This is a genomic window from Burkholderia latens, assembly GCF_902499045.1.
Classification (GTDB): domain Bacteria; phylum Pseudomonadota; class Gammaproteobacteria; order Burkholderiales; family Burkholderiaceae; genus Burkholderia; species Burkholderia latens.
In genome coordinates this window covers 56,212-113,349 of record NZ_CABVPL010000015.1, presented here as the reverse complement: position 1 = coordinate 113,349, position 57,138 = coordinate 56,212, and the positions used below count along the sequence as shown (strand labels likewise).

General features: G+C 67.4%; 49 protein-coding genes, 2 tRNA genes and 1 pseudogene (2 of these 52 cut by a window edge). 19 read left to right on the top strand and 33 right to left on the bottom strand.

The window, feature by feature from the left end:
- Nucleotides 1–274 carry the 3' portion of a hypothetical protein gene (locus BSE24067_RS13510; protein WP_151068050.1) on the top strand. The gene continues 185 nt to the left of window position 1, outside the view, so only the last 274 of its 459 coding nucleotides appear in the window; its start codon lies beyond the left edge, outside the window; the stop codon is at nt 272–274.
- A 225-nt stretch (nt 275–499) separates the two neighbouring features.
- A complete protein-coding gene (locus tag BSE24067_RS13505; RefSeq protein WP_151068049.1) occupies nt 500–1,087 on the top strand; it encodes a BPSL1445 family SYLF domain-containing lipoprotein in 588 nt (195 codons plus the stop codon).
- Nucleotides 1,088–1,210: 123 nt separating this feature from the next.
- Here BSE24067_RS13505 and BSE24067_RS13500 read toward each other — a convergent pair whose 3' ends face one another.
- From BSE24067_RS13500 to mltG, 9 genes are all read right to left on the bottom strand, one after another.
- Complete coding sequence (locus BSE24067_RS13500) at nt 1,211–2,275, bottom strand: glycosyltransferase family 4 protein (RefSeq protein WP_151068047.1); 1,065 nt, start codon at nt 2,273–2,275, stop codon at nt 1,211–1,213.
- Between the two features lie 226 nt (nt 2,276–2,501).
- Complete coding sequence (locus tag BSE24067_RS13495; RefSeq protein WP_151068045.1) at nt 2,502–3,680, bottom strand: AAA family ATPase; 1,179 nt, start codon at nt 3,678–3,680, stop codon at nt 2,502–2,504.
- A gap of 33 nt (nt 3,681–3,713) precedes the next feature.
- A complete protein-coding gene (locus BSE24067_RS13490) occupies nt 3,714–4,886 on the bottom strand; it encodes a mechanosensitive ion channel family protein (RefSeq protein WP_151068043.1) in 1,173 nt (390 codons plus the stop codon).
- A gap of 96 nt (nt 4,887–4,982) precedes the next feature.
- Nucleotides 4,983–5,339: a Rap1a/Tai family immunity protein gene (locus BSE24067_RS13485; protein WP_006755340.1), complete on the bottom strand. Its 357-nt coding sequence runs from the start codon at nt 5,337–5,339 to the stop codon at nt 4,983–4,985.
- A gap of 120 nt (nt 5,340–5,459) precedes the next feature.
- Nucleotides 5,460–6,170: an ankyrin repeat domain-containing protein gene (locus BSE24067_RS13480; RefSeq protein WP_151068039.1), complete on the bottom strand. Its 711-nt coding sequence runs from the start codon at nt 6,168–6,170 to the stop codon at nt 5,460–5,462.
- A gap of 43 nt (nt 6,171–6,213) precedes the next feature.
- Nucleotides 6,214–6,993 carry a TatD family hydrolase gene (locus BSE24067_RS13475; RefSeq protein ID WP_151068037.1) on the bottom strand — a complete coding sequence of 260 codons (780 nt, stop codon included), beginning with the start codon at nt 6,991–6,993 and terminating at the stop codon, nt 6,214–6,216.
- 79 nt (nt 6,994–7,072) lie between these two features.
- On the bottom strand, nt 7,073–8,101 hold the full coding sequence (locus BSE24067_RS13470; protein WP_174904779.1) for a DNA polymerase III subunit delta': 1,029 nt from the start codon (nt 8,099–8,101) through the stop codon (nt 7,073–7,075).
- Nucleotides 8,102–8,119: 18 nt separating this feature from the next.
- Nucleotides 8,120–8,740 carry a dTMP kinase gene (tmk, locus tag BSE24067_RS13465; RefSeq protein ID WP_151066636.1) on the bottom strand — a complete coding sequence of 207 codons (621 nt, stop codon included), beginning with the start codon at nt 8,738–8,740 and terminating at the stop codon, nt 8,120–8,122.
- Nucleotides 8,740–9,759 carry an endolytic transglycosylase MltG gene (gene mltG / locus BSE24067_RS13460; protein WP_151066638.1) on the bottom strand — a complete coding sequence of 340 codons (1,020 nt, stop codon included), beginning with the start codon at nt 9,757–9,759 and terminating at the stop codon, nt 8,740–8,742. Before mltG ends, tmk begins: the two co-directional genes overlap by 1 nt.
- Nucleotides 9,760–9,836: 77 nt before the next feature.
- On the opposite strand from mltG, the gene ygfZ reads away from it, so the two are divergent.
- Both ygfZ and BSE24067_RS13450 read left to right on the top strand, forming a co-directional pair.
- Entirely contained in the window at nt 9,837–10,871 is a 1,035-nt protein-coding gene (gene ygfZ / locus BSE24067_RS13455; RefSeq protein ID WP_151066639.1) for a CAF17-like 4Fe-4S cluster assembly/insertion protein YgfZ, read from the top strand.
- Nucleotides 10,872–10,951: 80 nt separating this feature from the next.
- Nucleotides 10,952–11,797 carry an NRDE family protein gene (locus tag BSE24067_RS13450; RefSeq protein WP_151066641.1) on the top strand — a complete coding sequence of 282 codons (846 nt, stop codon included), beginning with the start codon at nt 10,952–10,954 and terminating at the stop codon, nt 11,795–11,797.
- Between the two features lie 27 nt (nt 11,798–11,824).
- Here the strand turns inward: BSE24067_RS13450 and BSE24067_RS13445 are convergent, their stop codons facing one another.
- The 5 genes from BSE24067_RS13445 to BSE24067_RS13425 all read right to left on the bottom strand — a co-directional run bounded on the left by BSE24067_RS13445 (nt 11,825) and on the right by BSE24067_RS13425 (nt 15,227).
- Nucleotides 11,825–12,265, bottom strand: coding sequence for a GNAT family N-acetyltransferase (locus tag BSE24067_RS13445; protein ID WP_151066643.1), 441 nt, complete (start codon nt 12,263–12,265; stop codon nt 11,825–11,827).
- A 44-nt stretch (nt 12,266–12,309) separates the two neighbouring features.
- A complete protein-coding gene (locus BSE24067_RS13440; RefSeq protein WP_151066645.1) occupies nt 12,310–13,269 on the bottom strand; it encodes an alpha/beta hydrolase in 960 nt (319 codons plus the stop codon).
- A 61-nt stretch (nt 13,270–13,330) separates the two neighbouring features.
- Nucleotides 13,331–14,329 (bottom strand): NADP-dependent oxidoreductase, encoded by a 999-nt coding sequence (locus BSE24067_RS13435; RefSeq protein WP_151066646.1) that lies wholly within the window; start codon nt 14,327–14,329, stop codon nt 13,331–13,333.
- A 107-nt stretch (nt 14,330–14,436) separates the two neighbouring features.
- On the bottom strand, nt 14,437–14,916 hold the full coding sequence (locus tag BSE24067_RS13430) for a PaaI family thioesterase (RefSeq protein ID WP_151066648.1): 480 nt from the start codon (nt 14,914–14,916) through the stop codon (nt 14,437–14,439).
- A complete protein-coding gene (locus BSE24067_RS13425; protein WP_151066650.1) occupies nt 14,913–15,227 on the bottom strand; it encodes a Dabb family protein in 315 nt (104 codons plus the stop codon). Before BSE24067_RS13425 ends, BSE24067_RS13430 begins: the two co-directional genes overlap by 4 nt.
- Before the next feature lie 516 nt (nt 15,228–15,743).
- Between BSE24067_RS13425 and BSE24067_RS13420 the strand changes: the two genes are divergently transcribed.
- Nucleotides 15,744–15,914, top strand: a complete 171-nt coding sequence (locus BSE24067_RS13420; protein ID WP_170297529.1) for a hypothetical protein — start codon at nt 15,744–15,746, stop codon at nt 15,912–15,914.
- 66 nt (nt 15,915–15,980) lie between these two features.
- Here BSE24067_RS13420 and BSE24067_RS13415 read toward each other — a convergent pair whose 3' ends face one another.
- Nucleotides 15,981–16,268 carry a hypothetical protein gene (locus BSE24067_RS13415; protein WP_174904778.1) on the bottom strand — a complete coding sequence of 96 codons (288 nt, stop codon included), beginning with the start codon at nt 16,266–16,268 and terminating at the stop codon, nt 15,981–15,983.
- 840 nt (nt 16,269–17,108) lie between these two features.
- Here BSE24067_RS13415 and BSE24067_RS13410 point away from each other — a divergent pair.
- Nucleotides 17,109–17,525 (top strand): annotated as a pseudogene (locus tag BSE24067_RS13410) (ParB/Srx family N-terminal domain-containing protein); the annotation flags it as partial.
- Nucleotides 17,526–17,699: 174 nt separating this feature from the next.
- Here BSE24067_RS13410 and BSE24067_RS13405 read toward each other — a convergent pair.
- The gene (locus BSE24067_RS13405) at nt 17,700–17,948 is read right to left on the bottom strand and encodes a hypothetical protein (protein ID WP_420883501.1); all 249 of its coding nucleotides are present in this window, start codon (nt 17,946–17,948) and stop codon (nt 17,700–17,702) included.
- The gene (locus tag BSE24067_RS13400) at nt 17,930–18,850 is read right to left on the bottom strand and encodes an alpha/beta fold hydrolase (RefSeq protein ID WP_151066654.1); all 921 of its coding nucleotides are present in this window, start codon (nt 18,848–18,850) and stop codon (nt 17,930–17,932) included. The genes BSE24067_RS13405 and BSE24067_RS13400 overlap by 19 nt, the downstream gene beginning before the upstream one ends.
- Before the next feature lie 85 nt (nt 18,851–18,935).
- Here BSE24067_RS13400 and BSE24067_RS13395 point away from each other — a divergent pair, with 85 nt between their 5' ends.
- A complete protein-coding gene (locus tag BSE24067_RS13395; protein WP_151066655.1) occupies nt 18,936–19,322 on the top strand; it encodes a MerR family transcriptional regulator in 387 nt (128 codons plus the stop codon).
- A gap of 961 nt (nt 19,323–20,283) precedes the next feature.
- A complete protein-coding gene (locus tag BSE24067_RS13390) occupies nt 20,284–22,425 on the top strand; it encodes a hypothetical protein (protein ID WP_151066677.1) in 2,142 nt (713 codons plus the stop codon).
- A 135-nt stretch (nt 22,426–22,560) separates the two neighbouring features.
- Here the strand turns inward: BSE24067_RS13390 and BSE24067_RS13385 are convergent, their stop codons facing one another.
- The 5 genes from BSE24067_RS13385 to BSE24067_RS13365 all read right to left on the bottom strand — a co-directional run bounded on the left by BSE24067_RS13385 (nt 22,561) and on the right by BSE24067_RS13365 (nt 30,076).
- Complete coding sequence (locus BSE24067_RS13385) at nt 22,561–23,961, bottom strand: GGDEF domain-containing protein (RefSeq protein WP_151066657.1); 1,401 nt, start codon at nt 23,959–23,961, stop codon at nt 22,561–22,563.
- A 314-nt stretch (nt 23,962–24,275) separates the two neighbouring features.
- The gene (locus BSE24067_RS13380) at nt 24,276–25,454 is read right to left on the bottom strand and encodes an acetyl-CoA C-acyltransferase (protein WP_151066659.1); all 1,179 of its coding nucleotides are present in this window, start codon (nt 25,452–25,454) and stop codon (nt 24,276–24,278) included.
- Between the two features lie 42 nt (nt 25,455–25,496).
- The gene (gene pncA / locus BSE24067_RS13375; protein ID WP_151066661.1) at nt 25,497–26,129 is read right to left on the bottom strand and encodes a bifunctional nicotinamidase/pyrazinamidase; all 633 of its coding nucleotides are present in this window, start codon (nt 26,127–26,129) and stop codon (nt 25,497–25,499) included.
- Between the two features lie 35 nt (nt 26,130–26,164).
- Nucleotides 26,165–28,249: a 3-hydroxyacyl-CoA dehydrogenase NAD-binding domain-containing protein gene (locus BSE24067_RS13370; protein ID WP_151066663.1), complete on the bottom strand. Its 2,085-nt coding sequence runs from the start codon at nt 28,247–28,249 to the stop codon at nt 26,165–26,167.
- A 183-nt stretch (nt 28,250–28,432) separates the two neighbouring features.
- Nucleotides 28,433–30,076: a 3-(methylthio)propionyl-CoA ligase gene (locus BSE24067_RS13365; RefSeq protein ID WP_151066665.1), complete on the bottom strand. Its 1,644-nt coding sequence runs from the start codon at nt 30,074–30,076 to the stop codon at nt 28,433–28,435.
- 164 nt (nt 30,077–30,240) lie between these two features.
- On the opposite strand from BSE24067_RS13365, the gene BSE24067_RS13360 reads away from it, so the two are divergent.
- From BSE24067_RS13360 to BSE24067_RS13340, 5 genes are all read left to right on the top strand, one after another.
- Nucleotides 30,241–31,809: a protein adenylyltransferase SelO gene (locus BSE24067_RS13360; protein ID WP_151066667.1), complete on the top strand. Its 1,569-nt coding sequence runs from the start codon at nt 30,241–30,243 to the stop codon at nt 31,807–31,809.
- Nucleotides 31,810–31,853: 44 nt separating this feature from the next.
- Nucleotides 31,854–32,285, top strand: a complete 432-nt coding sequence (gene msrB / locus BSE24067_RS13355; RefSeq protein WP_151066668.1) for a peptide-methionine (R)-S-oxide reductase MsrB — start codon at nt 31,854–31,856, stop codon at nt 32,283–32,285.
- A 124-nt stretch (nt 32,286–32,409) separates the two neighbouring features.
- Entirely contained in the window at nt 32,410–32,940 is a 531-nt protein-coding gene (locus tag BSE24067_RS13350; protein WP_011352350.1) for a septation protein A, read from the top strand.
- Between the two features lies 1 nt (nt 32,941).
- Nucleotides 32,942–33,250: a BolA family protein gene (locus BSE24067_RS13345; protein ID WP_151066670.1), complete on the top strand. Its 309-nt coding sequence runs from the start codon at nt 32,942–32,944 to the stop codon at nt 33,248–33,250.
- A gap of 18 nt (nt 33,251–33,268) precedes the next feature.
- On the top strand, nt 33,269–34,051 hold the full coding sequence (locus tag BSE24067_RS13340; protein WP_151066672.1) for a peptidylprolyl isomerase: 783 nt from the start codon (nt 33,269–33,271) through the stop codon (nt 34,049–34,051).
- 217 nt (nt 34,052–34,268) lie between these two features.
- Here the strand turns inward: BSE24067_RS13340 and BSE24067_RS13335 are convergent, their stop codons facing one another.
- Nucleotides 34,269–34,811, bottom strand: a complete 543-nt coding sequence (locus BSE24067_RS13335; RefSeq protein WP_151066674.1) for a GNAT family N-acetyltransferase — start codon at nt 34,809–34,811, stop codon at nt 34,269–34,271.
- Entirely contained in the window at nt 34,811–38,875 is a 4,065-nt protein-coding gene (purL, locus tag BSE24067_RS13330) for a phosphoribosylformylglycinamidine synthase (protein WP_151066676.1), read from the bottom strand. Before purL ends, BSE24067_RS13335 begins: the two co-directional genes overlap by 1 nt.
- Before the next feature lie 380 nt (nt 38,876–39,255).
- Between purL and BSE24067_RS13325 the strand changes: the two genes are divergently transcribed.
- The 3 genes from BSE24067_RS13325 (at nt 39,256) to pgi (ending at nt 43,893) form a co-directional block, all read left to right on the top strand.
- Complete coding sequence (locus tag BSE24067_RS13325; protein ID WP_151068777.1) at nt 39,256–40,563, top strand: FAD-dependent oxidoreductase; 1,308 nt, start codon at nt 39,256–39,258, stop codon at nt 40,561–40,563.
- 51 nt (nt 40,564–40,614) lie between these two features.
- Nucleotides 40,615–42,159: an NAD(P)H-hydrate dehydratase gene (locus BSE24067_RS13320; protein WP_174904777.1), complete on the top strand. Its 1,545-nt coding sequence runs from the start codon at nt 40,615–40,617 to the stop codon at nt 42,157–42,159.
- Nucleotides 42,160–42,270: 111 nt separating this feature from the next.
- Nucleotides 42,271–43,893: a glucose-6-phosphate isomerase gene (gene pgi / locus BSE24067_RS13315; RefSeq protein WP_151064393.1), complete on the top strand. Its 1,623-nt coding sequence runs from the start codon at nt 42,271–42,273 to the stop codon at nt 43,891–43,893.
- 75 nt (nt 43,894–43,968) lie between these two features.
- Here the strand turns inward: pgi and BSE24067_RS13310 are convergent, their stop codons facing one another.
- Nucleotides 43,969–44,670 carry an ABC transporter ATP-binding protein gene (locus tag BSE24067_RS13310; protein WP_151064392.1) on the bottom strand — a complete coding sequence of 234 codons (702 nt, stop codon included), beginning with the start codon at nt 44,668–44,670 and terminating at the stop codon, nt 43,969–43,971.
- On the opposite strand from BSE24067_RS13310, the gene BSE24067_RS13305 reads away from it, so the two are divergent.
- Nucleotides 44,669–45,343, top strand: a complete 675-nt coding sequence (locus BSE24067_RS13305; protein ID WP_151064391.1) for an arylesterase — start codon at nt 44,669–44,671, stop codon at nt 45,341–45,343. The two genes, BSE24067_RS13310 and BSE24067_RS13305, sit on opposite strands and share 2 nt — an antisense overlap.
- A 90-nt stretch (nt 45,344–45,433) precedes the next feature.
- On the opposite strand, the gene BSE24067_RS13300 is transcribed toward BSE24067_RS13305, so the two are convergent.
- The 7 genes from BSE24067_RS13300 to tig form a co-directional block, all read right to left on the bottom strand.
- The gene (locus tag BSE24067_RS13300) at nt 45,434–47,368 is read right to left on the bottom strand and encodes a SurA N-terminal domain-containing protein (protein ID WP_151064390.1); all 1,935 of its coding nucleotides are present in this window, start codon (nt 47,366–47,368) and stop codon (nt 45,434–45,436) included.
- 308 nt (nt 47,369–47,676) lie between these two features.
- Nucleotides 47,677–47,753 (bottom strand) — tRNA-Asp (locus BSE24067_RS13295).
- Between the two features lie 23 nt (nt 47,754–47,776).
- Nucleotides 47,777–47,852 (bottom strand) — tRNA-Val (locus tag BSE24067_RS13290).
- A 217-nt stretch (nt 47,853–48,069) separates the two neighbouring features.
- Complete coding sequence (gene lon, locus BSE24067_RS13285; protein ID WP_011549610.1) at nt 48,070–50,493, bottom strand: endopeptidase La; 2,424 nt, start codon at nt 50,491–50,493, stop codon at nt 48,070–48,072.
- Between the two features lie 197 nt (nt 50,494–50,690).
- On the bottom strand, nt 50,691–51,962 hold the full coding sequence (gene clpX, locus BSE24067_RS13280; RefSeq protein ID WP_006489345.1) for an ATP-dependent Clp protease ATP-binding subunit ClpX: 1,272 nt from the start codon (nt 51,960–51,962) through the stop codon (nt 50,691–50,693).
- A gap of 164 nt (nt 51,963–52,126) precedes the next feature.
- Nucleotides 52,127–52,780: an ATP-dependent Clp endopeptidase proteolytic subunit ClpP gene (gene clpP, locus BSE24067_RS13275; protein WP_006496351.1), complete on the bottom strand. Its 654-nt coding sequence runs from the start codon at nt 52,778–52,780 to the stop codon at nt 52,127–52,129.
- A 140-nt stretch (nt 52,781–52,920) separates the two neighbouring features.
- Complete coding sequence (tig, locus tag BSE24067_RS13270; RefSeq protein ID WP_151064389.1) at nt 52,921–54,267, bottom strand: trigger factor; 1,347 nt, start codon at nt 54,265–54,267, stop codon at nt 52,921–52,923.
- A 388-nt stretch (nt 54,268–54,655) separates the two neighbouring features.
- On the opposite strand from tig, the gene BSE24067_RS13265 reads away from it, so the two are divergent.
- Nucleotides 54,656–55,801 carry a glycerate kinase gene (locus BSE24067_RS13265; RefSeq protein WP_151064388.1) on the top strand — a complete coding sequence of 382 codons (1,146 nt, stop codon included), beginning with the start codon at nt 54,656–54,658 and terminating at the stop codon, nt 55,799–55,801.
- Nucleotides 55,802–55,863: 62 nt separating this feature from the next.
- On the top strand, nt 55,864–56,313 hold the full coding sequence (locus tag BSE24067_RS13260; protein ID WP_151064387.1) for a MarR family winged helix-turn-helix transcriptional regulator: 450 nt from the start codon (nt 55,864–55,866) through the stop codon (nt 56,311–56,313).
- Between the two features lie 247 nt (nt 56,314–56,560).
- Here BSE24067_RS13260 and BSE24067_RS13255 read toward each other — a convergent pair whose 3' ends face one another.
- A protein-coding gene (locus tag BSE24067_RS13255) for a 2-dehydropantoate 2-reductase (protein WP_151064386.1) crosses the window boundary here: on the bottom strand, nt 56,561–57,138 show its 3' portion. 421 nt of this gene lie beyond the right edge of the window; the window shows 578 of its 999 coding nt (coding positions 422–999); its start codon lies off the right edge, out of view — the gene reads right to left on this strand; the stop codon is at nt 56,561–56,563.

Sequence of the window (57,138 nt, the reverse complement as noted above, 5' to 3'; positions counted from 1 at the left end):
GAAATGCCACGGCGATCCTGACACGGCCCGCGCGGCCGGCTGCCCGGCCGACGTGCTGGCCGCCAACGCGCCGCGCCAGCAGGCTGCCCGCGACGAATACGTGGTGCGCCGCAATACGCTGGCCGGTTATCTGTGGCACGCGTTCGTCGGCTACTGGGTCGTGCCGGCCGCGTTCCTGTTCGCATGCGGCGTCGTGATCGCATTGATCCGCCGCGCGCTGCGGCGCCCGCCCATCAAGCCGCCCGCCCCGCCTGCGCCGCCCGTCGCGCACTGACGCGGCTTCCGAATCCGTTTTCGCCTGTCGGCCGGCTCCGAACGCGCGCGACGCTGCCGCGCGCACGCGTCGATCCGTCCGTTGGTGCGCCGCGACAAGCGAAACCGATTTGACGCTTTTTCACGTCCGAATGAAAAGGGGTTGTAATCCACTGTGATATAACTGCCGACGTGATCCGCTCCGTGAGCGAGACTCACTCCGAACATCATCCGATGGAGAAGAACGATGCAAAAACGGACTCTTGTGCTCAAAGCCGCTGCTGCGCTGATCGTCGGTAGCCTCGCGCTCACCGGTTGCACCACCACCCCCGACAAGCCCGACAACGCCGCGACCAACGCGTCGAAGCGTCAGGCGATCGATGCGAGCGTCGACGCAACGCTGTCGCGCATGTATTCGACGGTGAAGGGTTCGCGTGAGCTCGTCGCGAAGTCGCGCGGCGTGCTCGTATTCCCGGAAGTGCTGCAGGCCGGCTTCATCGTCGGCGGCCAGACCGGCAACGGCGCACTGCGCGTCGGCGGCGCGACGGTCGGCTACTACAACACGTCGTCGCTGTCGGTCGGCCTGCAGGCCGGCGCGCAATCGAAGGCGATCGTGTTCCTGTTCATGACGCAGCAGGCGCTCGACGAATTCCGCGGCTCGGACGGCTGGGCAGCCGGCGCCGGCGCATCGGTCGCGCTCGTGAAGATGGGCGCAAACGGCGCGGTCGACTCGAACACGGCCACCGCGCCGATCCAGGTCATCGTGCTGACCAACGCGGGCCTGATGGGCGACGTGTCGATCAACGGCACGAAGGTCACGAAGCTGAAGATCTGACGCCGCGGCGTCATCGCCCGTGCGTACCGCGCGGGCGACGTGCAAACGGCGATGTCCGCGCGGACATCGCCGTTTTTTTCATCCCCGCGCGCCGCGCATCGGCACGCAGGCGCACCGGCAAATTCAGGTCGTCGAATCGATCACCTTGAAGCGCGAGCGCTTCTGCGCGCGAATCAGCGACTGATAGACGTCGACGTACTGCTGCGCCATCCGGCGCGACGTGAAGCGCTCTTCGAAGCGCTGCCGCACGCGAGCGCGCGGCAGCAGGTGCAGGCGGTTCACGGCGGCCACCGCGCTGATCTCGTCCTCGACGATGAAACCCGACACGCCCTCGTCCACCACTTCCGGCACCGCGCCGCGATTGAACGCGATCACCGGCGTGCCGCACGACATCGCCTCGATCATCACCAGCCCGAACGGCTCCGGCCAGTCGATCGGAAACAGCAGCGCGTGCGCGCCCGACAGGAATTCGGCCTTCTGGTGATCGGCGATCTCGCCGATGAATTCGACGTGCGGCAGCGCGAACAGCGGCTTGATCTCGCGCTCGAAATACTCCTCGTCGGCCGCGTCGATCTTCGCGGCGATCCGGATCGGCAGCCCGCACTGGCGCGCGATGCGGATCGCGGTGTCGACCCGCTTCTCCGGCGAGATGCGGCCGAGAAACGCGAGATAGCGCGGCTCCACCGGCTGCGGCAGGTACATCGTGTCGGGCAGCCCGTGATAGACGGTGGTCAGCCATTTCGCCTGCGGCAGCGGCTGGCGCTGCGCGTTCGAGATCGAGATCACCGGCGCGGTGTTGAACGTGTCGAACACCGGCTGCTGCTCGGGCAGGTCGAGCCGGCCATGCAACGTCGTCACGAACGGCGTTTCCTGCCGGTTGAAAACCGAAAACGAGTAGTAGTCCATGTGGAAATGGAGCACGTCGAAATCCTTCGCGCGGCGCGCGACCGTCTCCATCAGCAGCATGTGCGGTGCGACACGGTCGCGGATCGACGAATCGAGGCGCAGCGCACGCGGCCATACGGGCTCGAGCTTCGCGCGGGTCGTCGAGTCGCCGCTCGCGAACAGCGTCACGTCATGGCCGAGGTCGACGAGCGCCTCGGTGATGTAGGACACGACGCGCTCCGTGCCGCCGTACAGCTTCGGCGGCACGGATTCGGTCAGCGGGGCGATCTGCGCAATTCTCATGATCCACGTCTCCTGTGTCCTCGGCCGGCCGGCACGGGTGCGCCGGCACCGGCAGGCCCATGCAGCACGCGGCCGGCATCGCGCCGGCCACATATCTCATTATTATTCGCGATCCCGATGCCCGGAAGCGCTGGTCTTTCATTTTATGGGGGTTGTTACAGACAGGATACATTCGGCGCGACGCACGCCCGCATCGCCGCGCGCCGCATGCGCGGCGCGCCGCCCGTCAGCGCGACGGCCATTTCCATGGCGGCAGGTCGCGCGTGTCCGCATCGACGAGCACAGTCGCGCCCAATTGCTTGTCGAGCACCAGCGACTCGCAGCCGGCCTCGCGTTCGAGCGTCGCGATGAGCCGCGCCGCATGCGACACGACCAGCACCTGCGAACGCTGCGCGGCCTGTGCGATCAGCCGGCCGAGCGCGGGCAGCAGATCGGGATGCAGGCTCGTCTCCGGTTCGTTCAGCACCATCAGCGCGGGCGGCCGCGGCGTCAGCAGCGCGGCCGTGAGCAGCAGGTAGCGCAGCGTGCCGTCCGACAGCTCGGCGGCCGACAGCGGCCGCAGCAGCCCCGGCTGGCGCATCAGCACGTCGAAGCGGCCGCGGCCGCCCGGATTGTCGATGTCGATCGATGCGCCGGGGAACGCGTCGTCGATCGCCGCGTCGAGCGCGGCGGCGTCGCCGATCTCGCGGATCGTCTGCAGCGCGGCGGCCAGGTCGGCGCCGTCGTCCGCGAGCACCGGCGTATGCGTGCCGATGTGCGATTGGCGTGCCGGCGCCCGCGCGTCGGTCCGGAAATGATCGTAGAAGCGCCACGAACGGATCCGCTCGCGCACCGCGATCATCTCGGGTGCGCCCACCGGATCGGCGAACTCGGTCATCATGCTGTCGAAGCTCGCGACCGGCTGCGGGACCGTGTGCCAGTCGCCGGAGCCGGTGCGCGCGCGGATCTGCGGGCCCTGGCGGTCGACCAGCAGCGTCGACGGCCGCAGCAGCGCGCCGCCCCAGATGCATTCGCGCTTCACGACGGGATCCAGACGAAACATCGATGCGTCGTTCTTCACCGGCAGGCCGAGATCGATCGCGTAGCCGAAATCGTCGCCCGCGAAACCGAGCTTCAGGCTCACCGGCCCGTTGCGCACGGTGCCGGTCACCGGCATGTCGCCGTTCAGCATCGCGCGCGAAAAGCGCTCGGGGCCGGCCCACAGCGTCGACGGCAGCCCGCCTTCGCGCGCGAGCGACGGAATCACGCGGCCCTGCGCGGTGTCGGCGAGCAGCCGCAGCGCGCGGTAGACGCTCGACTTGCCGCTGCCATTCGGCCCGGTGACGACGGTCAGCGCCGCGAGCGGCACGATCAGCTCGCGCAGCGAGCGGTAATTGGCGATGGCGAGCGTCTTCAGCGCGGTCATGGGCGAGGAACGGCAACGAGTAGCGGCACGCGCTCAGCGGCCTTCGGTGACCTTCGGATCGGCCGCGGTGTTGGCCGCCGTGCTGGCGGCCGGCGGCCGCGCGTGCGGGCGTTCGGGGTTCGGCTCCCGCGGCGCGGACTCGTGCGGATACAGCTCCATCCGGCTGCGCGGCAGGCATTGCGGATAACGCGTCTGCAGGTACGCGATCAAGCCCTCGCGCACGCGGCAGCGCAAGTCCCAGCATGACGACGAATCGGCCGCGCTGACCAGCGCACGCAGCTGCATCGTGCGCTCGGTCGCGTCCGTCACCTGCAGCACCTGCACGCGGCCGTCCCATTCGGGCGCCGCGTGGACGAGCCGTGCAAGCTCCTCGCGCAGCGGCGCGAGCGGCGTGCGGTAATCGACCGACAGAAACACCGTGCCGATGATCTCGGAGCTGCTGCGCGTCCAGTTCGTGAACGGGTTCTCGATGATCCACTGCAGCGGCACGACGAGCCGGCGCTGGTCCCAGAGCCGTACCGACACGAACGAGCCGGTGATTTCCTCGATACGGCCCCACTCGCCCTGGATCACGACGACGTCGTCAATCCGGATCGGCTGCGTGAGCGCGATCTGCAGCCCGGCGATCAGGTTGCCGAGCACCGGCCGCGCGGCGATACCGGCCACGAGACCGGCGACGCCGGCCGACGCCAGCAAGCTCGCGCCGACCTGGCGCACGTTCGGAAACGTCATCAGCGCGGCGCCCGTGCCGATGATCACGATCAGCACCATCACGGTGCGCACGAGCACCTTCGCCTGCGTGTGGATGCGCCTCGCCTGAAGATTGTTGGCCGTATCCATCGGATGGGCCTGGATGATCGCATCGCCGACGCCGGCCGCGAGCCGCACCAGCAGCCACGTCAGCGACACGATCGAGCCGACCGCGGCCGCGCTGCGCATCCCGCGCACGAACGGCATGCCGTCGTCCGCCTGACTCCACAGGAACTCGAGTGCGAGCAGCGCGAGCGTGACGAGCGACGGCTTGTCGATGTAGCGCAGGATCACGCTCATCAACGGATAAGGCTGTGCGATGCGCTTCACGATGCGTGCGCCGAGCCGATGCACGAGCACGACGACGAGCACGACCAGGATCGACACGACCAGCGTGCCGAGCCAGCTATGCAACGGCGCATCGGCGATGCGCTGCAATTCCTCGATTGAAATCATCGGCGCCCGGGATTCTTCGGTTATGACGCGCAGCGGCGTCGTCCTGGATGCGTCGGCGATGTCCGGGCGGCCCATGCGCCCGGACGCGGCGTCAAATCAGCTGCCGCCCCTGCACGGAAACGCCTTGCCGAGACCGAGCGACACCGCGGTGCTCGCGTTGTAGTCGGCCAGCTTCGGGTTCTCCGCGATGTACTTGCGCACCGCGTCGGTCATCTGCTGCGCCCGGATGTCGGGCGGCAGGCAGAAATACTGCCCGACGCGCGGCCCGGTGGTGCCGCCGATCGCGTCGATGGTGTTGTAGACGCCATCGGCGGCGCCTTCGATGTAGGCCGCGCACGACGCCCGCGACTTGACGTCCGTCTTCGCGCACAGCCGGTCGAGATCCGCGCCCGTGAAAGCCGCCGCCGACAACGGCACGGCAAACGCCGCGGCACAAAACATAGCCCGCAACATGGTGTTCCTTATGTCAATGCGGCGCGAGGCCGCTCACTGCACTGACCGGCGCGGCGGCCGCGCGCCCGCGGCCGGCCGGGTTCCAGCCCGCCGCGAGCGCTCCGCCCCGCGCCGAAACCGTCATTTTGCACTCTTTTGGGCATCCGCCGGCGCCGATGCACCGACGCGCACCGTCCGCTTGCTCAGGATGTCGATCGCGTCCGGCGCCTTGTAGTGCTTCGCGAAGTCGAGCGCGGTGATCCCGAGCTGGTTCTTGACCTGCGGATCGGCACCCTCGTCGAGCAGCAGGTTGACCGTCGATGCATGGTTGCCGCGCGCGGCCATCATCAGCGGCGTCGTGCCGTTCGGCGATGCGGTGTCGATATACGCGTCGTGGTCGAGCAGGATCTTGACGACCGCGTCCTGGCCGTTGGTGGCCGCGTAGTGCAGCGGCGCCCAGCCCTTCTTGCTGACTTCCGCGCCCTTGTCGATCAGCAGCTTCACGAGCCCGACGTCGCCGTTCAGTGACGCGAGCATCAGCGCGTTCTCGCCGGCCTTGTCTTCCTTCTCGAGATCGACGTTCGGCGTCGTCGCGAGCGCGGCGGCGACCTTGTCGGACTTCTCGCGCGCGGCGATCACGAGCAGCGGATCGCCGTTCGGCGCGAGCGTGTTCGGATCGAGCTTGCCGCTCTTCAGCTGCTTGCCGATGTCGTCGATGTCGTCGAACTTGACCGCTTTCACGATCGCGTCGAGCGACTCGGCGTGCGCGCCGGCGGCTGCGAACAGGCCGCTCGCGACGAGCGCGGCGGCGACGAGTGCGCGCTTGGGCAGGGTTGTGGTCGGCTTCGTCATTGTTGTGGGCTCCTTCCCTGGGTTGTCGGCTGGCCGCGCGTCGTCAGCGGGCGATCTGGAACAGCCGGAAAAAGTTCTGCGTCGTCGCATCCGCGAGCGCCTCGACGGCGATCCCGCGCTCGGATGCGATAAAGCGTCCGACATGGCTGACGTACGCAGGTTCATTCGGCTTGCCACGATACGGCACCGGCGCGAGGTACGGCGAGTCGGTCTCGATCAGCAGCCGGTCGAGCGGCACGCGCCGCGCGACGTCCTGCACGTCGGTCGCGTTCTTGAACGTGACGATGCCCGACAGCGAAATATGGAAGTTCTGCGCGAGCGCCTGCTCGGCGACCGGCCACGGCTCGGTGAAGCAGTGCATCACGCCGCCCGGCACGTCCGCGCGCTCGTCGGCCATGATCCGCAGCGTGTCTTCCGATGACGCGCGCGTATGGATGATCAGCGGCTTCATCGTCGCGGTCGCCGCGCGGATATGCGTGCGAAAGCGCTCGCGCTGCCATTCCATGTCGGCGATCGAGCGGCCTTCGAGACGGTAGTAGTCGAGGCCGGTCTCGCCGATCGCGACGACCTTCGGGTGCGCGGCGAGCTCGATCAGCTCCGCGAGCGTCGGCTCGCGCGCGTCCTCGTGATCCGGATGCACGCCGACCGACGCGTACACGTTGTCGTGCGCTTCGGCGATCGCGAGCACGTCGGGCAGCGTCTCGAAATCGACCGACACGCACAGCGCGTGCGTGACGTCGTGCTCGCGCATGTTCTCGAGCACGGCCGGCAACCGGTCGGCGAGGCCCTTGAAATTGATGTGGCAGTGAGAATCGACGAACATCGTGTTTCCTGAATTCGTGAGGCGCGCACTATGCGCGCGCCGGGCAATCGTTTCCGCACTCCCGGGAAACAATCCGTGCTCAAACGAACATTTCCCGATAACCGAGAAACAGCTCCTCGAATACGAGCCGCGCGTTGAGCGGATGGTTCTCGACTGTCCGCTGGCGCGTCACGGCCTTCATGAAGCGCGCGAACGCATTCGCGTCGACGGCTTGCGCGCAACGCGCGAGTGCTGCGGCCTGCATCGGGAAGTAGCGCGGCGCGCCCGCCATCCGCTGCGCGAGCAGATCGTACAGCCAGCGCTGCAGCCAGCCGAGCACCAGCGGCACCGGCAGCTTCTGCAGCGTCTCGCCGCACGCGAACGGATCGCACGCGGCGCCGGCCGCGAGCTGGCCGAGCGTGAAATCGCGCAGCGGGCGGTTCTCGTCGCTCGCGAGCGCCAGCGCGGCGAGCGGCGCGCCGCCGGCCTCGGCGAGCAGCGCGCGCGCATCGTCGACGCCCTGCGCCGCGAGCCACGCCGCGGCCGCGTCGGGCGCCGGAACCGTCATCGGCCATTGCCGGCAGCGGCTGATGATCGTCGGCAGCAACCGGTCGATGCGCGCCGACACCAGCAGGAACACGACGCCCGGCGGCGGCTCCTCGAGCGTCTTCAACAGCGCGTTCGACGCCGCGACGTTCAGCGCCTCGGCCGGATACAGCACGACGACGCGCGCGCCGCCGCGGTGCGAACCGACTGCGCAGAAGTCGAGCAACGCGCGCACCTGCTCGATCTTGATTTCCTTGCTCGGCGCGCGGGTCTTCTTGCCGCCTTCGTCGGCATCGGCCGGCTTCGCGTCGTCGGCGGCGCCCGGCGCTTCGCCCGCGAGCGCCTCGGGCAACACGATCCGGTAGTCCGGATGGTTGCCCTGCGCGAACCACGTGCAGGCCGCGCAGGTGCCGCACGGCTCGCCGTTCGGCCGCGGCGCCTCGCACAGGAAGCCCTGCGCGAGGTGCTGCGCGAACTGCAGCTTGCCGATCCCGGCCTGGCCATGCAGCAGCAGCGCATGCGGCCATTGCGCGCGCAGTTGCTGCAGGCGGTTCCAGTCGTCGGTCTGCCACGGATAGATCATCGGGTGCGTTCCTTCGGGTTACAGCGCGGCCAGCACGCGTTCGAGCTGCTGGCGGATCTCGGGGATCGTCTGCGTCGCGTCGACGATCGCGAAGCGGTGCGGCGCTTCTTGCGCGCGCCGCAGGTATTCGCCGCGGGTGCGCGAAAAGAACGCGTCCGACTCGCTTTCGAACTTGTCCGGCATGCGCGCGGCGCCGCGGCGCTCGCTCGCCACCTGCGGCGCGACGTCGAACAGCACCGTCAGGTCGGGCTGGAAGCCGCCCTGCACCCAGCGCTCGAGCGTCTCGAGCTTGTCGCGCGGCAGCCCGCGGCCGCCGCCCTGGTACGCGAACGTCGCGTCGGTGAAGCGATCGGACACGACCCAGTCGCCGCGCGCCAGCGCCGGCTCGATCACGCGCGCGAGGTGCTCGCGGCGCGCGGCGAACATCAGCAGCGCTTCGGTCTCGAGGTCCATCGGCTGGTTCAGCACGATCTCGCGCACCTTCTCGCCGAGCTGCGTGCCGCCCGGCTCGCGGGTGACGACGACCTGTCGGCCGGCCGCGGCCAGCTTCGCCTGAAGACGTTCGCAGAACCATTGCAGGTGGGTCGTCTTCCCCGCCCCGTCGATGCCCTCGAACGTGATGAATTTACCGCTCGCCATTATTGACCTCGTATGTACTTGTCCACGGCCTTGTTGTGATCGCCGAGCGTATCCGAGAACACGCTCGTGCCGTCGCCCTTCGCGACGAAATACAGCGCGCTCGTCTGCGCCGGATTGATCGCCGCCTGCAGCGACGCGACGCCCGGCAGGGCGATCGGCGTCGGCGGAAGTCCGCGACGCGTGTAGGTATTGTAGGGAGTGTCGGCCTGCAGGTCGCGCTTGCGCAGACGGCCGTCGTACGCGTCGCCGAGGCCGTAGATCACCGACGGATCGGTCTGCAGCGGCATCCCGATGCGCAGCCGGTTCGCGAACACGGCCGCGACGAACGCGCGGTCGGCCGCGTGCCCCGTTTCCTTCTCGACGATCGACGCGATCGTCAGTGCTTCGTAAGGCGTCTTGTACGGCAGCCCGGGCGCGCGCGCGGCCCACGCTTCGTCGAGGCGCGTCTGCATCAGGTGGTACGCGCGCCGGTAGATGTTCAGGTCGGTCGTGCCCTTGTCGAACAGGTAGGTGTCCGGGAAGAACAGCCCTTCGCCGCTGCCGCGCTGGATCGCGCTCTCCGGCGCGCCGATCGCGCGCAGCAGCTCGGCGTCGCTCATGCCGGCCGTCGTGTGCGCGAGATCCGGGTTGCCGTCGAGCTCCGCGCGCATCCGCTTGAAGGTCCAGCCTTCGATTACCGTCGCGACGTACTCGTTCACGTCGCCGCGCGCGATCTTCTGCAGCACGTCGTACGGCGTGATGCCGGTCTTGAATTCGTAGTTGCCGGACTTGAGCCGGCTCGACAGGCCGAGCACGCGCGTCATCGCGACGAAGCCGAACGGCTCGATCGGCACGCCGCCGCGCTTGAGCTGCAGCGCGACGCTCTTCACGCTGCTGCGCGGCTTGATCGTGACATCGAGCGACGCGGCGCCCAGCAGCAGCGGCCGGGTCGCCCAGTAATACCCGCCGCCCGCGCCGGCAGCGGCCACAACGACGGCCAGCGCCACGATCGTCGCGGCGCATTTCTTCAGTAGGGACATGGAAACGAGACTCAGGTAAGACCCATATAATACTTGCTCGCCTTCGTCAAAGTCAGGGTTGACTGTTCCCTCATTCCATGAGCACACCGTTCGCTTCACCGGCTGCCCAGCCCGCATCCGCGTCGCTCCCCGTTTTCCCCCGTCCGTCCGCCGCCGATTTCGACGCGCCGGGCGCCTGCATGCCGCTGCCGCAGTTCGGCGTGATCGACGTGGCCGGCGACGACGCCGCCACGTTCCTGCACAGCCAGCTCACCAACGACATCGAGCACCTCGATGCGGCGAGCGCGCGCCTGTCCGGCTATTGTTCGCCGAAGGGCCGCCTGCTCGCGTCGTTCCTCGCGTGGCGCGCCGGTCACGGCGTGCGCCTGCTGATCTCGAAGGACGTGCAGGCCGCCGTGCAGAAGCGCCTGTCGATGTTCGTGCTGCGCGCGAAGGCGAAGCTCACGGACGCGAGCGACGCGCTCGCGGTGGTCGGCTTCGCGGGCGACGTGCGCGGCGCGCTGTCGGTCATCTTCGACGCGCTGCCGGACGGCGTGCACGTGAAGGTCGACGGCCCGGCCGGCGCGCTGATCCGCGTGCCGGACGCGGCCGGCCGCAAGCGCTACCTGTGGATCGGGCCGCGCGCCGAAGTCGACGCGCGTGTCGCCGCGCTCGCCGGCACGCTGCCCGTCGTGTCGCCGGCCGTGTGGGACTGGCTCGACGTGCGCGCGGGCGAGCCGCGCATCACGCAGCCGGCCGTCGAGCAATTCGTGCCGCAAATGGTCAACTTCGACGTGATCGGTGCCGTTAACTTCCGTAAGGGATGCTATCCGGGCCAGGAAGTCGTCGCGCGCAGCCAGTACCGCGGCACGATCAAGCGCCGCACCGCGCTCGCGCACGTCGCCGCCGAAACCGACACCGTGCATGCCGGCGTCGAGCTGTTCCACAGCGACGACCCTGGCCAGCCGTGCGGGATGATCGTCAACGCGGCGGCCGCGCCGGCCGGCGGCGTCGACGCGCTCGTCGAGATCAAACTCGCCGCGCTCGACGGCGGCACGGTCCACGTCGGCTCCGCCGATGGTCCCGCGCTCGCGTTCGACGCGCTCCCGTACGCCTGGCCGACGGAAGCGTGACGCACTGACAACCCCGTTCGCACGCCGGTTCGCGGATCATTGCAGCCGGCGCCCGATGTTTCCTGCGAGAGATTCGCCCGATGTGTCTGATTGCCTTCGACTGGCAGCCTGATGCCGCCGCCGGTCCAGTCTTCACCCTGACCGCCAACCGTGACGAATTCTTTCGCCGCACGAGTGCGCCGCTTTCGTGGTGGGAGGACCTGCCGGGCGTGCTGGCCGGCCGCGATCTCGAAGCCGGCGGCACCTGGCTCGGCGTGTCGCGCGACGGCCGCTTCGCGGCGCTGACGAACTACCGTGCGCCGTTCGACATTCGCGCGGGCGCGCCGACCCGCGGCAAGCTCGTGTCCGACTACCTCGGCGGCCCGTCCGTCGCGCCGCTCGATTATCTCGGCGAACTCGCCGAGCACGCAGCCGTGTACAACGGCTTCAACCTGCTGGTCGGCGACTGGAAGCGGCGCGAGCTCGCGTGGTTCTGCAATCGGGCGGCCGAAGGCGAAACCGGCGTCGCCGCGCCGGTCGCGGTCGGCGCCGGCGTGCATGCGCTGTCGAACGCGCGGCTCGATACGCCCTGGCCGAAAGTCGTGCGCAAGCGTGCCGAGCTCGGCACGCTGTTGACCGACAACCCGGCGCCGTCGCTCGACGAACTGATCGAGCTGCTGCGCGATCCGCGCGTCGCCGACGACGCCGCACTGCCGCACACCGGCATTCCGATCGAGCGCGAGCGTGCGCTGTCGGCCGCGTTCATCGAGACGCCCGAATACGGCACGCGCGGCACGACCGCGCTGCGCGTGACGATGAAGGAAGGCGTGCGGCTGACCGTCGAGATCAAGGAGCGCTGCGACGACGACGGTTCACACCGCACCGTCCGCCCCGGCACGTTCGAGCGCGCGTTCACGTTCGACATCGACGCGACGCGGCCGCGCTGAACCTGCACCGGAGGCGGCGCCGCCGCGCTACGGCGCGCGCGCCATCTCGACGTGCGGCACGCCGATTTCGACGAACGGTTCGCCGATCGCCGCGAAGCCGTGCCGCACGTAGAACGACACCGCCGTATGCTGCGCGTACAGCCGCACGAGCGGCTCGCCGCGGCGCCGCGCGGCCGCCAGCAGCGCGTGCAGCACCGCCGATCCGGCGCCCTGCCCGCGCGCGTCGGCGAGCACCGCGACGCGGCCGATCGTGCCCGACGGCAGCAGCCGCCCGGTCGCGATCGCATGCCGTGCGCCGGTTGCCGCGTCGACGCGGTAAGCCACGGCATGCAGCGACAACGGATCCTCGTCGTCGAGTTCCCACTCCGGCGGAATCCGCTGCTCGCGCACGAACACCGCGTCGCGAATGCGCGCGGCATCGGCGCCCAGCACCGTCCAGTCGCCCGTTTCCACGAAGCCGTCGGTCATCGCTTTCTCCGCGCGGCGCCACGCGCCGCCGTCGTCAAAGGTCGTCACACGTCGTCGAATGCGGCCTTCAGCGCGGCCACCGCATCGGCGTGCGCGGCCCGCACCTCGGGCACGTAGCCGCCCATCTTGAAGAACTCGTGGATCATCCCCGGATAATTGACCAGCGTGACCGTATTGCCGGCCGCGCGCAGCTTGTCCGCGTACGCGGCGCCCTCGTCGCTCAACGGATCGTATTCGGCCGTCGCGATCCAGGCCGGCGCGACGCCGGCGAACGACGGCGCGCCGCGCGTGCCGTCGAGCGGCGCGAAACGCCAGTCGTCGCGATCCGAGCGGTCGCGCACGTATTGCGTGAAGAACCACTGGATCGTGTCCTGCGTCAGCAGGTAGCCGTTCGCGAGCCGCGCATGCGATTCGGTGTCCTGGTGGCCGGTGACGCCCGGATAGATCAGCATCTGCAGCGCAAGATCGATGCCCGCGTCGCGCGCGAGCACCGCGCAGACCGTCGCGAGCGTGCCGCCGGCGCTGTCGCCGCCGACCGCGAGCCGCGCGGCGTCGATGCCGAATGCGGCCGCCTCGCGATGCAGCCAGCGCAACGCATCGTCGGCGTCGTTCACCGCGGTCGGAAACTTGTGTTCGGGTGCGAGCCGGTAGTCCACCGACAGCACCGCGCACCGCGCGTCGCGCGCGAACATCCGGCACAGCGCATCGTGCGTATCGACGCTGCCGACCGTGAAGCCGCCGCCGTGGTAATAGACGAGCGCCGGCAGCGGTTCGGCGAGGCTCGGCTCGACCGGCACGAACAGCCGCGCGCCGATCGTGCGACCGTCGCGCGTCGGCACGACGCAGGCCTCGACCGCATGCATCGGCGCGGGTGCGACGTCGAGGATCGGCGCGCTCTTCTCGTACGCGGCGCGCGCCTGCTGCGGCGTCTGGTGGTGATAGGACGGGCGTTTCGCGCGCTCGACCATGTCGAGCACCTGGGCGATCTTCGGATTCAGCGGCATCGGTGAGGACGGCGCGCGCGGCGCCGTGAACGGACAAGCGTCACATGATGCCATGTGCGCGTCAGACGAGCTGCACGAGCTGCTTGCCGAAATTGTGGCCCTTCAACAACCCGAGGAACGCTTCCGGCGCGCGCTCGAGCCCGTACGCGATCGTCTCGCGGTAATGCAGCTGCTTCGTCGCGACGAGCTCGCCGAGCTCGGCCAGCGCCGGCGGCCACGCGTCGGAATGCTCGAACACGATGAAGCCCTGCATCGTCAGCCGCGAACGCAGGATCAGGCCGGGGTTGGCGAGCGGCGCGGGCACGCCGTCGTAGCCGGCGATCATCCCGCACACCGCGATCCGGCCGAATGCGTTCATCCGCGCCATCGTCGCGTCGAGCACCGCGCCGCCGACGTTCTCGAAACAGCCGTCGACGCCGTCCGGCGTCGCCGCGGCGAGGTCGTCGGCCAGCCGGCCGGCCTTGTAGTCGACGCATGCGTCGAAGCCGAGCGTGTCGACCACGTAGCGGCATTTGTCAGGGCCGCCCGCGATGCCGACCGCGCGGCATCCGGCGCGCTTCGCGAGCTGGCCGACCACGCTGCCGACCGCGCCGCTCGCCGCGCTGACGACGACGGTGTCGCCGGCCTTCGGTGCGATGACCCGGTTCAGCCCGACCCACGCGGTCACGCCCGGCATGCCAGCCACGCCGAGCCACGCGGAAAGCGGCACCCGCGACGTGTCGACCTTGCGCAGACCGCTGCCGTCCGACGTGCCGTATTCCTGCCAGCCGAACTGGCCCACCACGTGCTCGCCGACGGCGAAATCCGCGTGCCGCGATTCGACCACCTCGCCTGCCGTGCTGCCGATCATCACTTCGTTCAACGGCTGCGGCGCCGCGTACGACTTCGCGTCGTTCATGCGGCCGCGCATGTACGGGTCGAGCGACAGGAAGTGGTTACGGACGCGCAGCTCGCCGTCGGCGAGCGGTGCGAGCGGCGCTTCGACGAGCCGGAAATTGCCGGCGCTCGCGGCGCCCTGCGGGCGTGAGACAAGCAGGATCTGGCGGTTGACCGTGTTCATTGCTGGCTCCCAGGCTTCATTCGCACCGGATCGGCGTCTCGCCGCGCATCCGTGCCGCAAAGCAAAACGGCCCTGCCTTCGATCAGGCAGGGCCGCGCGTTCCGGCGCTACGCGTCGCTCGGGCCGGGCTGCGCATCCGGCGCCGTGCGCGTGCGCTGCCGCTTGATGTCGCGGCCCACCGCGAGCCGCCGCATGTACTTGAACGTGCCGAGCGCCTTCGCGACGAAGTTGCCGTCACTGTCGCGCACTTCGCCTTCGCAGTACGCCATCGTCGTCGAACGATGCATCACGCGGCCGTATGCGCGCAGCTCGCCGCGCCCCGGCTGCATGAAGTTCACCTTCATCTCGACCGTGACGACACCGACGCCGTCGTCGGTCAGGCTGCGCGCGGCCATCGCGAGCGCGATGTCCGACAGCGTCATCGTCACGCCGCCGTGCGCGATGCTCCACGTGTTCATGTGCCGCTCGTCGAGCGGCAGCACGAGCTCGCTTGCGCCGTCCTTCGCGGAAATCAGCCGCACGCCAAGCAGATCGACGAACGGGCTTTCGATCGACGGGCCGTCCGTCGGGGATGCCGCGCCGCTCATCGTGCGCTGTCGCAAACGTAGTCGACGCACTGGCGCGATTCGGCCACCGCGACGACGAATTTCTTCACTTCCTGGTGCACCGGGTGCACCTGGTATGCGTCGAGCGCGGCCTGGTCCGTGAAGTCGGACACGAGCACGACGTCCGACGTCGCTTCGAGGCCCGGCGTCGCGACGCCGACGTCGATCTGCAGGATGCCCGGCACGAGGTCGCGGCAGCCTTCGAGCTTCTCCTTCAGCTTCAGCGCATTCTGTGCGCGTGTGCCGCCTTCGGCGGACTCCTTCAACTTCCACATGACGATATGTCTGATCACTTCGTTCGCTCCAGTTCGTGTTGGTTCGGCAATTCGCCCGGAACCCTTGCCAGTCGGGCATCGGCCGCCCGTTCATCGCTCGCTCGCGTTCGCTGACAATCGCGCTCAGCCAAGAAAAAGGGGTATCCAAACGGGCGCAATGATAAAACTCCAACAACGATACCCCTTTTTCACCGTGCCGCTTGGCGACGCCAGGTCTGACAGGCGAAGGCAGGCAACAAGCCTACCAAACTTGCCGACGGCGATGGACCGTATCTGTTGGTGAAGCCGTCCGGTTCCAGGCTTGGCAATACGAGTACAGAATGGCCGGGAAGGAAAATGTCTTCGCGATCGGCGAGTATCCCGTCATCAGCCTTCAAGCCGCGATCGAAAGCGGCCCCACATGAGTCGAGCAACAATCAATCGGGCACTCGGCTCCACGATGCCGAATAGCCCCGAACCGATAACCGGCCACGACTTCCGAGCAACCGCGTCGACGAACATTCACGAAATGGTTGGGGGAACGAAGTCGTTGAAATGCGGCTGTCGCATGAGGACAAGGACAAGACTCGCTCGACTTACCGCCGCGCCACGTGCTTGGCGAAACGACGGGACATGATGCAGGCTTGCGCGAACTGGCTCGATGGCATCGAGCGGCAGGCGGGCATGGGCCGCGGCACTGAGGCCGCCTTCGTCAATGATCGATGATGCAGCAGTACCGTGCGCCTTATGTAGTAATGCGCGATACCGGAAGTCGCGCGGAGATCCACCCCATCACGCATCGGTCGTTCGAACCGGCAGCAGGGTCTGCACGGGTACGCGTTTCGAGCAGGGTGACTGGCTGTCGATCTCGATTGCACGGCAAATCGCATTGCGGTGTGCAACAAAACTCCGCAGCACCGCGCACATCGTGCAGAGCAACTCTTCGGATAGTTGGGTATCGAGGCCCGCAGCTCTTCCCCGTGCGACCCGATCCTCCTGGGCGGATACGATACGGACGGCAATGCGCAAGTGATCGTCCGCAATCCGCAGATGAGCGTGCTCGTCGACGAGTGTTCGCATGGTGGGATCCAATAGCGAGCTTTTTCACAAACCCGCGCGCACAACCGCGCCCTGCTCTATCAGGCGCTATCAACGCGATTGTCTGCGAGTTCCTGCTCGATTATGTCGCGGGACGTGAATACGCACTCGTGTGCCCATGGCAGCGCAGCACGCTCTGCACCTCGTTTCGACGCGCCGTCCACAAATGTAACGAAGACAACGTTGGGAATGGGCGGGCTTTCGCCAGTCGTCCGGCTTGAAACGTGAGCTGACGCCGTCCACCGGTCATTGGGCAAAACTTCATGACGCAATCGACGAAACAATCACGCGTCAGATACATCGTCCGCTCGTCTCTCCGTCCTTCCAGAATAGACCAAACTCGATGAGCCACAGGTGCGTTCTGTTTTTCGGTCACATGATCGCGCAATCCATCCCAATACCCGCAGCCGTCACGCCGAAGAGCAGCGGTATCCGCGCCGTTCTGAACGGGATCGGCATACGAAGCTACGCCGACGGCTCTGTCTACTTTCGGGGAGCATCCGTTATCGACCCTTTGCCGTCGACGATCGCAGAAGATCGAGCGACCGCTCATGGCGCTTCACCGGCCACTCGACTGTCCGTAGCCGTCGCTATGTCCGTTTTGCGCACGTCCGTAACCAATGTTGATACGAACGGCGGCTGAAGCGCCAAGCCGTCGAAATGGAACATCGGGTCTCGATCGCCGACCAACGCGATGCTACGAAGGCCTGACAACAAAACAGTTCGGGAGCGCGTCTTGCTGTCGACATTCGAGACCAGATTCGGAACGGTCCGCCGCCGGTCCGATCGGCGGCCGCGCACCCATAACGACGGGGGCATCACATGTACCGGGTACCGTTGTCGGTGTTGAAACCGACCCAAATCACGATCGGAATGGATTACGTGCACGCCAAGGCGCTGATTACCGCTCGCTACTCCGGCACCCGGCTCAAGCGATTTATGCGAGATCACGCGCTGCGCGTCGTCGTCGGTCCGCACAACGCGCTTTATATCGTCGACCATCATCACTGGGCGCGCGCGTGGCTGGATCTGGGCTATGCCGACGCGCCGGTCACCGTCGTCGCCGACTGGCACCACCTTGGGCGTCGGCGCTTCTGGAAGAAAATGCAAGCGAGGCGATGGGTGCATCCTTTCGATGAGACAGGCAGACGACGCAGCATCGACGACCTGCCACAGACGATCGCCGGCCTGATCGACGATCCGTACCACAGCCTGGCGGCGTTTGCCCGGCGCGCAGGCGCGTACCGCAAGCCGACGCGCGCATTTGTCACCTTCGTGTGGTCGGAATTCCTGCGCAAGCACGTGGCTGCGCCCGACAAGGAAGCGGGGTCATTCTCTTTAGCGTTGCTCAGAGCGATCAAGATTTGCCGCAGCAAAACAGCCGAATGCATGCCGGGCTACCTTGGCGATAAGCTATCGTGATAGTGCGGCGGCTGGTGCGTGCTCGACAGGCGCCTGGCGTTGCTCCAGCATGCCTTCCGCAATGCCTGCGCCGCCGTCAACGGCCGGTTCGGACGCACGGACCGAGATCACGGCCGTGGTTCCACGGGCCGCCGACGGTTCCGCGTCCGCTTGCATCCGGAAATGCACGCGGTCGTACGGCTCGGCCGACGGCAGCTTGCGCGGCGGGACTTCGAGATGGCTCAGTTCGTCGGTCGCCATGTCGGGCCCGACCTGACGAACTCGTCCAGATCGCGATCGAAACGCGCAGCTTCCTCGATGAACGGCGCGTGACCCGAATCCGCGTAAACCTTGCTGACGATGCGCGGATTCAGCGCGGCCGCGCGAGCCAGCGTCGCGTGCGTGTCGACCAGTGCGTCGCGACCGCCGTAGATGAAGAGCAGCGGCACGCGCGCGTTGGCAAGCCCCTCCGCGGCGAAGACCGTCATCGTCGGCACTTCTTTTTGCATGTCCCACGACGCCATCGCGGCATTCGCCAGCAGCCGGGCGAATGTGTCGGCGTCGGGCCGCTGGTTGAAACACAGGCCGACGAAAGTGCGCTCGCCGTCGAGATGCGTCTTCAGATCGGGCGAATTCATGTCCCGATACACGTCGGCGTGAGCGACGATCTGATCCGGCGCGAGCTCGACCACCCCGTCGACATACACGGCGCCGGCGATCGCGCGGTCGCCATATTTCGCGAGATAGTTCGAGATCACCACGCCGCCCAGCGACCAGCCGACCACGACGGGCTTGCGCGCGTGCGAGCCTCGGATCACCGCCGCGAGGTCGTCCGCCCAACGGTTTCCATCGTGATATGGCTCCGGGCCGGACGGTTTATCCGACAGACCGTGACCGCGCAGATCATAGGTAATGATGCGGTATCGGCGCAATTCGGCGCTTCGCACCTGCGCGTCCCAGTTCAGGCGGCTGCCGAGCAATCCATGCACGAGAATGATCGGCGGGCCGTTCGGGTTGCCGCTTTCCTGAACCGCGAGCCTTACCCCATCCGTCGATGTCACGGTATAGCTGTTCGGCGCCGCTATCGCGTCGGGTGCGGACGCAAACAGCGTCGCCGCCGAGAATGCAAAAATCAAAGCGTTAAGGAACGTTCGAAAACTCATTGCCTTCCTCGAAGAGTGTCGGTGCGCCGAGTCTGAACCCTTACACTGATGTGAGAGTCAAGCGGACCGTGTTAAGCTGATTTTCATGAAAGACACGCCTTCCCAGGAACCGCTGACGATCGGCCAACTCTCGCAACTCACCGGCGCGAGCGTGCGATCGATCCGGCATTACGACGAACACGGTCTGCTCGCCTCGGTACGTGCGAGCAATGGCTATCGCATGTTCCCCGGGAAGGCGGTCACGCAGGTCAAGCAGATTCAGCGGATGATCGCGACCGGCTTCACCATCGACGATATTCGCGGCTTTCCCGACTGCATGCTTCTGATCGAAGGCGCCCGTTCTTGCGATCAGATCACCGGCGTTCAGCGGGCAAGGCTCGAAGCGATCGATCGACAGATCGCAGACCTCGAAAGGCGTCGCGCGCGGCTCATCAAGACCTTGCGCGAAGGTGCGGTGCCGCCCGTCGACTGACGCGGACGCGGCACATGCAGATCACCGTCGAACGGGCGCGTTCGATGCGCTTTTCTTCCTGCGAGTATCCGCCCGCAGGCGCTTGCATCCCTCCTGACCAATCGGCGCTGCATCTCGCTGCCCGAGCGCAGTAATGGGCAGCCGGCAGGTTCCCCCGTCCATGCGCGTGGCGCGCCGATAGATACCGCAAGCGGTCAGCGTGATCGTCGCCGCGATCGACGAAATGTGCTGCGTGCCCAGCGGCACTTGGCCCGCCAAGCTCGGCCGTGCATGCGACCGGCGGTACGCACCGGTCGCGAATCCGACTTGACGGCAGCAATGGCGCAGGTCTGGCCCGGATAGCGGGACGGGAACGGCCATTGCTCGGTTCGATCGCGCGCCGTCACGCATCCGAGCGCGCCGTATTCCAGAATGACCGGATAACCGTCCATCGATCGACCGAAGCGGCCATTCCTGCTCGGCTTCGATTGCCGTTTTGAAACGGCAATTGACCTCCGTTTGATCGACCACTATCCGGATTCATTATCCATTGCCGCCAATTCGCAGCTTTTACCGATTCGCCGAGTAATAATTACTATTGCGACGCAAATGAAGTTTCTAAAAATCCATCGGATAATATTGACTTCGACTTTCATCGAAATCTAGAATCGCCTACAACACTTTCGTCTGAATTTCCGTCGCTGCAAGAGCGTCGCCCTTCACCCAGGCTGATTGGCCGGAGCGAAGGCGCTCGCTTTCGACTTCACCCGTTGCGCAACGGGCGGCGTGTCACTTTGCATTTCCTTTCGGCATTTATCGTTTATCCGATTAATCGCCAGTCCATTCGCCCCCGAGCGCCACCGCGCAATTGATTCAGCGGCATTTCCATCATGCGCGCGATGCAGGACGAAGCGGAGCCGGCCTCCGCTGATTCGAACATTCCGATAACAAAATCGCAGTCGTCAGGAGGGTCGTCATGAACGTGCACCGCTTCACGAAATCGCTGTGTGTCGGCTTCGTCTGCGCAGGCCTGCTTGCGGGTTGCAACGACGACGACGTCCGGTCGAACAACCCGCCGTCGAACACGGCCGCGCTGTCGTTCCGCATGGACACCGGCGGGCAGATCAATGCGTTCTACCGGCAGGACCAGGTCGCCGCGCATTTGCTGGTGCGCTCGTCCACGAAGCCGCGCCTGCTCGTGGTGTTTCCGGCCGGCAACAGCGGCACCGGGCTGTGGTTCGACGATACCGCGCAGCCGGTGAACTGGAGCCTCGATACGCCGCCGTCCGCGCTGTCGGCCCCCGACACGCATGGCCGCCCGCTTTACGGAATCGGTGCCGACGTGTCGGTCGACACCGACACGCTGACGGTTCGCCAAGGGCTACTCAGCAACGTGCGCTTCCTGCGCGACTTCAACGGCGGCGCGACGATTCCGCCGCAGATCGTCACCGCGCCGACGATCCAGGGCAGCGCCGCGCAGTGGCAGCGCGACCGGATCGACGGTGCGCCCGGCTACGCGCTGCGCATCACGCTGCGCGACGGCGGCACCCTCACGACGGCCGCGGGCGGCAAGCTCGTGCTCCACGCGGCGCCCGGCTCGCACACGCTGAAACTGCACGTCGACGCGCTGTCGGGCGAGACGCCGTTGTCGCCGATCACGCGCGCCGACCTGTTCGCGTCGTCCGTGAACCCCGACCCGGTCAGCCAGAACGTGCTCGAATTCCTGAGCTTCCACGACAAGCTGCTCGCCGGCTCGTGGCAGTACGACACCTACTTCGGCCGCGACACGCTGATCTCGGTGCGCATGCTGATGCCGGTGCTCGAGCCGGCGGCGATCGAGGCCGGCTTGTCGTCGGTGCTGAGCCGGTTGTCGAGCGACGGCAAGGTCGCGCACGAGGAAGGGATCGGCGAATTCGCGCTGGTCGACAACGCGAAGAACGGCCGGCCGAACGATGCGACGCCGACCTACGACTACAAGATGATCGACAGCGACTACCTGCTCGCGCCGATCGCGGCGGCGTGGCTGATCGACGACCCGCGCGGCCAGGCGCGCGCAGCCGCCTATCTCGCGCAACGCGGCAGCGACGGCCAGACCAACGGCAGCCGGCTCGTCGTGAACCTGCTGCACGTCGCGGCCACCGCGCAGCCGTTCGCGCAGCAACCGACGGTCGCGAACCTGATCCGCCTGCGCCCCGGCGAGATCGTCGGCAACTGGCGCGACAGCACCGACGGGCTCGGCGGCGGCGTCTACCCGTACGACGTGAATGCGGTGCTGGTGCCGGCGGCGCTGCGCGCCGCGAACGCGTTCCTTGCCCGCGGCCTGCTCGACCCGTACGTGGACGCGGGACAACGCGCGGCGCTCGCGAACACGGCGGCCCAGGCGGCCACCTGGGAGCAGCAGGCGCCGCCGCTGTTCCAGGTCAGCGTGCCGGCCGCGCAGGCGGCAACCGACGTGTCGGCCTACGCGCCGTCCGCCGGCGTGCCGGCCGGCACCGCGCCGAGCGCGCCGTTGACTTTCTACGCGTTGTCGCTCGATCAGCAGGGCACGCCGATCCCGGTGATGAATTCCGACGGCGGCTTCGCGCTGCTGTTCGGCACGCCGCCGGACGACGAACTGCAGCGGATCGTGGCCGACGTCACGCGGCCGTTCCCGACCGGGCTCGTGACCGACGTCGGGATGCTGATCGCGAACCCGGCGTATGCGAGCCAGACGCTGTGGCCGAAGTTCACGAGTTCCGCGTATCACGGCACGGTGATCTGGTCGTGGCAGCAGGCGATGTGGGTCGCCGGACTCGATCGGCAGCTCGCGCGCCAGGATCTGTCGGACGCGACGCGCACGCTGCTGACCCAGGCGCGGCAGACGATCTGGCAGGTGATCTCGAACGGGCGCGACATGCGCACGTCGGAAATGTGGACGTGGTCGTACGCGAACGGCAAGTATCAGACCGATGCGTTCGGCACGCGCAGCGCGGATGCGACGGAAGCCAATGCGGCGCAGCTGTGGAGTACGACGTATCTCGCGATCCGCGACCCGCAACTGCGCGCGGGCAAGTACTGGTGGCAGGCGTCGCGGCAAATGGACGACGCACAACCGCGGAACCCGGCGGCCATCGCAGCGCGCTAGGTTCGCGCCGGTGAAACGAAAGCCCCGCACGCGCATTCGCATGCGGGGCTTCATTCGGATCGTCCAACGGATCTACGCGGCATCGCACGCGCGCATCAAGTCAGGTCACGTCGCCGCATCGGCGGCAGCCCATCGTCAGTGCGCGACCACGCGATTGCGCCCGTCGCGCTTCGCCTGATACAACCGCTCGTCCACCGCGCGCAGCAACGCGTCCACCGTGCTCCCGTCGACGCCGTACTGCGCGACACCGACGCTGACCGTCACCTGCACGCGCTTGAAATCGAGCCCGAACGGCGAACTCGCGATCGACGATCGCACGCGTTCGGCGGTCATCCGCGCGCCTTCGAGCGGCATCTCCGGCAACAGCGCCATGAATTCCTCGCCGCCGACCCGCGCGAGCGCGCCTGCCGGCCGGATCGCTTCGAGACACTGGCGCACGACGCCGCGCAACACCTCGTCGCCGATCTGATGTCCGTACGCGTCGTTGATGTTCTTGAAGTTGTCGAGATCGAGCGCCAGCAGGCAGAACGGCGTGCCGTCGCGTTCCGCGCGCACGATCTCGCGTTCGACTTGCGCGATGAACTGGCGGCGGTTCGATGCGCCCGTCATCGGGTCGGTCGCGGCCATGTATTCGAGCTTCTGGTTCGTGCGCCGCAGTTCCTGCAGCGCGCTTTCGGTGCGCGCCATCGATTCCGACAGCCGGCTCATCAGGTCCTGCTGGCTATAGATCGCGGAGAACGAGCGAGTCGTCTGCAGCGCCTGCACGACGCCGTAGCTGAGCAGGAAGAAGCCGCCCGCGAAGATCGCATGCGCGAGCCACCACATGTGATTCCACGGTTTGCCGAGCAGGAACGCGACCGACGACAGCGCGAACGCCATGATCGACACGCCGTAGATCACCATCAGCGGCGAACGGATGCGCCGCGCGAGCAGCACGCCGACGTTCAGCAGCGACAGCACGAGCGCACCGCCTTCCATCGACGTCCGCGTGCCGTATGCGCCCGCGATCGGCGAATACGCGATGTACGCGACCGCCGCGTCGACGATCACGAACAGCACGACCCACGGCAGCCACGTGCGCGCACGCGTCCGCGTGTCGACGCGATCGGCCGGCTGCGCATACGACAGCATGCCGGTCAGCAGCAGCATCGACATCACGAGCCGTGACGCAGGCCCGTACAGCAGAAACAGCCAGATATTGTGATGCGCCATTCCGGTGAAGAGCCCGTGCAGCGCATAGATCATCGCGAAGCCGAGAAAGCCGAGCGTCAGCCAGCGCAGCAGCGGCTCGCCGGACGCCCGGTAGCACACCCAGGTCACGTAGGTGACGAACGCGCCCTCGAGCGTGGCGGCTGCGATCGCGATTTCATGGAACGCGTGGCTCTCGAACACGACGTGCGGGTCGCTGAAGAACCACAGATAGGCAATCAGATAGGCCGGCAGCAACGCGAATCCGACCAGCAGGCATTTTGCGTAGAGCCTCGCGGCCGCGCTGACGACACGCGGCGGCTCCCCGGCTGCATAGGCTGTGCTCAATTTGGTCCCCGTTTCGGTCTGCTGCGTGGTTCGAACGTCCACGGTGCCGGAAACGCGCGCTGCATCGTCTTCGCCGGCTACCGGAGGCGCGTCGCGTGCGTCGGTGCGCCACGCGCGCTGGCCCATCCCGCCGAAAGGCAAATGTCAGAGCAAGTATAGGTGCCGGAATTCGTTTGACAAGTAAGGGGAAACGGCACCTTTGCAGCGCCGCCGATTGCTTCACGATCCTGAGGAATCCGTCGCGATACCCGCCGATTCGTTTATCGCGGCGGCCGCGTCCCCGCCGGGGAACGGCGGCCGCCCACAATCTAACGTCAGACGATTTCGAACAGCCCGGCCGCCCCCTGCCCGCCGCCGATGCACATCGTGACGACCACGTATTTCACGCCGCGCCGCTTGCCTTCGATCAGCGCATGGCCGGTCAGGCGCGCGCCCGACACGCCGTACGGGTGGCCGACCGCGATCGCGCCGCCGTTCACGTTCAGCCGATCGTCAGGGATCCCGAGCGTGTCGCGGCAATACAGCACCTGCACCGCGAACGCTTCGTTCAGTTCCCACAAGCCGATGTCGTCGATCTTCAATCCGGCCTGCTTCAGCAGCTTCGGCACCGCGAACACGGGGCCGATTCCCATTTCGTCGGGCTCGCAGCCGGCGACCGCGAAACCGCGGAACACGCCGAGCGGCTGCAGCCCTTCGCGCTGCGCGACATCGGCGTTCATCACCACGCATGCCGACGCGCCGTCGGAGAACTGGCTCGCGTTGCCCGCGGTGATCACGCCGCCCGGCACGGCCGAGCGGATCTTCGACACGCCTTCGAGCGTCGTGTCCGGCCGGATGCCTTCGTCGGCCGACACCGTCACTTCCTGCGTGAACAGGCGCCCCGTCGCCTTGTCGGCGATGCCCGCGCGCACGGTGATCGGCACGATCTCGTCACGGAAGCGCCCGGCTTCCTGCGCGGCCGCGGCGCGCTGTTGCGACTGCACGCCGTACGCGTCCTGCCGCTCCTTCGCAATTCCGTAGCGCTTCGCGACGTTCTCGGCCGTCTGCAGCATGTTCCAGTAGATCTCCGGCTTGTGCTCGGCGAGCCAGCCTTCCTGGATCATGTGCCGGTTCATCTCGTTCTGCACGCACGAGATCGATTCGACGCCGCCCGCGACGTACACGTCGCCCTCGCCCGCGATGATCCGCTGCGCGGCGAGCGCGATCGTCTGCAGCCCGGACGAACAGAAACGGTTCACCGTCATCCCCGGCACGCTGACCGGCAGCCCCGCGCGCAGCGCAATCTGCCGCGCGATGTTGGCGCCGGTCGCGCCTTCGGGGTTCGCGCACCCCATGATCACGTCCTCGATGCGCGCCGGATCGAGCTTCGCGCGTTCGAGCGCGGCCGCGACCACGTGGCCGCCGAGCGTCGCGCCGTGCGTCATGTTGAAGGCGCCGCGCCACGATTTCGCGAGCGGTGTGCGTGCGGTCGATACGATTACGGCTTCGGTCATGCGAGTCTCCTTCGGTCCTGCTTCATGTCGGATGGGAATGCGCTACGCCGCCGGGCGCGCGCCCGCGGACGTCACGTGCGCGACGCCCGCCGCCTGCATCTGTTGCCATGCGTGCGCGAGCGACCCGTTCAGGTCGATCGCACGGCACGCATCGTTGATCACCGCGGCCTCGAAGCCTGCCGCGCGCGCATCGAGCGCGGACCACGCCACGCAGTAGTCGGTCGCGAGACCGCAGCACCACACGCGCTTCGCACCGAGCTCGCGCAGATAGCCGGCGAGCCCCGTGCGCGTCGCGCGATCGGCCTCGACGAACGCGGAATAGCTGTCGACCTGCGCGTCGCCGCCCTTGCGGATCACGAGCCGCGCGTGCGGGATGTCGAGGTCGCGATGCAGCGCCGCGCCTTCGGTGTCCTGCACGCAATGCACGGGCCACAGCACCTGCTCGCCGTACGGCAGCGCGAGCGTCGAAAACGGTTCTCGCCCCGGATGGTTCGCGGCGAACGACACGTGCTCGCGCGGGTGCCAGTCCTGCGTCAGCACGACGTGATCGAAGCGTTGCGCGAGCGCGTTGATCACGGGCACGACAGCGTCGCCGTCCGGCACCGCGAGGGCGCCGCCCGGCATGAAGTCGTACTGCACGTCGATCACGAGCAATACGTCGTCGGTGCGTTTCATTGCGTTTCTCCTTGCCGGCCCGGCCGCGCGGCCCGTCAGCCGTTGAACCCGCGGCCGGCCTTCGCCAGTTCGACGATCGACGGCGCGATCTGCCACGCGTCGCCGTTCGGCGCGGCCGCGTAGCGGCGGATCGCCCGCTCGACGTTGTAGAGGCCGACCATGTCCGCGTACAGCATCGGGCCGCCGCGCCACAGCGGAAAGCCGTAGCCGGTCAAATAGACCATGTCGATGTCGGACGCCTTCGACGCGATCTTCTCCTCGAGGATCTTCGCGCCTTCGTTGACGAGCGCGTACACGAGCCGTTCGACGATCTCGTCGTCGCCGATCTTGCGCCGCTCGACGCCGCGCTCCTTCGAATAAGCGACGACCATCTCGTCGACGAGCGCCGACGGTTTCGCGTTGCGCTGGCCCGGCACGTAGTCGTACCAGCCGCCGCCCGTCTTTTGCCCGAAGCGGCCCTGCTCGCACAGGCGGTCGGCGATCTTCGAGTAGTGCAGATCGGGCTTCTCGACGTAGCGGCGCTTGCGGATTGCCCAGCCGATGTCGTTGCCGGCGAGGTCGCTCATCCGGAACGGCCCCATCGCGAAGCCGAACTTCTCGATCGCGCGATCGACCTGCGCGGGCAGCGCGCCTTCCTCGAGCATGAAGAGCGCCTGACGGATGTACTGCTCGATCATCCGGTTGCCGATGAAGCCGTCGCACACGCCCGACACGACCGCCGTCTTGCGGATCTTCTTCGCCACCGCCATCACGGTGGCGAGCACGTCCTTCGCGGTCCGCGCGCCGCGCACGACCTCGAGCAGCTTCATCACGTTCGCGGGGCTGAAGAAGTGCATGCCGACCACGTCCTGCGGCCGCTTCGTGAACGCGGCGATCTTGTCGACGTCGAGCGTCGACGTGTTCGACGCGAGGATCGCGCCGGCCTTCGCGACTTCGTCGAGCTTGCGGAACACCTGCTCCTTCACGCCGAGCTCCTCGAACACGGCCTCGACGATCAGGTCGGCGTCCTTCAGATCGTCGTAGGACAGCGTCGGCGTGATCAGCGCCAAGCGCGCGTCGAGCTTCTGCTGCGTGAGCTTGCCCTTCTTCACCTGCGCGTCGTAGTTCTTGTGGATCGTCGCGACGCCGCGGTCGAGCGCTTCCTGCTTCGTCTCGAGCAGCGTGACGGGCAAGCCCGCGTTGATGAAGTTCATCGCGATCCCGCCGCCCATCGTGCCCGCGCCGATCACGCCGACGCGGCGGATCTCGCGCACCGGCGTATCGGCCTGCACGTCGGGAATCTTGCTCGCCGCGCGCTCGCCGAAGAACGCGTGCCGCAGCGCGCGGCTTTCCGGCGTCATCATCAGCGCGACGAAGCCGTCACGCTCGGCGATGCTGCCCTTGTCGAAGCCGTTCAACACGCCGGCCTCGATCGCGTCGATGCACTTGTGCGGCGCGGGGAAGTTCGGCGCGGCGGCCCGCACGGAATTGCGCGCGAACTGGATGAAGCCCGCCGCATTCTCGTGGACGATCTGGCGATCGCGCACGCGCGGATGCGGCCCGTTGTGCGCGCCGGCCTTGCGCGCGAACGCAACGGCCGTCTCGAGCAGATCGCCGTCGGCCATCGCGTCGAACAGTCCGCTCGTCGCGAGCTGCTCCGACGGCACGGGCGCGCCCGACACGATCATGTTCAGCGCGGTTTCGAGCCCGACCGCGCGCGGCAGCCGCTGCGTGCCGCCCGCGCCCGGCAGCAGGCCGAGCTTCACCTCGGGCAGCGCGACCTGCGCACCGGGCGCCGCGACGCGATAGTGCGCGCCGAGCGCGAGTTCCAGCCCGCCGCCCATCACGACGCTGTGCAACGCCGCGACGACCGGCTTCGCGCTCGCCTCCACCGCGCGGATCACGGTGTGCAGCGTCGGTTCCTGCAGCGCTTTCGGGGTATTGAATTCGGTGATGTCGGCGCCGCCCGAGAACGCGCGGCCCGCGCCGGTCAGCACGATCGCCGTGACCGACGGATCCTGCGCGGCGCGATCGAGCGCATCCATGACGCCCTGGCGCGTCGACAGGCCGAGCCCGTTGACGGGCGGATTGTTGAGCGTGATGACGGCCACGCCGTCGCGAGTCGAGTAATCCACTGCCATCTGCCTGCCTCCATGCATCGCGCGCCGGGGTGGCTGCGCTTCATTGTGCGCGGTCGAACGGCCGCATGTCCGGATCGAACGGAGGCAGCATACAACGAAAAAGCACGGTCGTTCAATTTGAATTTTCTCCCGATCCGGGGGCCGGATCGGGCGGCCGTGCGGCCGGCTATCGGCGGCCCGGATCTACGGCGCGCAGACGGCCGTCGGCAACACGTAGTCGCGGAACGTCTCGCGCAGCTTCAGCTTTTGCAGCTTGCCGGTCGCCGTGTGCGGCAGCGATTCGACGAACACGACGTCGTCGGGCACCCACCACTTCGCGACCTTGCCTTCGTAGAACGCGAGCAGCGCGTCGCGCGTCAGGTTCGCGCCGTCGCGCGGCACGACGACGAGCAGCGGCCGCTCGGTCCACTTCGGATGCGCGCATGCGATGCACGCGGCTTCGGCGACGCCCGGATGCGCGATCGCGACGTTCTCGATGTCGATCGAGCTGATCCATTCGCCGCCCGACTTGATCACGTCCTTGCTGCGGTCGGTGATCTGCAGGAAGCCGTCCGGGTCGATCGTCGCGACGTCGCCGGTCGGGAACCAGCCGTCGACGAGCGGCGACGTATCGCCCTTGAAGTAGTGATCGATCACCCATGGCCCGCGCACCTGCAGCTCGCCGAACGCGACGCCGTCCCACGGCAGTTCGTTGCCGTCCTCGCCGACGATGCGCATGTCGACGCCGCAGATCACGCGCCCTTGCTTCTCCAGCAGCCGGCGCTGCGCGTCGAGCGGCCGCTGCGATTGCGCCCAGTTCAGCTTCGCGAGCGTGCCGAGCGGCGACAGCTCCGTCATCCCCCAAGCGTGGATCACGCGCACGCCGTATTCGTCCTCGAACGTGCGCAGCATCGCGGGCGGACACGCGGAACCGCCGATCACCGTGCGGTTCAGCGTCGAGAAGCGCACGCCGGCCTCGCGCATGTAGTTCAGCAGGCCGAGCCACACGGTGGGCACGCCCGCCGAGAACGTCACGCGCTCGGCCTCCATCAGTTCGTACAGCGACTTGCCGTCGAGGTCCTTGCCGGGCAGCACGAGCTTGCCGCCGGTGAGCGGCACCGCGTACGGCAGCCCCCACGCATTCACGTGGAACATCGGCACGACGGGCAGCACGGCGTCCATCGCGGACAGGTTCATCGCGTCGGGCAGCGCGGCGCCGTACGCGTGCAGCACCGTCGAGCGATGCGAATACAGTACGCCCTTCGGATTGCCGGTCGTGCCCGACGTGTAGCAGAGGCCCGACGCCTGCTGCTCGTCGAGGCACGGCCAGTCGTAGCGGCCGTCCTCGGCGTCGACGAGGGTCTCGAAGCACAGGTACGGCGTCGCGCCCGACGGCAGATGCGCGGCGTCGGTCATCGCGATCCAGCCCTTCACGTGCGGGCACTGCGGCGCGAGCGCGTCGACGAGCGGCGCGAAATTGAGGTCGAAGAAGACGTAGCGGTCTTCCGCATGATTGATGATGTATGCGATCTGCTCGGGAAACAGGCGCGGGTTGATCGTGTGGCACACGGCGCCCATTCCGCCGATCCCGTAATACGCCTCCAGATGCCGGTAGCCGTTCCACGCGAGCGTGCCGACGCGCTCGCCCGTTTCGACGCCGAGCCGCGACAGCGCCTGCGCGACGCGTTTCGCGCGCTGCTCGCAGTCGCGGTACGTGTAGCGGTGCACGCCGCCTTCCACGCGCTTCGACACGATCTCCGTGTCGCCCGCGTAACGCGCGGCATGCGCGATCAGCGACGACACCAGCAACGGCATGTTCATCATCTGGCCCAGCAACGGCTTACCCATCGTCTTGTTCTCCCTGAAGGACGCGAATCGGTGACCAGCCTCGAAGCGGTGCGCGTGCGTGCGGCGCGTCCACGGCCGGGACGGGCGCTGCGCGGCGCGTGCGGGCCGCCATGCGGGCGGCGCGGCGCCGCCTTACAATATCGGCTTACCCAGAGGCGCTCAACATGTCGTTTTCCCGAAGCGCAGCCGATGCGGCTGACACCCTCCCCGACCTCGCCGCGACGCTCGGCGCGCCGGCCGCCGGCGCGTTCGTCACGCTCGGCGACGCGTTTCATACGCGGCTGCCGGCCGCGCCGCTGCCCGCGCCGTACGTCGTCGGCTTTTCCGATGAAGTCGCGCAACTGCTCGGCCTGCCGGCTTCGCTCGCGGCACAGCCGGGCTTCGCCGAGCTGTTCGCGGGCAACCCGACGCGCGACTGGCCCGCGAACGCGCTGCCGTACGCGTCGGTCTATTCGGGCCACCAGTTCGGCGTGTGGGCCGGCCAGCTCGGCGACGGCCGCGCGCTGACGATCGGCGAGCTGCCCGGCACCGACGGCCAGCGCTACGAGCTCCAGATCAAGGGCGGCGGCCGCACGCCGTATTCGCGGATGGGTGACGGCCGCGCGGTGCTGCGCTCGTCGATCCGCGAATTTCTGTGTTCGGAAGCGATGCATCACCTCGGCATTCCGACCACGCGCGCGCTCACGGTGATCGGCTCGGACCAGCCGGTCGTGCGCGAGGAGATCGAGACGTCGGCCGTCGTCACACGCGTGTCGGAGAGCTTCGTGCGCTTCGGCCACTTCGAGCATTTCTTCTCGAACGACCGCCCCGACCTGCTGCGCCAGCTCGCCGATCATGTGATCGACCGCTTCTATCCGGCCTGCCGCGACACCGACGATCCGTACCTCGCGCTGCTCGAAGCCGCGATGCTGCGCACGGCCGACCTCGTCGCGCAGTGGCAGGCGGTCGGCTTCTGCCACGGCGTGATGAACACCGACAACATGTCGATCCTCGGCCTGACGATCGACTACGGCCCGTTCGGCTTCGTCGACGCGTTCGACGCGAACCACATCTGCAACCACTCGGACACGAGCGGCCGCTACGCGTACCGGATGCAGCCGCGCATCGCGCACTGGAACTGCTACTGCCTCGCGCAGGCGCTGCTGCCGCTGATCGGGCTGCAGCACGGGATCGCCGACGACGATGCGCGCGCCGAGCGCGCGGTGGACGACGCGCAGGCCGTGCTCGCGAAATTTCCGGAACGCTTCGGCCCCGCGCTCGAACGCGCGATGCGCGCGAAGCTCGGCCTCGAGCTCGAGCACGACAACGATGCGGAACTCGCGAACAAGCTGCTCGAGACGATGCATGCGAGCCGTGCGGATTTCACGCTGACGTTCCGCCGGCTCGCGCAGATCTCGAAGCACGATGCGAGCCGCGACGCACCGGTGCGCGACCTGTTCATCGATCGCGATGCGTTCGATGCGTGGGCGAACCTCTACCGTGCGCGGCTGTCCGACGAGACGCGCGACGACGCGGCCCGCGCGGCCGCGATGAATCGCGTGAACCCGAAATACGTACTGCGCAACCATCTGGCCGAAGTCGCGATCCGGCGCGCGAAGGAGAAGGATTTTTCCGAAGTCGAACGGCTTGCGCAGGTGCTACGCCGGCCGTTCGACGAACAACCGGAACATGAAGCGTATGCGGCATTGCCGCCCGACTGGGCCGGGTCGCTCGAGGTGAGCTGCTCGTCGTGACCGCGACCCGCACGACCCGACCGACCGATCAGGAGAACCCTCACATGTCACACGATTCCGACGACAAGACCTACCCGTACCAAAAGGACGACGCCGAGCTGCGCCGGCGCCTGACGCCGATGCAGTACGAGGTCACGCAGCACGCGGCGACCGAGCGCGCGTTCACCGGCGAGTACACCGACACCGAAGATCCGGGCATCTACAAGTGCGTCGTGTGCAGCACGCCGCTGTTCGAGTCCGGCGCGAAGTTCCACTCGGGCTGCGGCTGGCCCAGCTACTTCAAGCCGCTGAACAGCGAGGTGATCGACGAGAAGATCGACCGCTCGCACGGAATGGTGCGCGTCGAGGTCCGCTGCAACCATTGCGGCGCGCACCTCGGCCACGTGTTCGAGGACGGCCCGCGCGACAAGACCGGTTTGCGGTACTGCATCAATTCGGCTGCGTTAAACTTCGAGTCCCGACCCGAAAACGAATGAGCGGCGCCGGACGGATCGGCCGGGCAGTCTTGCGGGCTGCCCCGCTCCCGGACGGTGACGCCTGGCGGGTCCCCACAACGGTGAAAGGCCGCGCGATGCGGCCTTTCACGCAGCTGCGAGCGCCATGAAATTCCTGTTCGATCTGTTTCCGATCATCCTGTTTTTCGCCGCCTTCAAGGTCTGGGGCATCTTCACCGCCACCGCCGTCGCGATCGTCGCGACACTGGCCCAGGTCGCGTGGGTCGCCTTCCGGCACCGGAAAGTCGACACGATGCTGTGGGTCAGCCTCGGTGTGATCGTCGTATTCGGCGGCGCCACCCTCGTCCTGCATGACGAAAAATTCATTCAATGGAAACCGACTGTGCTGTATTGGCTGTTTGCGATCGGGCTGCTCGCCGCGCGCTATGCGTTCGGCAACAACCTGATCGAGAAGATGATGGGCAAGCAGCTCACGCTGCCGCACCCCGTGTGGGACAAACTGAACGTCGCATGGGCGCTGTTCTTCGCGGTGCTCGGCGTCGCAAACCTGTACGTGGTGCACAACTTCACCGAATCGCAGTGGGTGAACTTCAAGCTGTTCGGCACGACGGGGGCGATGGTCGTGTTCATCATCCTGCAGAGCCTGTGGCTCACGAAGTACCTGAAGGACGAATGACATGACCGACGCCTTTCTGAACGCCTCGCCGGACGAGCGCATCGCGCTGATCGAAGCGCGCCTCACCGCGTCGCTCGCGCCGCTGTCGCTCGTCGTGCGCGACGACAGCGCACAGCACGCCGGTCACGCCGGCGCGGCCGCCGGCGGCCATTACACGGTGACGATCGTGTCGGCCGCGTTCGCGGGCAAGCCGCGCGTCGCCCGGCACCGGCTGGTGTATGATGCGCTCGCTGATGCGATGCAGCGCGGCATTCACGCGCTCGCGATCGTGGCTTACACGCCCGAAGAGTTCAACGAATCTTCAATCTAGTCTCAACAGGAATTCCCGATGATCCTGAAATCCCCCCGCCTGTGGGTCGCGGCGGCTGCGTTTGCAGCGGCACCGGCATTCGCCCAGAACATCGCCGTCGTCAACGGCACGCCGATTCCGAAGTCGCGCGCCGACGCGATGGTCGCGCAACTCGTCCAGCAAGGCCAGACCGATAGCCCGCAGCTTCAGCAGGCCGTGCGCCAGGAACTCGTGAACCGCGAGATCCTGATGCAGGAAGCGATCCGCGAAGGCATCCCGAATCGTCCGGAAGTGAAGGCGCAGGTCGCCGTCGCGCAGCAGACGGTCGTGCTGCGCTCGATGATCGAGAGCTTCCTGAAGAAGAACCAGCCGACCGACGCCGAAGTGAAGGCGCGCTACGACGAACTCGTGAAGGGTGCCGGCGGCAATCGCGAGTACCACCTGCATCACATCCTGGTCGACAGCGAGCAGCAGGCGAAGGATCTGATCGCGAAGATCAAGGGCGGTGCGAAGTTCGAGGATCTGGCGAAGCAGTACTCGAAGGATCCGGGCTCGGGCAAGAACGGCGGCGACCTCGACTGGTCGGACCCGAAGGCGTACGTGCCGGAATTCGCGGCCGCCGCGCAGAAGCTGCAGAAAGGCCAGATGACCGACGCGCCGGTGAAGACGCAGTTCGGCTGGCACATCATCCGGGTCGACGACGTCCGCGACGTCGCGCCGCCGCCGTTCGACCAGGTGAAGGCGCAAATCGCGCAGCAGCTCGTGCAGCAGAAACTGCAGGCGTTCGAGGAAGGTCTGCGCCAGCAGGCGAAGATCCAGTAACGTCGGCGAAGTCCGCCCGCGCAAAGGCCGCTCGTTGGAGCGGCCTTTTTTCATGGTCGCTTGCGCGTCGCACGACGCCTGCGGGCCGCGAACGCAACGGCCTCGCGCTAACGCGGCTCATCGCCGCCGCATCGGCCGTGCAACGAAAAAGCCGCGCGAGGCGGCTTTTCGGAACGGCGGGATGACGGGGATAGCGGGCGATCAGTGCGGCGACCCGCTACGACGGATGAAACACGTCGTGATAGCGGACGGCACCCGACGGCCGCGGTGCCGCTTCATCGAACGCCAGTGCGAGGAAATACTCGGGCGGCGCGCCCGTGAACACGAGATCGCCGGACGGCACGAAACCGAATCGCGCGTAGTACGCGGGATCGCCGAGCACGACGCAGCCGCGGGCACCGAGCCGGCGCAACGCGTCGAGCCCCGTGCGCACGAGCCCTGCACCGACGCTCTGCCGCTGGCATTCGGGCCGCACCGCGAGCGGTGCGAGCCCGTACCAGCCGTGGCTGCCGGCCGGCTCGCCACCGATCGACACCGGCGAGCACGCAACGTGTCCGATCACGCGCTCGTCGCGCTCCGCGACGAGCGACACGCTCAGCGCGCCGACCGCGCGCAGCGCGTCGACGATCTGCCGCTCGAACTGCCCGTGCTGCGGCTCGTCCGCGAACGCGGCCGCGATCACGCGTCCGATCGCGTCGACGTCGCGCGCGCGTTCGTCGCGCAGCGTGACGATGTCGACCGGCGCGTGCGGATCGAACATCAGCCGATCCAGCGGCGTGCGTTGCGGAACACGCGCATCCACGGGCTCGCGTCGCCCCAGCCGTCCGGATGCCAGCTCATCGTGACCGTGCGGTGCACGCGCTCCATGTGCGGCATCAGCACCGAGAAGCGGCCGTCGGCCGTCGTGACCGACGTGATGCCGGCCGGCGACCCGTTCGGGTTGAACGGATAGCGTTCGGTCGCTTCGCCGCGATGGTCGACGTAGCGCATTGCGACCGCGACGCGCTCGATGTCGCCCTGCTGCGAGAAGTCCGCATAGCCTTCGCCGTGCGCGACTGCCACCGGAATGCGCGAGCCTTCCATCCCCGCGAAGAAGATCGACGGCGACTTCTCCACTTCGACGAACGAGAAGCGCGCCTCGAACTGCTCGGACTTGTTGCGCGTGAACTTCGGCCACGCTTCCGCGCCCGGAATCATCGATGCGAGGCTCGACAGCATCTGGCAGCCGTTGCAGATGCCGAGCGCGAACGTGTCGGGACGCGCGAAGAACGCGGAGAACATGTCGGCGAGATTCGCGTTGAAGCGGATCGTCTTCGCCCAGCCTTCGCCGGCGCCCAGCACGTCGCCGTACGAGAAGCCGCCGCACGCGACCGCACCGGCAAAATCGGCGAGCGTCGCGCGGCCCGCGAGCAGGTCGCTCATGTGCACGTCGTGCGCGTCGAAGCCCGCGCGGTCGAACGCGTAGGCCGTTTCGAGGTGCGAGTTCACGCCCTGCTCGCGCAGGATCGCGACGCGCGGACGTGCGCCCGTCGCGATGAACGGCGCGGCGATGTCGTCGGCCGGATCGAACGTCAGCACCGGCGAAATGCCAGGATCCGCCGCGTCGAGCAGCGCGTCGTATTCGGCGTCCGCACAGGCCGGGTTGTCGCGCAGGCGCGCGATGCGCCAGCTGACCTCGCTCCACGCGCGATGGAGTTCGACGCGCGGCGCATCGAACACCTTCTTCGCGTCGCGATACACCTCGATCACGTCGCGATCGTTGACCGTGCCGATCACGTGCGAGCACGCCGACAGGCCGCATTCGCGCAGCGCGGCGAGCACCGCGTCGCGGTCGGCCGCGCGCACCTGCACGACGGCGCCGAGCTCCTCGGAGAACAGCGCGCGCAGCGTGCGGTCCTCGCGGCGGCCGCTCGTCTGCTTCGCCCAGTCCTTCGCGTCGCCGTAGTCGGATTCGTGGTTCGGGTCGAGCGTCAGCATGTCGACGTTCAGCGACACGCCTGCATGGCCCGCGAACGCCATTTCGCACACCGTCGCCCACAGGCCGCCGTCCGAGCGGTCGTGGTACGCGAGCAGCAAGCCTCGCGCGTTGAGCGACTGGATCGCGTTGAAGAAGCGCTTCAGATCTTCCGGATCGTCGACGTCCGGCGTCTCGTCGCCGACCTGCTGCGTGACCTGCGCGAAGATGCTGCCGCCCATCCGGTTCTTGCCGCGGCCGAGATCGATCGCGATCAGCACGCTGTCGCCCGCGTCCGCGATGCGGCGCAGTTGCGGCGTCAGATGGCGGCGCACGTCGTCGACCGGCGCGAACGCGGAGATGATCAGCGACACCGGCGACACCACTTCCTTCGCGACGCCCTGCTCGTCCCACTTGGTCTTCATCGACAGCGAGTCCTTGCCGACCGGGATGCCGATCCCGAGCGCCGGGCACAGCTCCATGCCGATCGCCTTCACCGTGTCGAACAGTGCGGCGTCCTCGCCGGCCGTGCCGCACGCGGCCATCCAGTTCGCGGAGAGCTTCAGCTTGTCGAGCGACGCGATCGGCGCGCTCGCGATGTTCGTGATCGCCTCGCCGACGGCCATGCGGCCCGATGCCGGCGCGTCGATCACCGCGAGCGGCGTGCGCTCGGCCATCGTCATCGCCTCGCCCTTGAAGCCCGCGTAGTCGAGCGCGGTCACCGCGCAGTCGGCCACCGGCACCTGCCACGGGCCGACCATCTGGTCGCGCACCGACGTGCCGCCGACCGAACGGTCGCCGATCGTGATCAGGAACGACTTGCTGCCGACCGTCGGATGCTTCAGCACGTCGACCGCGACCTGCGACAGCGCGATGCCCGTCACGTCGACCGGCGCGCGCTCGGTCGCGACGCGCGTGACGTCGCGGTGCATGCGCGGCGGCTTGCCGAGCAGCACTTCCATCGGCATGTCGACCGGGAATGCATCGGTGCCCGTCGCTTCGTCGTCGACGAGTTGCAATTGGCGCTCGTCGGTCGCGACACCGACCACCGCGAACGGGCAGCGCTCGCGCGCGCAGATCGCCTCGAAGCGCGGCAGGTCGGCCGGCGCGATCGCCAGCACGTAGCGCTCCTGCGCCTCGTTCGACCAGATTTCGCGCGGCGACAGGCCCGATTCCTCGAGCGCGACCTTGCGCAGTTCGAAGCGCGCACCCTTGCCCGCGCCGTCGACGATCTCGGGGAACGCGTTCGACAGGCCGCCCGCGCCGACGTCGTGGATGCTCAGGATCGGGTTTTCCGCGCCGAGCTGCCAGCAGCCGTTGATCACTTCCTGCGCGCGCCGCTCGATTTCCGGGTTGCCGCGCTGCACCGAGTCGAAGTCGAGTTCGGCCGTGTTCGCGCCGGTCGCCATCGAGCTCGCCGCGCCGCCGCCCATGCCGATGCGCATGCCGGGGCCGCCGATCTGGATCAGCAGCGAACCCGCCGGCACGTCGTGCTTGTGCGTGTGTTGATCGGCGATGTTGCCGAGGCCGCCCGCGATCATGATCGGCTTGTGATAGCCGCGCACCTGACCGCCGACGTTCTGTTCGTACACGCGGAAGTAGCCGCCGAGGTTCGGACGGCCGAATTCGTTGTTGAACGCGGCGCCGCCGAGCGGGCCGTCGATCATGATCTGCAGCGGCGACGCGATGCGGTCCGGGCGGCCATACGGGCCGTGCTGCTCGTTCGGATTGCGTTCCGCCATCGGCTGCGCCGCGTCGCGGTCGTTTTCCCACGGCTGGCGGGCGTCCGGCAGGTCGAGGTTCGACACGGTGAAACCGGTGAGGCCGGCCTTCGGGCGCGCGCCGCGGCCCGTTGCGCCTTCGTCGCGGATCTCGCCGCCCGCGCCGGTCGCCGCGCCCGGGAACGGCGAGATCGCCGTCGGGTGGTTGTGCGTCTCGACCTTCATCAGCGTGTGCGTGAGCTCGGTGTGGCGGCCGTAGCGCTGGCCCGGCTCGCCGGCCGTACCCGTGTTGCGCGGGAACCAGCGCTCGGCTTCGGCGCCCATCATGATCGACGAGTTGTCCGAATACGCGACGATCGTGCCCTGCGGGCTCACCTTCTCGGTGTTGCGGATCATCGCGAACAGCGACATGTCCTGCTCCTGCCCGTCGATCGTCCACTGCGCGTTGAAGATCTTGTGGCGGCAGTGCTCGCTGTTCGCCTGCGCGAACATCATCAGCTCGACGTCGGTCGGATTGCGCTCGAGCTTGCGGAACGCGTCGACCAGGTAGTCGATTTCGTCGTCGGCGAGCGCGAGGCCCAGCTCGACGTTCGCGTGCTCGAGCGCGGCGCGGCCGACGCCCAGCACGTCGACGGTCGACAGCGGCTTGGCCGGCAGTTCGTCGAACAGGTGCTTCGCGTCGTCGCGCGCGGCGACCACGCTCTCGGTCATCCGGTCGTGCAGCGCGGCGGCGACTGCCGCGCGCGCGTCGTCGGACAGCGTCTTCTTGCCGCCGAGCAACCCCGACTTCAGCGTGACCGTGAATTCGATCCCGCGCTCGATGCGGCGCACCTGCGTGAGGCCGCAATGCTGCGCGATGTCGGTCGCCTTGCTCGCCCACGGCGAGACCGTGCCGAAACGCGGCAGCACGACGAAGGTCTCGATCGCCCCCTTTTCGGCCGCCGGCTCGAACGGCGCGCCGTAGTGCATCAGCGCGTCGATGCGTGCGCTGTCATCGGCCGACAGCGGCTCGGCCGCGTTGACGAAGTGCAGGAACTGCCCGCGCACCGCGACGATGTTGGCGTCGATTTGCCTGAGCGTGTCGAGCAGACGGGTTTGACGGAAATCGGAGAGGGCCGAAGCGCCGGGAAAACACGAGAAGTGAGCCATGGGCTGGACTGACGTCGATGAGTCGCGCGAGGTGGCGACGTGGGGCGAAAGGAAGGCCGTAATTATACCCGGAAGTCGCTCGTCCCAGACCGGTCGATCGGCACCCGCCGCGCACCGCGACGGTGCAGCGTGGCCGGCCGCGCGGCTGGCGCCCGCCTCCACGATGGCCGACCGCTCTGCCGGTGGCGCGCCGCGCCGGGAACCGCCGCCGCGCACGCCCGCCCGGCGGTGACGCACGACGGCGGCACGACGGCGCAACCGGATGGAAGCGCGACGCCGGCCGGCGCGATTTTGGCGCTATCATTCGCGGTTCACCGGGCCGGCGGCCCGTCAGCGAATTCTCACCGGGCGGCGCGCGCCGTCCGTCATCGAAGCAATCCATGGATGTCATCGTCATCGGCGGCGGAATCAGCGGCGTCGCCACCGCCTACCAGCTGCGCGCGGCCGGCCATCGCGTGTGCGTGGTCGAACGCCACGCAACCGTCGCGCAGGGCGCGACCTACGGCGACGGCGGCACGCTGCTGCCGAGCCCGCTCGACGTCTGGTTCGGCCCGACCTTCATGCGCCAGCGACTGCCGCGCGACACCGGGATCGTGTACAAGCCGGGCTTCAACGGCGGCGTGCGCCGCTTCGTCAAGCAGCTCGCCGCGCTGCGCGAGCCCGACGCCTTCGTCGCCCAGTACGCGCGGCTGCGCCCGCTGATCGATGCATCGCGCGAGATCCTCGCGGACATCGAGGCGCGCTTCGAGCTCGAATTCGAGCAGAAAGCCGGGATCCTGCACGTCGTGCGCGACCCGCGCGACTGGGACGCGCTGCAGCCGTCGCTCGACCTGCTGCGCACGCTCGACCAGCCGTACCGCGTGCTCACCGCCGACGAATGCGCGGCGCTTGAGCCGTCGGTGCCCGCCGAGCCCGGCTTCGCCGGCGGCGTGCTGCTCGAGGCCGAACGCACCGGCAACTGCCCGCTGTTCGCGAAGCTGGTCAGGCAGGTGCTCGACGAGCACGGCGTGCAGTTCCGCTTCGGCGCGGATGTCGCCGCGATCCGCGTCGACAACGGCCGAGCGGCGGTCGAGCTCGCGCCGCCGGCCGCCGACGGCCGGCACGCGGCGAACGCGCGCGAGGTCGACGTGATTTCGGCCGATGCAATCGTGGTCGCGGCCGGCGCCGGCAGCCTGCCGCTGCTGGAGCGGCTCGGCTGGCGTCTGCCGCTGCATCCGGTGCGCACCCATACGCTGACCGCGCCCGTGGCGTACGAAGAACATGCGCCGCACCTGAGCGTCGTCGATTCGATCAAGCGGATCTCGATCACCCGCACGCATCAGCGGCTGCGCATCGGCGGCGGCGCGGTGCTGCAGAGCGTCGCCGATACCGCGAAGGCGCTGCCCGAGGCTTTGTCCGAGGCCGCGCTCGCGCTGCTCGGCCAGGCCGTGCACGACTGGGTGCCCGGCGCGGCGAAGATTTCCGCCGCGTTGTCGTGGCAGGGCACGCAGTTGCTGTCGCCGGACGGCCTGCCGGTCGTCGGTCCGACCCCGCATCCGCGCGTGTTCGTCAATTTCGGCCATGGCCCGGCTGGTTGGGGGCTTGCATGCGGCTCTGCTAGAGTGGTGACCGATTACGTCGGCGGCGACACGCAGCAGTGGCCTGCCGACACGCTGGCCGCGCTCGGCGCCGCGCGCTTCGCGACCTGACCGCCGCGGGCGCGGCCGGCGCGGCTCCCTTCCCGCCGCCATGATTCCGCGATGACGAACGCCCGCCCGCTTCCCGATTCCGCCCCGCTCGCGCTGCTGCGCGTCGCCGACCTGCGCGCGGCCGAGGCCGCCGCGACCGCCGAACTGCCGCCGCACACGCTGATGGGCCGCGCGGGCACCGCGACCGCGCGCTGGCTGTCCGAGCGCGTGGCCGGCGACGATCGCCCGGTCTGGTTCGCGGTCGGCCCCGGCGACAACGGCGGCGATGCGCTCGTGGCCGCCGCGCAGCTGCAGCAGCTCGGCGTGGCCACACACGCGTGGATGCCGGTGCCGGTCAAGCCCGACGATGCGCAATGGGCGCTCGGGCTTGCTCGCGCGGCCGGCGTGCCGCTGTCCGCCGAGCCGCCCGCGTCGCTCGACGATTATGCGTGGGTGGTCGACGGACTGTTCGGCATCGGTCTCGGCCGCGCGCTCGACGGCCCGTTCGCCGAGCTGGCCGCGCGCATCGCCGCGCATGCGCGAAGCGGCGGCCGCGTACTCGCGCTCGACGTGCCGAGCGGACTGGACAGCGATACGGGCCGGATCGTCGGCGCGGGCGTCGCGGTCGCCGCCACGCACACGCTCACGTTCATCGGCGCGAAGCCCGGTCTCTACACCGGCGACGGCCGCGACCTCGCAGGCCACATCGACATCGCATCGCTCGACGTCGCGCCGCCCGCCGCGCCTGCCGTCGTGCTGAACGCGCCCGCACGGTTCGCCGCCGCATTGCCCGCGCGCGCGTTCGCGTCGCACAAGGGCACGTTCGGCAGCGTCGCGGTGCTCGGCGGCGACACCGGCATGTGCGGCGCGCCGATCCTCGCCGCGCGCGCCGCGCTGTTCGCGGGCGCCGGGAAGGTCCATGTCGGCTTTCTCGGCACCGGCGCGCCGCCGTACGACCCGCCGTTTCCCGAGCTGATGCTGCATCCGGCCGGCAGCTTGCCGCTCGACGCAATGTCCGCGATCGCGGCCGGCTGCGGCCTCGGCACGCGCGACGCCGCGGCGGCGCTCGTGCGGGACGTGCTCGCGCACGACATCGCGACGCTGCTCGACGCCGATGCGCTGAACCTCGTCGCCACGCACGCCGACCTCGCGGCCGCCGTCGCCGCACGCGGCACGCGCGGCCACGCATGCGTGCTGACGCCGCATCCGCTCGAGGCCGCGCGTCTGCTCGGCTGCGACACCGCGGCCGTACAGCATGATCGCCTGGCCGCTGCCCGCACGCTCGCCGAGCGCTACGCGAGCATCGTCGTGCTGAAGGGCTCGGGCACGGTGATTGCCGCGCCCGACGGCCGCCTGACGATCAACCCGACCGGCAACGCCGCGCTCGCGACCGGCGGCACCGGCGACGTGCTCGGCGGGCTGATCGGCGCATTGCTCGCGCAGCGCGTCGCGCCGTACGAAGCCGCGCTCGCGGGCGTCTACCTGCACGGCCTCGCGGCCGACACGCTGACCGCGAACGGCACGGGACCGGCCGGCCTCACCGCGGGCGAACTTGCGCCGATGGTGCGCACGCTGATCAATCGCCTTTTTTACCCGTCGCCGCGCGCCGACATATAACGCCGCTATACTGAGTGCCCCGCCGCACGGCGGGCCCGCTCGTCCGCCGGCCTTCCGATCACGGTGCGCCGGCGCGGCATTCCTCCCGATTCACGCTTCACTCGAACCGCCATGACGCTGAATTCGCTCCCCGCCTGGACTGCCCTTCAATCCCACTTCGAACAGATCCGCCATGCGCGGCTGCGCGACTGGTTCGCGCCGGAAAACGACCGCGCGCCGACCCGAGCCGAACGCTTCACGATCTCCGGCGGCGGCCTCGCGGCAGACTTCTCGAAGAACCGCATCAACGACGACACGGTGCGCCTGCTCATGCAGCTGGCCCGCGAAGCGGGCGTCGAAGCGCGCCGCGACGCGATGTTCGCCGGCGAGATCGTCAACCCGACCGAAGGCCGCGCCGCGCTGCACACTGCGCTGCGCGCGACCGACCCGAACGCGCCGTTCCATGCGCAGGTCAGCGCCGAGCGCGCGAAGATGGCGACCTTCGCGCGCGCGGTGCGCGGCGGCACGTGGACCGGTTACACCGGCAAGCGCATCCGCCACGTGATCAACATCGGCATCGGCGGTTCGGATCTCGGCCCGAAAATGGTCACGCACGCGCTGCACCACGTCGCGACACCGGAGATTTCGACCCACTTCGTGTCGAACGTCGACGGCGCCGACCTCGCGCGCGTGCTCGAGCAGGTCGATCCGGAGGAAACGCTCGCGATCATCGTGTCGAAGACCTTCACGACGCTCGAGACGATGACGAATGCACGCTCGCTGCGCGACTGGTTCGTCGCACGCGGGTGCCCGGAGGAGGCACTCGCGAAGCACTTCGTCGGCGTGTCGGCGAATCCTGCCGAAGTCGTGAAGTTCGGCATCGCGGCCGACAACGTGTTCGAAATGTGGGACTGGGTCGGCGGCCGCTATTCGCTGTGGTCGGCGGTCGGCCTGTCGATCATGATCGCGATCGGGCCCGAGCAGTTCGACGAACTGCTCGCCGGCGCGAACGACATGGACAGCCATTTCCGCGAAGCGCCGCTCGAGCGCAACCTGCCGGTGCTGCTCGGCCTGATCGGCATCTGGTATCGCAACTTCTTCGGCTCGCAAAGCTATCTCGTCGCGCCGTATTCGGAAGCGCTGCACTACCTGCCGTCGTACCTGCAGCAGCTCGAGATGGAAAGCAACGGCAAGTCCGCGCGGCTCGACGGCACGTTCGTCGACTATCCGACGTCGGCCGTCACATGGGGCGAGCCGGGCACCAACGGCCAGCACGCGTTTTTCCAGATGCTGCACCAGGGCCCGACGATCGTGCCGATCGACTTCATCGCGGTGCTGACGCCCGAGCATCCGCTCGCCAGCCATCACCCGAAGTTGCTCGCGAACTGCTTCGCACAGAGCGAAGCGCTGATGCTCGGCCGCACGCTCGACGAAGCGCGCAAGGTCGCCGGCCCCGGCAAGGAAGCGCTCGCGCCGCACCTGACGTTCCCCGGCAACCGCCCGACGACGACGCTGCTGGTGGACGCGCTGACGCCGCGCACGCTCGGCGCGCTGATCGCGCTCTACGAGCACAAGGTGCTGGTGCAGGCCACGGTGTGGGACATCAATCCGTTCGACCAGTGGGGTGTCGAGCTCGGCAAGATTCTCGGCAAGGTCGTCGAAGCGGACCTGTCGGCCGAGTCGGTCGATCCGGCGAAGCACGATTCGTCGACGACCGCGCTGATCGAGCGCGCCCGCGCGGCGCTCAAGCGCTGACGCGGCCCCGCGCAGAGGCCGGCCGCACGGGGCGACTTGCGCGCCCTGCGACCGGCACAGAGATTTCGTGTCGCGCTACACCGCTTGCGGGGCGACGATGCGTCCGGCGTCGATCGTGATCGTCGTCGCGCAGCGCCGTGCGAGCTCGGCGTCGTGCGTGACGAGCACCAGCGTCGCGCCGTGCGTGCGGTTCAACTCGAACATCAGGTCGATGACCGCATGACCGGTCGCCGCGTCGAGGCTGCCGGTCGGTTCGTCGGCGAACAGGATCGCCGGATGCGTGACGAACGCGCGCGCGAGCGCGACGCGCTGCTGCTCGCCGCCCGACAGCAGCTTCGGATAATGCGCGGTGCGTTCGCCGAGGCCGACCTGCACGAGCAGCGCGCGCGCACGATCGGCCGCTTCGCGCGCACTGATGCCGCCTTGCAGTTCGAGCGGCAGCATCACGTTCTCGAGCGCCGTCAAATGCGGCATCAGTTGAAACGACTGGAACACGAACCCGACCGCCCCGTTGCGCAGCGCGGCCCGCTCGTCTTCGTCGAGCTGATCGAGCGCGCGGCCGAGCACGCGAACCGTGCCGCTCGTCGCGCTGTCCAACCCGGCAAGCAGGCCGAGCAGCGTCGATTTGCCGGACCCGGATGCACCGACGATCGCGAGGCTGCTGCCGGCCCGCACGGCGAACGAGATGCCGTCGAGGATCGTCAGCTCGCCCGTTGCATCGGCAACCCGCTTGCATACGTGATGGACTTCGATGATCGGATCGGTAATCTTGAACATGGACACGACATTCCGCTGGAAAAGACGTGCGGCGCTCGCCGCATTGCTGGGGACCGTGCTCGCAGCGAGCATGCCCGCACGCGCGGCGGCGCCGGCGGCACCGGCATCAGGCCAACCCGCGCTCGTCGTGCTCGGCGACAGCTTGTCGGCCGAATACGGGCTGCCGCGCGACACAGGCTGGGTGGCACTGCTGCGGCAGCGGCTCGCGGCCGAGCGAATCGATTATAGCGTCGCGAACGCGAGCGTCAGCGGCGACACCACGAGCGGCGGCCGCGCGCGCCTCCCTGCGGTGCTGCAACGGCTCAAGCCGTCGATCGTCGTCGTCGAGCTCGGCGCGAACGATGCGCTGCGCGGCGTGCCGCTCGCGACGACCGAACGGAACCTGCGCAACATCATCGCCGCCGCGCGCAACGCGCACGCGCAGGTCGTGCTGGTCGGCATGTACGTGCCGCCGAACTACGGGCCCGACTACACGCAGAAATTCCACGCGGTCTATACGCGGCTGTCGAAGGAACTCGGCGTGCCGCTCGTGCCGTTCCTGCTGGCCGGCATCGAAAACAAGCCGGAGATGTTCCAGTCGGATCAGATGCATCCCGCGCAACAGGCGCAGCGCGTGCTGCTCGACAACGTCTGGCCGGCGCTGAAGCCGCTGCTCGGCAAGCCGCGCGGCTGACGTCGCGCCTCGCGCCGCCCGGAAAACAGAAAGCCCCGCGTCGAGCGGGGCTTTCTGTCGTTGCGGACGAAACCGGATGCGAGGCCGTGCTCAGTTGCCGCCATCCTGCGACTGGCTCTGCGTGGTGCCGTACAGCTTCACCTTCGAGCGGTCGCGCAGCGCAGCCAGATACGCTTCGCCTTCGCTTTGCGCTTCGACCTGCGCCATTTGCTGCTGCGCGGCCGCGAGCTGCTGCGGGTCGACGGCCGTACCGGCGATCACCGCGTTCACGCGATAGATCGCATAGCCGTCCGCGCCGAGATCGACACCGACGTAGGCCGGCAGCGTCTTCGCATCGACCTTGTAGACGGCGCTCAGTGCCGCCGGCGTCAGCCCTTGCGACTGCGTGCGCGATACCTTCTGCGCGGCCGCGAAGCCGTCGGTCGACTTCGATTTCTGCAGTTCGGCCAGCTTCGCCGCGCCGTCCTTCTTCGCGAGTGCCGCGGCCTGCTCGGCGACGACCTTCTGACGCACCGCGTCCTTGATCGTATCGAGCGCCGGCACCGCAGCCGGCTTGTAGTCGGTCACGCGCGCCGAGATCAGCGTATTGTTGCCCACGTCGATCGCCTGCGTGTTGTTCTGGTTCTTCACCGAGTCGCTCGCGAACACGGCCGCGAGGAACTTCGGATTGTTCAGCGGGCTCGTCGGCGGCAGCTGCGGATTCGGCGTCGGCGTGACGGTGGCCGTCTGGATCGTCAGCTTGTACTTGTCGGCAGCCGGCTGCAGCGACTTCGCCTTCTCATACACGGTCGACGTGAAGCCTTCCGCGTTGTCCGAGAATGCCTTCGCCGCGTATTGCTGCTTCAGGTCCGCCGCGATCTGGTCCTTCACGTCCGCGAACGGCTTCACCACGGACGGCTTCACTTCCGTCGCCTTCAGGATGTGGAAGCCGAGATCCGATTGCACGACCCCGCTCACGTCGCCCTGCTTCAGCGCGAACGCGGCATCGTCGAACGCCTTGCCGCCCGCGGTCGAGCCGCGCGTGATGAAGCCCAGATCGCCACCCTTCGCTGCCGAAGGCGCGTCCTGCGAGTTCTTCTGCGCGATCTGCGCGAACTGGTCAGGATGCGCCTTCACGTCAGCCAGCAGCTGCTCCGCCTTGGCCTTCGCTGCCGCCTTGTCGGCAGCGCTCGCGTCGCTCGCCGCGGCGATGAAGATGTGGCTCACGCGCACCTGCGCTTCCGAACGGAAGTGCGTCGGGTTGTCGTCGTAGAACTTCTTGATGTCGGCATCGGTCGGCTGCGCGCTCGCGGCGGCGGCGGCCGGCGAATAGACGAGATACTGGATCGTCGCGGTTTCCGGCGTCGCGAAGCTCTGCTTGTGCGCGTCATAGTACGCGGCGAGTTGCGCGTCGGTCGGCTGCACCTTCGCCGCGTAGTCGCTCGTCTTCAGCACGAGCGCCTGCACTTCGCGCTGCTGGGCGGCGAGTTCCGACAGGCGTTGGGCCGGACCCTTCGGCGTGAAGGCGCTCGACACGATGCTCGCCGGAATCTGCTGCAGCGCGAGGCTGTAGCGCACGCGCTCCTGGTACTGCTCGGGCGTCATGCCCTGGAACGACAGCAGCTGCGCATAGCGTGCGACGTCGATCGTGCCGTCGGGCTTCTTCAGCGACGCGATCATCGGATCGCTCATCAGCGCGTCGCGCACCGCGTTGTCGGATGCGGTCAGGTGCAGGCGTTGCGTCTCGTCGGCCAGCACGCGTTGCTGGATCAGCCCGTCGAGCACTTGCTTGCGGTGCTCGGGCGTATCGAACATCTTGATGTCGAACTGCCCGCCGAGCGCCTGACGCGCCTGATCGATCTGCTGGCGGAACGCGCCGTCGAATTCGACCCGCGTGATCTTGTGCCCGTTGACCGCCGCGACGTTCGCGCTGTCGTCGAAGAAGCCGCGGAAACCTTGAATCCCGACAAAACCCAGCCCCGGCAATACGATCAGGAGCAGGAGCGCCATCATCAGGCGCTGGTGATTACGGAAGAAATCGAGCATGCGTGACGGGAAAATTGGACAAAACGACCGATATTACAACATACGGGGTGGGACGGGAAAAAACGCGGGTGCGCAACCCGCGACGCAAATGAAAAAGCCCGCACGAGGCGGGCTTCTTCATTTTCTGGCGGAGCGGACGGGACTCGCCTACATCCCGCAGGCCGCGGTTGCGCGTGCACGCGCAACCCTTCGAGTCCCGCCGGAAGCCGGGCAGGCGGCTTCCTCCACTCCGCGGTCACGCGCTCGCTGGCGAGCGCAACGAACGATACAAATGAAGAAGCCCGCACAAGGCGGGCTTCTTCATTTTCTGGCGGAGCGGACGGGACTCGAACCCGCGACCCCCGGCGTGACAGGCCGGTATTCTAACCGACTGAACTACCGCTCCTTGGTCTGGCTGAATCGTGAAACTGGTGGGTGCTGAGGGGTTCGAACCCCCGACCTACGCCTTGTAAGGGCGCCGCTCTACCAGCTGAGCTAAGCACCCGTTTCCGATTCGTTCTGGCTGCGATCTGCGTTTCGGCATCAACAACCAGCGAGCCCGCAAGTTTAATTCATCCCCGATCAATTTGCCAAGCCCGCACACGAAAATTTTTTAACGCGCCGCCGAACACGCGAGAACACCGAGTCTGGACGCACATAAAAAAACCCGCGGACACGCCGCGGGTTTTCGTGAACAACCGTCAGCGACGGCGTTCAGGCTCTCAGTGCTTGACCACTTCCGTCGAGCCGGCATCCTTCGCCGCCTCGCCGACCGGTGCCGCAGCCTTCGCCTCTTCTTCCGGCGGCAGCGGCGTCGGCGAACGTTCGAGCGCGAGTTCGAGCACCTTGTCGATCCAGCGGACCGGCACGATCTCGATCGCGTTCTTCACGTTGTCCGGAATGTCCGCGAGATCCTTCACGTTCTCTTCCGGGATCAGCACGAGCTTGATGCCGCCGCGATGCGCCGCCAGCAGCTTTTCCTTCAGCCCGCCGATCGGCAGCACTTCGCCACGCAACGTGATCTCGCCCGTCATCGCGACATCGGCGCGCACGGGAATGCCCGTCAGCACCGACACCAGCGCGGTCGTCATCGCACCGCCGGCGGACGGACCGTCCTTCGGCGTCGCGCCTTCCGGCACGTGGATGTGGATGTCCTGCTTCTCGAACGCTTCGTCCTTGATGCCCAGACGCCGCGAACGCGAGCGCACGACCGAACGTGCGGCCTCGACCGACTCCTTCATCACGTCGCCGAGCGAACCCGTGCGAATCACGTTGCCCTTGCCCGGCATCACCGCAGCTTCGATCGTCAGCAGATCGCCGCCGACTTCCGTCCACGCGAGGCCCGTCACCTGACCGACCTGGTTTTCCTTCGCCGCGAGGCCGAAGTCGTACTTGCGCACGCCGAGGAACGTATCGAGGTTTTCGCCGTCGACCTTGATCGCACCCGATGCCTTCTTCAGCAGCAGCATCTTCACGACCTTGCGGCAGATCTTCGACACTTCCCGCTCGAGCGAACGCACACCGGCTTCGCGCGTGTAGTAGCGGATGATGTCGCGGATCGCCTGCTCGGTGACCTCGATCTCGCCGTCCTTCAGACCGTTGTTCTTCTTCTGCTTCGGCAGCAGGTAACGCTGCGCGATGCTGACCTTCTCGTCTTCCGTGTAGCCCGACAGACGAATCACTTCCATCCGGTCGAGCAGCGGCGGCGGGATGTTCAGCGAGTTCGACGTCGCGACGAACATCACGTCCGACAGGTCGAAGTCGACTTCGATGTAGTGGTCGGCGAACGTATGGTTCTGTTCCGGATCGAGCACTTCGAGCAGCGCCGACGACGGATCGCCGCGGAAATCCATGCCCATCTTGTCGACTTCGTCGAGCAGGAAGAGCGGATTGCGCACGCCGACCTTCGCGAGACTCTGCAGGATCTTGCCCGGCATCGACCCGATGTACGTACGGCGGTGACCGCGAATCTCGGCTTCGTCGCGCACGCCGCCGAGCGCCATCCGGACGAACTTGCGGTTCGTCGCACGAGCGATCGACTGCCCGAGCGACGTCTTGCCGACGCCCGGCGGCCCGACCAGGCACAGGATCGGCGCCTTGACCTTGTCCACGCGCTGTTGCACCGCGAGGTACTCGAGAATGCGTTCCTTCACCTTCTCGAGGCCGAAGTGATCCTCGTCGAGCACCTGCTCGGCGTTCGACAGGTCGTTGTTGACCTTGCTCTTCTTGCGCCACGGCAGGCCGATCAGCGTGTCGATGTAGTTGCGCACGACGGTCGCTTCAGCAGACATCGGCGACATCAGCTTGAGCTTCTTCAGCTCGGCATCGGCCTTCTTCTTCGCTTCCTTCGGCATGCGCGCGGCGTTGATGCGCTTCTCGAGTTCCTCGAGATCCGCGCCCTCTTCGCCTTCGCCCAGTTCCTTCTGGATCGCCTTGACCTGTTCGTTCAGGTAGTACTCGCGCTGGCTCTTTTCCATCTGGCGCTTCACGCGCCCGCGGATGCGCTTTTCGACCTGCAGGATGTCGATCTCGGCTTCGAGCTGCGCGAGCAGATGCTCGAGGCGCTCGATGACCGGGAACATCTCGAGGATGTGCTGCTTCTGGTCGAGCTTCAGCGGCAGGCGCTCGGCGATCATGTCGGCGAGGCGGCCTGCTTCGTCGATGCCCGACAGCGACGTGAGAATCTCCGGCGGGATCTTCTTGTTCAGCTTCACGTACTGATCGAACTGCGACACGATCGCGCGGCGCAGCGCTTCGGTTTCAGCGCTGTCGGCGTGATCGGGCTCGAGCGGCATCACCTCGCAGGAGAATTGCGTCTCCTGTTCTTCGATCGACAATGCCTTCGCGCGCTGCAGGCCCTCGACGAGCACCTTCACGGTGCCGTCCGGCAGCTTCAGCATCTGCAGAATGTTGGCGATACAACCGACCTCGTACATGTCCTTTTCGGTCGGTTCGTCCTTGGCCGCGGTCTTCTGGGCGACGAGCATGATGTGCTTGCCGCCTTCCATCGCTGCTTCGAGGGCCTTGATCGATTTCGGCCGGCCCACGAAGAGCGGAATCACCATGTGCGGGAAAACGACGACGTCCCGCAGCGGCAGCAGCGGGAGCGTGATGCGTTCCGGCGGGAGAAGTTGGGTGCCTGACATTTCATTTCCCCATGAGTGGAATCAATTGTTCGGTAATTGAGGCCGCCACAACGAATTGCAAGCCTTCAAGTGCGGGAAATATTCGGTAAGAAAGTAACCACCGCGTGTCGAGTCAGAGTTACCCACAAGATAAACGAAAAAAAGCCGCCCACGGACTCATGAACGGCCTTTTTCGCAGAACATCGTCGGCAAGCCGGTCAGTTCGAACCCGCCACCTTCGGCGTGTCCTCATAGATCAGCAGGGGTTTGCCGTCGCCATCGATGACGTTCTCGTCAATGATGACCTTGCTGACCCCTTTCATCGTCGGCAGCTCGTACATCACGTCGAGCAATGCCTGTTCGATGATCGAACGCAAGCCGCGCGCGCCGGTCTTGCGGCGGATCGCCTTGCGGGCGACTGCCTGCAACGCGCCCGGCCGGATTTCCAGCTCGACGCGCTCCATCGCGAACAGCTTGTGATATTGCTTGACGAGCGCGTTTTTCGGCTCGACGAGAATCTTCATCAGCGCGGCTTCATCGAGCTTGCCGAGCGTCGCGACCACCGGCAGACGGCCGATCAATTCGGGGATCAGACCGAATTTGATCAGGTCTTCCGGTTCCGTTTCGCGCAGCACTTCGCCCGCGTCGCGCTCCTGCTTGCTCTTGACCGTCGCGCCGAAGCCGATGCCCGTCTTTTCCGTGCGATCGGTAATCACCTTCTCGAGGCCGTCGAACGCGCCGCCGCAGATGAACAGAATGTTCGTCGTGTCGACCTGGATGAAATCCTGGTTCGGGTGCTTGCGGCCGCCCTGCGGCGGCACCGACGCCATCGTGCCTTCGACGAGCTTCAGCAGTGCCTGCTGGACGCCCTCGCCCGACACGTCGCGCGTGATCGACGGGTTGTCCGACTTGCGGCTGATCTTGTCAATTTCGTCGATGTAGACGATCCCGCGCTGCGCCTTGTCGACCTCGTAGTTGCAGTTCTGCAACAGCTTCTGGATGATGTTCTCGACGTCCTCGCCGACGTAGCCGGCTTCGGTCAGCGTCGTCGCGTCGGCGATCACGAACGGCACGTTGAGCAACCGCGCGAGCGTCTGCGCGAGCAGCGTCTTGCCGGAACCCGTCGGGCCGATCAGCAGGATGTTGCTCTTCGACAGCTCGACGTCGTCCTTCTTGTCGAGATGCTTCAGGCGCTTGTAGTGGTTGTACACGGCCACCGCGAGGATCTTCTTCGCGCGCTCCTGGCCGATCACGTACTGATCGAGGATGTCGCGAATTTCCTGCGGGCTCGGCAGATCGGACCGGGACAGGCTGGCCTCGACGCCGGCGGCAGCCGCCTCGTCGCGAATGATCTCGTTGCAGAGGTCGATGCATTCATCGCAGATGAACACCGACGGGCCCGCGATGAGTTTCTTCACCTCATGCTGGCTCTTACCGCAAAACGAGCAATACAACAGCTTCTCGCTGTTCGAACCTTTTTTGTCCGCCATGAATGTAGAGCCTCCGGACAGGTAAATGACATGATACGCCGATTGCTCCGAACGCCGCGCCTAGGGCGCGACCGGAGCCGGCTGGATGCGCTTGCCGCAGATGCTCAGGGCACTCGGGACATTGCCGGGGCGCCGCGCGAATCGGGGCGGCACCCCACTTAAGCTCACGGGCGCTTCAACAGCACCTGATCGATCAGCCCGTACGCCTTCGCGTCCTCGCTCGACATGAAGTTATCACGGTCGGTGTCGCGCGCGATGCGCTCGACGTCCTGGCCCGTGTGCTGCGCGAGCAGGTTGTTCAACCGTTCCTTCAGGTAGAGGATCTCGCGTGCCTGGATCTCGATGTCGGACGCCTGGCCGCGCGCGCCGCCCAGCGGCTGGTGAATCATCACGCGCGAATTCGGCAGCGCGAAGCGCTTGCCCTTCGCGCCCGACGCGAGCAGGAACGCGCCCATGCTGGCCGCGAGGCCCATGCACAGCGTCGATACGTCCGGCTTGATGAACTGCATCGTGTCGTAGATCGCCATCCCCGCCGACACCGAGCCGCCCGGGCTGTTGATGTAGAGGCTGATGTCCTTGTCGGGATTCTCGCTCTCGAGGAACAGCAATTGCGCAACCACGAGGTTGGCGGTCTGGTCGTTCACTTCGCCGACCATGAACACCAGGCGCTCCTTCAGGAGACGCGAATAGATATCGTACGAACGCTCGCCGCGGCCGCTCGTTTCGACGACGATCGGCACCAGCCCCAGCGCTTGCGCCTCGAAACCCTGCGGCGCGTTCGAAGCAAGCATGTCCAGCAATTCAGCGCGAGTGATCATTCAATGAACCTTGTTCGAATGGAAAATTGAACGGAGGGAAGCCGCCCGCTCAATCGCCATATTAATGGCAACCGTGCGCTTGACGTGAAAACGGCGTGCGGGCCGTCGCTCCGACAGCCGGCACGCCGCTAGAGCGACACTTACGCTTGCGACGATGCGCTCGCGAGTGCCTCGAAGCTCACTTCCTTGTCCGTCACCTTTGCCTTGCCCAGCACGAAATCGACGACGTTGCTTTCAACGACGAACGCTTCCATCTCGGCGAGGCGCTGCTGGTTGGAATAATACCAGCGGACCACTTCCTTCGGGTCTTCGTAGCTCTTCGCGAACTCGTCGACTTCCGCACGGATCTGCTCCGGCTTCGCTTCGAGGCCGTTCGCCTTCACGAGTTCGGCCAGCACGAGGCCCAGCTTCACGCGACGCTCGGCCTGCTCGGCGAACATCTCGGCCGGGATCGGTGCGTCCTTCGCGTTCGGCACGCCGCGCTGCGCCAGATCCTGGCGAGCCATTTCGACGAGGCGCTGCTGATCCTGCTCGATCAGCGCCTTCGGCACGTCGAGTTCGGAGATCTTCAGCAGCGCGTCCATCACCTGGTTCTTGACGATCGCCTGCGTGCGGCGCTTTGCCTCGCGCTCGAGGTTTTCCTTGATCTCGGCGCGCATCTTCGTCAGATCGCCGTCTTCGATGCCGAGCGACTTCGCGAATTCGGCGTCGATTTCCGGCAGGTGCGGCCACTCGATCTTCTTCATCGTGACCGTGAACTGCGCCGTCTTGCCGGCGACGTCCTTGCCGTGGTAGTCGTCCGGGAACTTCAGGTCGAACGTGCGCGATTCGCCGGCCTTCAGGCCGAGCGCCGCCGTTTCGAATTCCGGCAGCATGCGGCCTTCGCCGAGCACGAACGGGAAGTCTTCGGCCGTGCCGCCCTGGAACGCGACGTCGTCGATCTTGCCGACGAAGTCGACCGTCACGCGGTCGCCGTTCTTCGCTGCGGTGTCCGCGCCGCCATCGCCGTGCTCGCCGGCTTCGCCGCGTGCGTGGTAGTGCACGCGCTGCTTGCGCAGGATGTCCAGCGTGCGGTCGATTTCGGCGTCGCCGATCGTCGTGGTCGAACGCTCGATTTCGGCCGTCGCCAGGTCGCCGATCTTCACTTCCGGGTAGACCTCGAACGTCGCGTTGAACGCGTACGCGTCCTCAGCCTGCTCCTGCTTCGGCTCGAAGCTCGGCTGACCGGCGACGCGCAGGTTTTCCGCGCGGCTGATCGTGAAGAATTCCTGGCCGATCTTGTCGCTCAGCACTTCCGCTTCGACCTGACCCGCGTATTGCTGCGCGACCATCTTCAGCGGCACCTTGCCCGGGCGGAAACCCGGCATGCGAACGTTCTTCGCGAGTTTCTGGATACGGGCGTCGATTTCCTTCTGCACGGTGTCTTTCGGCAGGGAAATCGTCACGCGGCGTTCAAGCTTGCCGAGGTTCTCAACAACGTTAGCCATGGCTTCAATCGTCCTAAAATTATTCGAGCGAATCGGGTTTTCCTTGCCGTGCCTGCCTGCGGCGTGAAGTGACGGTCACGTTCACACGCCGCGCCGGAGCGCCACGCCATCCCTGCACGCGCCGGATGGCTAGCGCAAGCGGCTCGGAGCACGGCTTTGGCCGGAAGAATCGGCTATTCTAGCAAACAATTTTCCTCATACCGCCAGATCGGCCGCGACGTACGTACATACCCGCCGTGCCGGCCGTCCCTTTCCCGCCCTGCGCGCGGATCGCCGCTATGCCGCACCGCGTATCCCCCGCCGCCCCGCCATCCTGTAAGCTCCGAATGACGGTGCGCCGCGCGCGCGGCGCCCATTGTTCACACCAATCACGCCTTCCGGAGACACCATGCCGCACCACCCGTCCGCGCCTGTCGTCGTCATCGCGCCCGATTCGTTCAAAGGCTCGCTTTCCGCCGAGCAGGTCGCGGACGCGATCGCCACCGGCATCCGTCGCGCCCGCCCCGACGCGGTCGTGCGCTGCTGCCCGATGGCCGACGGCGGCGAAGGCACGCTCGACGCGATGCTGGCGGGCGGCGGCACGCGGCGCACGCTGCGGGTGGCCGGCGCATCGCTCGCGGCGCGCGACGCGGCGGTCGGCGTGATCGACGCGCGCAGCGCGATCGTCGAGACGGCCGAGATCGTCGGAATCACCGATGCGGTCGGCATGAGCGTGCCGGTCGACGCGCGCAGCACGCGCGGGATGGGGGAAGCGATCCGCATGCTGCTCGACGAAGGCGTGCGCCGCTTCTTCGTCGCACTCGGCGGCAGCAGCACCAACGACGCAGGCGCCGGCCTGCTCGCGGGCCTCGGGCTGCGATGCTTCGACGCCGCCGGGAACCCGGTCGAACCCGTGCCCGCGCGACTCGCCGACATCGCGCAAGTCGACGCATCGGCACTCGATCCGCGCCTGAAGGAAGCGGAATTCATCGGAATGTCGGACGTCGACAACCCGCTCACGGGCGCGCACGGCGCGACCGCGGTGTTCGGCCCGCAAAAGGGCGTGACGCCGGAGCAGGTTGCGACCCTCGACGCCGCGCTCGGCCGTTTCGCCGACCTGCTCGAGGCCGCGCTCGACCGTCGCGGGCGCGACCTCGCCGGTGCGGGCGCCGCGGGCGGTCTCGGGTTCGCGCTCCACATGCTGGGCGCGCAATTCGAAGCCGGCGCGGAAGTCGTCGCGCGGCAGGTCGGGCTCGATGCGGCGCTCGCGGGCGCCGACTGGCTGATCACCGGCGAAGGCCGCTCCGACGTCCAGACGCTGCACGGCAAGGCACCATTCGTCGCATGCCGCCACGCACGCGCCGCGGGTGTGTCCGCGTCGCTGCTGTCGGGCGCGATCGATCCGGCCGCGCTGCCGCGCCTGTCCGAACATTTTTCCGGCTGCTTCTCGCCGGCACCGGGGCCGATCACGCTCGACGTCGCGATCCGCGACGCCGCGAATCTGCTCGCGAACGAAGCGGAACAGTTGACACGGCTGAAGTACGGCGCACACTGACCGTTGACCCGAGCGCGCGATACAGGAACAATCGGGCCCGCCCTTTTTCTTCAGGATTCGACATGAAAGGCCGTCAAGCCGGGCTCGACCAGTTTCTGACCTATCGCCTCCATGCGCTCACCAAGCGATCCGACCGCGGGATCGCGGACGTCTATCGGCACAAGCTCGACATCTCGCTGCCCGAGGCGCGCGTGATCGCCGCCGTCGGCGCGTTCGGGCCGTTTTCGATCATGGATCTCGCACGCCACACGAACCTCGACAAGAGCCAGGCGAGCCGCGCGGCCGAGGCACTGCTGCGCCAGGGGCTGCTCGAGCGCAGCGCGAGCGACGAGGACGGCCGGATCGTGCTGATCGCGCTGACCGCCGACGGCCGTGCGCTGCATCGCAAGATCATGCCGATCGTGCGCAAGTGGAATGAAGGCTTGCTCGCATGTCTGTCCGACAGCGAGCGCCACACGTTCGAGCGGCTGCTCGACAAGGTGGTCGCGAGCGCGATCGAACGCGACGCGTGACGCGCACCCAGCGCGCGTTCGTGGCGCGCCAGCGTTGCAACGGTGTGAAATCGCGGCAGGGAACGTACCTCCGCGTTACCGGCGATTCAGCTTCTTTTCTTTTATTCAGACAAATCCATCGGATCACGAGCGTCGCACACGTGCATGACCGCATGAGCACGTGAGCGCCATCCACTCCCGCTACAGGACGCGGCGGGAACGACCGTTCGTCGCGCATCGCGCTGCCCGCGCATCGCTGTCCGCTTCGCTATAGCCCGCTGTTCGCCGCCCGCTGACGCAGCAGCCCCAGCACCGCGTCGCAATACGGCGTCGGCACGTCGAGCTTGCGCCCGAGCTCCGGAAACACGCCGAGGATCGGCCCGATTTCGAGCGGCCGGCCGGCTTCGAAATCCTGCAGCATCGACGTCTTGAACGCGCCGAGCTTGCGCGTGACCGCGATCCGCTCCGGTCCGGTCATGCCCGTGTCGAGGCCGAGCTTCGCGCCGATCGCGGCGGCCTCCTCCATCATCCGCAACGCAAGCGCCTGCGTGAACGGATCGTCGAGCAGCTGCTCGGCGGTCGAGCCCGTCAGCGCGCTGAGCGGGTTCATGTTCATGTTGCCCCACAGCTTCGCCCAGATCTCGGTGCGAATCGCCGATGTCGATTCGACGTCGAAGCCGCCCGCGGCGAGCGCCGCCGCGAACCGCGCGGCCGACGCGTCGAGCCGCGCGTCGGGCGAGCCGACGATCAGCCGGTTGCCGCGGCCGCGGCGCACGACGCCCGGCGCATCGGTGCTCGACGACAGGTGCACGACGCAGCCGATCGCCTGCGCGGGTGGCAGCGCCG

Coding starts and splice junctions, on each gene's coding strand:
- tmk (WP_151066636.1), bottom strand. CDS start 8,740: ATGGCGAGCGGTAAATTCATCACGTTCGAGGGCATCGACGGGGCGGGG.
- purL (WP_151066676.1), bottom strand. CDS start 38,875: ATGGCTCACTTCTCGTGTTTTCCCGGCGCTTCGGCCCTCTCCGATTTC.
- pgi (WP_151064393.1), top strand. CDS start 42,271: ATGACGCTGAATTCGCTCCCCGCCTGGACTGCCCTTCAATCCCACTTC.
- BSE24067_RS13345 (WP_151066670.1), top strand. CDS start 32,942: ATGACCGACGCCTTTCTGAACGCCTCGCCGGACGAGCGCATCGCGCTG.
- tig (WP_151064389.1), bottom strand. CDS start 54,267: ATGGCTAACGTTGTTGAGAACCTCGGCAAGCTTGAACGCCGCGTGACG.
- BSE24067_RS13500 (WP_151068047.1), bottom strand. CDS start 2,275: ATGAGAATTGCGCAGATCGCCCCGCTGACCGAATCCGTGCCGCCGAAG.
- pncA (WP_151066661.1), bottom strand. CDS start 26,129: ATGAAACGCACCGACGACGTATTGCTCGTGATCGACGTGCAGTACGAC.
- BSE24067_RS13420 (WP_170297529.1), top strand. CDS start 15,744: ATGCGGCTGTCGCATGAGGACAAGGACAAGACTCGCTCGACTTACCGC.
- lon (WP_011549610.1), bottom strand. CDS start 50,493: ATGTCAGGCACCCAACTTCTCCCGCCGGAACGCATCACGCTCCCGCTG.
- BSE24067_RS13320 (WP_174904777.1), top strand. CDS start 40,615: ATGACGAACGCCCGCCCGCTTCCCGATTCCGCCCCGCTCGCGCTGCTG.
- BSE24067_RS13380 (WP_151066659.1), bottom strand. CDS start 25,454: ATGACCGAAGCCGTAATCGTATCGACCGCACGCACACCGCTCGCGAAA.
- BSE24067_RS13445 (WP_151066643.1), bottom strand. CDS start 12,265: ATGACCGACGGCTTCGTGGAAACGGGCGACTGGACGGTGCTGGGCGCC.
- BSE24067_RS13305 (WP_151064391.1), top strand. CDS start 44,669: ATGGACACGACATTCCGCTGGAAAAGACGTGCGGCGCTCGCCGCATTG.
- clpX (WP_006489345.1), bottom strand. CDS start 51,962: ATGGCGGACAAAAAAGGTTCGAACAGCGAGAAGCTGTTGTATTGCTCG.
- BSE24067_RS13265 (WP_151064388.1), top strand. CDS start 54,656: ATGCCGCACCACCCGTCCGCGCCTGTCGTCGTCATCGCGCCCGATTCG.
- BSE24067_RS13435 (WP_151066646.1), bottom strand. CDS start 14,329: ATGAACACGGTCAACCGCCAGATCCTGCTTGTCTCACGCCCGCAGGGC.
- BSE24067_RS13400 (WP_151066654.1), bottom strand. CDS start 18,850: ATGAGTTTTCGAACGTTCCTTAACGCTTTGATTTTTGCATTCTCGGCG.
- BSE24067_RS13475 (WP_151068037.1), bottom strand. CDS start 6,993: ATGTTCGTCGATTCTCACTGCCACATCAATTTCAAGGGCCTCGCCGAC.
- BSE24067_RS13395 (WP_151066655.1), top strand. CDS start 18,936: ATGAAAGACACGCCTTCCCAGGAACCGCTGACGATCGGCCAACTCTCG.
- BSE24067_RS13495 (WP_151068045.1), bottom strand. CDS start 3,680: ATGACCGCGCTGAAGACGCTCGCCATCGCCAATTACCGCTCGCTGCGC.
- BSE24067_RS13300 (WP_151064390.1), bottom strand. CDS start 47,368: ATGCTCGATTTCTTCCGTAATCACCAGCGCCTGATGATGGCGCTCCTG.
- BSE24067_RS13440 (WP_151066645.1), bottom strand. CDS start 13,269: ATGCCGCTGAATCCGAAGATCGCCCAGGTGCTCGACATGGTCGAGCGC.
- BSE24067_RS13350 (WP_011352350.1), top strand. CDS start 32,410: ATGAAATTCCTGTTCGATCTGTTTCCGATCATCCTGTTTTTCGCCGCC.
- BSE24067_RS13505 (WP_151068049.1), top strand. CDS start 500: ATGCAAAAACGGACTCTTGTGCTCAAAGCCGCTGCTGCGCTGATCGTC.
- ygfZ (WP_151066639.1), top strand. CDS start 9,837: ATGAGCACACCGTTCGCTTCACCGGCTGCCCAGCCCGCATCCGCGTCG.
- BSE24067_RS13335 (WP_151066674.1), bottom strand. CDS start 34,811: ATGTTCGATCCGCACGCGCCGGTCGACATCGTCACGCTGCGCGACGAA.
- BSE24067_RS13370 (WP_151066663.1), bottom strand. CDS start 28,249: ATGGCAGTGGATTACTCGACTCGCGACGGCGTGGCCGTCATCACGCTC.
- BSE24067_RS13260 (WP_151064387.1), top strand. CDS start 55,864: ATGAAAGGCCGTCAAGCCGGGCTCGACCAGTTTCTGACCTATCGCCTC.
- BSE24067_RS13360 (WP_151066667.1), top strand. CDS start 30,241: ATGTCGTTTTCCCGAAGCGCAGCCGATGCGGCTGACACCCTCCCCGAC.
- BSE24067_RS13365 (WP_151066665.1), bottom strand. CDS start 30,076: ATGGGTAAGCCGTTGCTGGGCCAGATGATGAACATGCCGTTGCTGGTG.
- BSE24067_RS13430 (WP_151066648.1), bottom strand. CDS start 14,916: ATGAGCGGCGCGGCATCCCCGACGGACGGCCCGTCGATCGAAAGCCCG.
- msrB (WP_151066668.1), top strand. CDS start 31,854: ATGTCACACGATTCCGACGACAAGACCTACCCGTACCAAAAGGACGAC.
- BSE24067_RS13340 (WP_151066672.1), top strand. CDS start 33,269: ATGATCCTGAAATCCCCCCGCCTGTGGGTCGCGGCGGCTGCGTTTGCA.
- BSE24067_RS13405 (WP_420883501.1), bottom strand. CDS start 17,948: ATGGCGACCGACGAACTGAGCCATCTCGAAGTCCCGCCGCGCAAGCTG.
- BSE24067_RS13325 (WP_151068777.1), top strand. CDS start 39,256: ATGGATGTCATCGTCATCGGCGGCGGAATCAGCGGCGTCGCCACCGCC.
- BSE24067_RS13450 (WP_151066641.1), top strand. CDS start 10,952: ATGTGTCTGATTGCCTTCGACTGGCAGCCTGATGCCGCCGCCGGTCCA.
- BSE24067_RS13310 (WP_151064392.1), bottom strand. CDS start 44,670: ATGTTCAAGATTACCGATCCGATCATCGAAGTCCATCACGTATGCAAG.
- BSE24067_RS13470 (WP_174904779.1), bottom strand. CDS start 8,101: ATGATCTATCCGTGGCAGACCGACGACTGGAACCGCCTGCAGCAACTG.
- mltG (WP_151066638.1), bottom strand. CDS start 9,759: ATGTCCCTACTGAAGAAATGCGCCGCGACGATCGTGGCGCTGGCCGTC.
- BSE24067_RS13480 (WP_151068039.1), bottom strand. CDS start 6,170: ATGACGAAGCCGACCACAACCCTGCCCAAGCGCGCACTCGTCGCCGCC.
- BSE24067_RS13490 (WP_151068043.1), bottom strand. CDS start 4,886: ATGATTTCAATCGAGGAATTGCAGCGCATCGCCGATGCGCCGTTGCAT.
- BSE24067_RS13485 (WP_006755340.1), bottom strand. CDS start 5,339: ATGTTGCGGGCTATGTTTTGTGCCGCGGCGTTTGCCGTGCCGTTGTCG.
- BSE24067_RS13415 (WP_174904778.1), bottom strand. CDS start 16,268: ATGCGAACACTCGTCGACGAGCACGCTCATCTGCGGATTGCGGACGAT.
- clpP (WP_006496351.1), bottom strand. CDS start 52,780: ATGATCACTCGCGCTGAATTGCTGGACATGCTTGCTTCGAACGCGCCG.